Annotated in this window: 50 protein-coding genes (2 of these 50 cut by a window edge); 25 read left to right on the top strand and 25 right to left on the bottom strand. The window is 70.7% G+C overall.

Annotation, left to right across the window (positions count from 1 at the left end; translation table 11 throughout):
• Window positions 1-253, top strand: the 3' end of a protein-coding gene (locus tag BLQ50_RS16145; protein WP_093185885.1) for a cation diffusion facilitator family transporter. The gene continues 656 nt to the left of window position 1, outside the view; only the last 253 of its 909 coding nucleotides appear in the window; its start codon lies off the left edge, out of view; it ends in the stop codon at window positions 251-253.
• Between the two features lie 623 nt (window positions 254-876).
• Window positions 877-2838, top strand: a complete 1962-nt coding sequence (locus tag BLQ50_RS16140; RefSeq protein ID WP_175559166.1) for an HNH endonuclease signature motif containing protein — start codon at window positions 877-879, stop codon at window positions 2836-2838.
• A gap of 279 nt (window positions 2839-3117) precedes the next feature.
• On the opposite strand, the gene BLQ50_RS16135 is transcribed toward BLQ50_RS16140, so the two are convergent.
• Genes BLQ50_RS16135 through BLQ50_RS16125 form a run of 3 tightly spaced genes read right to left on the bottom strand, consistent with a single transcriptional unit; the run spans window position 3118 to window position 6256 of the window.
• Window positions 3118-4041, bottom strand: a complete 924-nt coding sequence (locus tag BLQ50_RS16135) for a glycine betaine ABC transporter substrate-binding protein (protein ID WP_093185880.1) — start codon at window positions 4039-4041, stop codon at window positions 3118-3120.
• 59 nt (window positions 4042-4100) lie between these two features.
• Window positions 4101-4982: an ABC transporter permease gene (locus BLQ50_RS16130; RefSeq protein ID WP_093185878.1), complete on the bottom strand. Its 882-nt coding sequence runs from the start codon at window positions 4980-4982 to the stop codon at window positions 4101-4103.
• Window positions 4979-6256 (bottom strand): quaternary amine ABC transporter ATP-binding protein, encoded by a 1278-nt coding sequence (locus BLQ50_RS16125; RefSeq protein WP_245701323.1) that lies wholly within the window; start codon window positions 6254-6256, stop codon window positions 4979-4981. Before BLQ50_RS16125 ends, BLQ50_RS16130 begins: the two co-directional genes overlap by 4 nt.
• Before the next feature lie 939 nt (window positions 6257-7195).
• On the opposite strand from BLQ50_RS16125, the gene ahcY reads away from it, so the two are divergent.
• From ahcY to BLQ50_RS16105, 4 genes are all read left to right on the top strand, one after another.
• Entirely contained in the window at window positions 7196-8704 is a 1509-nt protein-coding gene (ahcY, locus tag BLQ50_RS16120; RefSeq protein WP_093185875.1) for an adenosylhomocysteinase, read from the top strand.
• 176 nt (window positions 8705-8880) lie between these two features.
• Entirely contained in the window at window positions 8881-10242 is a 1362-nt protein-coding gene (locus tag BLQ50_RS16115; RefSeq protein ID WP_093185873.1) for a sensor histidine kinase, read from the top strand.
• 103 nt (window positions 10243-10345) lie between these two features.
• Complete coding sequence (locus tag BLQ50_RS16110) at window positions 10346-11002, top strand: response regulator (protein ID WP_093185871.1); 657 nt, start codon at window positions 10346-10348, stop codon at window positions 11000-11002.
• A gap of 168 nt (window positions 11003-11170) precedes the next feature.
• Window positions 11171-12442 carry an acyltransferase family protein gene (locus BLQ50_RS16105; protein WP_093185868.1) on the top strand — a complete coding sequence of 424 codons (1272 nt, stop codon included), beginning with the start codon at window positions 11171-11173 and terminating at the stop codon, window positions 12440-12442.
• On the opposite strand, the gene BLQ50_RS16100 is transcribed toward BLQ50_RS16105, so the two are convergent.
• A complete protein-coding gene (locus BLQ50_RS16100; RefSeq protein ID WP_093185866.1) occupies window positions 12415-13233 on the bottom strand; it encodes an RDD family protein in 819 nt (272 codons plus the stop codon). The two genes, BLQ50_RS16105 and BLQ50_RS16100, sit on opposite strands and share 28 nt — an antisense overlap.
• Window positions 13234-13296: 63 nt before the next feature.
• Between BLQ50_RS16100 and BLQ50_RS16095 the strand changes: the two genes are divergently transcribed.
• Entirely contained in the window at window positions 13297-14286 is a 990-nt protein-coding gene (locus BLQ50_RS16095; RefSeq protein WP_093185863.1) for a stage II sporulation protein M, read from the top strand.
• A gap of 279 nt (window positions 14287-14565) precedes the next feature.
• On the opposite strand, the gene BLQ50_RS19230 is transcribed toward BLQ50_RS16095, so the two are convergent.
• The 6 genes from BLQ50_RS19230 to BLQ50_RS16070 are packed head-to-tail and all read right to left on the bottom strand — an operon-like array spanning window position 14566 to window position 20304.
• Complete coding sequence (locus BLQ50_RS19230; protein ID WP_281181333.1) at window positions 14566-14691, bottom strand: hypothetical protein; 126 nt, start codon at window positions 14689-14691, stop codon at window positions 14566-14568.
• Window positions 14692-15984: a DUF58 domain-containing protein gene (locus BLQ50_RS16090; protein ID WP_093185861.1), complete on the bottom strand. Its 1293-nt coding sequence runs from the start codon at window positions 15982-15984 to the stop codon at window positions 14692-14694.
• 15 nt (window positions 15985-15999) lie between these two features.
• Window positions 16000-16986 (bottom strand): AAA family ATPase, encoded by a 987-nt coding sequence (locus BLQ50_RS16085; protein ID WP_093185858.1) that lies wholly within the window; start codon window positions 16984-16986, stop codon window positions 16000-16002.
• On the bottom strand, window positions 16983-18320 hold the full coding sequence (locus tag BLQ50_RS16080; RefSeq protein WP_245701317.1) for a DUF4350 domain-containing protein: 1338 nt from the start codon (window positions 18318-18320) through the stop codon (window positions 16983-16985). Before BLQ50_RS16080 ends, BLQ50_RS16085 begins: the two co-directional genes overlap by 4 nt.
• Entirely contained in the window at window positions 18317-19036 is a 720-nt protein-coding gene (locus tag BLQ50_RS16075; RefSeq protein ID WP_093185856.1) for a DUF4129 domain-containing protein, read from the bottom strand. Before BLQ50_RS16075 ends, BLQ50_RS16080 begins: the two co-directional genes overlap by 4 nt.
• Window positions 19033-20304 (bottom strand): glycerophosphoryl diester phosphodiesterase membrane domain-containing protein, encoded by a 1272-nt coding sequence (locus tag BLQ50_RS16070; protein WP_139185857.1) that lies wholly within the window; start codon window positions 20302-20304, stop codon window positions 19033-19035. Before BLQ50_RS16070 ends, BLQ50_RS16075 begins: the two co-directional genes overlap by 4 nt.
• Window positions 20305-20557: 253 nt before the next feature.
• Here BLQ50_RS16070 and mtrA point away from each other — a divergent pair, with 253 nt between their 5' ends.
• The 7 genes from mtrA to secA all read left to right on the top strand — a co-directional run bounded on the left by mtrA (window position 20558) and on the right by secA (window position 30994).
• The gene (gene mtrA, locus BLQ50_RS16065) at window positions 20558-21241 is read left to right on the top strand and encodes an MtrAB system response regulator MtrA (RefSeq protein ID WP_093185851.1); all 684 of its coding nucleotides are present in this window, start codon (window positions 20558-20560) and stop codon (window positions 21239-21241) included.
• Window positions 21242-21291: 50 nt separating this feature from the next.
• On the top strand, window positions 21292-22989 hold the full coding sequence (gene mtrB, locus BLQ50_RS16060; RefSeq protein ID WP_245701316.1) for an MtrAB system histidine kinase MtrB: 1698 nt from the start codon (window positions 21292-21294) through the stop codon (window positions 22987-22989).
• Window positions 22986-24902, top strand: coding sequence for an LpqB family beta-propeller domain-containing protein (locus BLQ50_RS16055; RefSeq protein WP_139185856.1), 1917 nt, complete (start codon window positions 22986-22988; stop codon window positions 24900-24902). The genes mtrB and BLQ50_RS16055 overlap by 4 nt, the downstream gene beginning before the upstream one ends.
• 100 nt (window positions 24903-25002) lie before the next feature.
• A complete protein-coding gene (locus BLQ50_RS16050; protein WP_093185844.1) occupies window positions 25003-25875 on the top strand; it encodes a ComF family protein in 873 nt (290 codons plus the stop codon).
• A gap of 113 nt (window positions 25876-25988) precedes the next feature.
• Entirely contained in the window at window positions 25989-26651 is a 663-nt protein-coding gene (hpf, locus tag BLQ50_RS16045) for a ribosome hibernation-promoting factor, HPF/YfiA family (RefSeq protein WP_093185842.1), read from the top strand.
• Window positions 26652-26805: 154 nt separating this feature from the next.
• Window positions 26806-28026 carry a winged helix-turn-helix domain-containing protein gene (locus BLQ50_RS16040; RefSeq protein WP_245701315.1) on the top strand — a complete coding sequence of 407 codons (1221 nt, stop codon included), beginning with the start codon at window positions 26806-26808 and terminating at the stop codon, window positions 28024-28026.
• A 169-nt stretch (window positions 28027-28195) separates the two neighbouring features.
• Window positions 28196-30994, top strand: a complete 2799-nt coding sequence (gene secA / locus BLQ50_RS16035) for a preprotein translocase subunit SecA (protein WP_093185837.1) — start codon at window positions 28196-28198, stop codon at window positions 30992-30994.
• A 115-nt stretch (window positions 30995-31109) separates the two neighbouring features.
• Here secA and BLQ50_RS16030 read toward each other — a convergent pair whose 3' ends face one another.
• Together BLQ50_RS16030 and BLQ50_RS16025 are read right to left on the bottom strand one after the other, a co-directional pair.
• On the bottom strand, window positions 31110-31697 hold the full coding sequence (locus BLQ50_RS16030; RefSeq protein ID WP_139185855.1) for an Rv3235 family protein: 588 nt from the start codon (window positions 31695-31697) through the stop codon (window positions 31110-31112).
• A gap of 89 nt (window positions 31698-31786) precedes the next feature.
• Window positions 31787-32956: a LysM peptidoglycan-binding domain-containing protein gene (locus BLQ50_RS16025; RefSeq protein WP_093185832.1), complete on the bottom strand. Its 1170-nt coding sequence runs from the start codon at window positions 32954-32956 to the stop codon at window positions 31787-31789.
• Between the two features lie 201 nt (window positions 32957-33157).
• On the opposite strand from BLQ50_RS16025, the gene BLQ50_RS16020 reads away from it, so the two are divergent.
• The gene (locus tag BLQ50_RS16020) at window positions 33158-33826 is read left to right on the top strand and encodes a hypothetical protein (protein ID WP_093185829.1); all 669 of its coding nucleotides are present in this window, start codon (window positions 33158-33160) and stop codon (window positions 33824-33826) included.
• Window positions 33827-33907: 81 nt separating this feature from the next.
• On the opposite strand, the gene BLQ50_RS16015 is transcribed toward BLQ50_RS16020, so the two are convergent.
• Window positions 33908-34123, bottom strand: a complete 216-nt coding sequence (locus tag BLQ50_RS16015) for a helix-turn-helix domain-containing protein (RefSeq protein WP_093185827.1) — start codon at window positions 34121-34123, stop codon at window positions 33908-33910.
• Window positions 34124-34297: 174 nt separating this feature from the next.
• Between BLQ50_RS16015 and BLQ50_RS16010 the strand changes: the two genes are divergently transcribed.
• The 3 genes from BLQ50_RS16010 to BLQ50_RS16000 are packed head-to-tail and all read left to right on the top strand — an operon-like array spanning window position 34298 to window position 36931.
• Complete coding sequence (locus tag BLQ50_RS16010) at window positions 34298-34948, top strand: hypothetical protein (protein ID WP_093185824.1); 651 nt, start codon at window positions 34298-34300, stop codon at window positions 34946-34948.
• 8 nt (window positions 34949-34956) lie between these two features.
• On the top strand, window positions 34957-36444 hold the full coding sequence (locus tag BLQ50_RS16005; RefSeq protein ID WP_175559165.1) for a CpaE/TadZ family protein: 1488 nt from the start codon (window positions 34957-34959) through the stop codon (window positions 36442-36444).
• Window positions 36445-36448: 4 nt separating this feature from the next.
• Window positions 36449-36931, top strand: a complete 483-nt coding sequence (locus tag BLQ50_RS16000) for a DUF6912 family protein (RefSeq protein ID WP_093185822.1) — start codon at window positions 36449-36451, stop codon at window positions 36929-36931.
• 67 nt (window positions 36932-36998) lie between these two features.
• On the opposite strand, the gene hisN is transcribed toward BLQ50_RS16000, so the two are convergent.
• The 5 genes from hisN to BLQ50_RS15975 all read right to left on the bottom strand — a co-directional run bounded on the left by hisN (window position 36999) and on the right by BLQ50_RS15975 (window position 41599).
• Window positions 36999-37802, bottom strand: a complete 804-nt coding sequence (gene hisN, locus BLQ50_RS15995; RefSeq protein ID WP_093185819.1) for a histidinol-phosphatase — start codon at window positions 37800-37802, stop codon at window positions 36999-37001.
• A 37-nt stretch (window positions 37803-37839) separates the two neighbouring features.
• A complete protein-coding gene (gene rsgA, locus BLQ50_RS15990) occupies window positions 37840-38874 on the bottom strand; it encodes a ribosome small subunit-dependent GTPase A (protein ID WP_093185817.1) in 1035 nt (344 codons plus the stop codon).
• 4 nt (window positions 38875-38878) lie between these two features.
• Window positions 38879-40210 carry a 3-phosphoshikimate 1-carboxyvinyltransferase gene (aroA, locus tag BLQ50_RS15985; protein ID WP_093185814.1) on the bottom strand — a complete coding sequence of 444 codons (1332 nt, stop codon included), beginning with the start codon at window positions 40208-40210 and terminating at the stop codon, window positions 38879-38881.
• Window positions 40211-40351: 141 nt separating this feature from the next.
• On the bottom strand, window positions 40352-40837 hold the full coding sequence (locus tag BLQ50_RS15980) for a DoxX family membrane protein (protein ID WP_093185812.1): 486 nt from the start codon (window positions 40835-40837) through the stop codon (window positions 40352-40354).
• A 216-nt stretch (window positions 40838-41053) separates the two neighbouring features.
• Window positions 41054-41599: a ferritin gene (locus BLQ50_RS15975; RefSeq protein WP_093185957.1), complete on the bottom strand. Its 546-nt coding sequence runs from the start codon at window positions 41597-41599 to the stop codon at window positions 41054-41056.
• A gap of 204 nt (window positions 41600-41803) precedes the next feature.
• Between BLQ50_RS15975 and BLQ50_RS15970 the strand changes: the two genes are divergently transcribed.
• Window positions 41804-42538 (top strand): sigma-70 family RNA polymerase sigma factor, encoded by a 735-nt coding sequence (locus tag BLQ50_RS15970; protein WP_425424109.1) that lies wholly within the window; start codon window positions 41804-41806, stop codon window positions 42536-42538.
• Window positions 42535-42780 carry a mycothiol system anti-sigma-R factor gene (gene rsrA, locus BLQ50_RS15965; RefSeq protein WP_093185809.1) on the top strand — a complete coding sequence of 82 codons (246 nt, stop codon included), beginning with the start codon at window positions 42535-42537 and terminating at the stop codon, window positions 42778-42780. Before BLQ50_RS15970 ends, rsrA begins: the two co-directional genes overlap by 4 nt.
• 106 nt (window positions 42781-42886) lie before the next feature.
• Here the strand turns inward: rsrA and BLQ50_RS19355 are convergent, their stop codons facing one another.
• Window positions 42887-42961, bottom strand: a complete 75-nt coding sequence (locus BLQ50_RS19355; protein WP_099052597.1) for a 50S ribosomal protein bL37 — start codon at window positions 42959-42961, stop codon at window positions 42887-42889.
• Between the two features lie 168 nt (window positions 42962-43129).
• Here BLQ50_RS19355 and BLQ50_RS15960 point away from each other — a divergent pair, with 168 nt between their 5' ends.
• Window positions 43130-44218 (top strand): type IV pilus twitching motility protein PilT, encoded by a 1089-nt coding sequence (locus tag BLQ50_RS15960; RefSeq protein WP_093185951.1) that lies wholly within the window; start codon window positions 43130-43132, stop codon window positions 44216-44218.
• Window positions 44219-44313: 95 nt separating this feature from the next.
• Entirely contained in the window at window positions 44314-45171 is an 858-nt protein-coding gene (locus tag BLQ50_RS15955) for a DUF4097 family beta strand repeat-containing protein (protein ID WP_093185807.1), read from the top strand.
• A 238-nt stretch (window positions 45172-45409) separates the two neighbouring features.
• Here the strand turns inward: BLQ50_RS15955 and BLQ50_RS15950 are convergent, their stop codons facing one another.
• The 6 genes from BLQ50_RS15950 to BLQ50_RS15925 all read right to left on the bottom strand — a co-directional run bounded on the left by BLQ50_RS15950 (window position 45410) and on the right by BLQ50_RS15925 (window position 54058).
• The gene (locus tag BLQ50_RS15950; protein WP_245701314.1) at window positions 45410-46033 is read right to left on the bottom strand and encodes a GDSL-type esterase/lipase family protein; all 624 of its coding nucleotides are present in this window, start codon (window positions 46031-46033) and stop codon (window positions 45410-45412) included.
• Window positions 46034-46181: 148 nt separating this feature from the next.
• Window positions 46182-50039 carry a multifunctional oxoglutarate decarboxylase/oxoglutarate dehydrogenase thiamine pyrophosphate-binding subunit/dihydrolipoyllysine-residue succinyltransferase subunit gene (locus BLQ50_RS15945; protein WP_425424110.1) on the bottom strand — a complete coding sequence of 1286 codons (3858 nt, stop codon included), beginning with the start codon at window positions 50037-50039 and terminating at the stop codon, window positions 46182-46184.
• A gap of 246 nt (window positions 50040-50285) precedes the next feature.
• Window positions 50286-51089, bottom strand: a complete 804-nt coding sequence (locus BLQ50_RS15940) for an ABC transporter permease (RefSeq protein WP_093185799.1) — start codon at window positions 51087-51089, stop codon at window positions 50286-50288.
• On the bottom strand, window positions 51086-52081 hold the full coding sequence (locus BLQ50_RS15935) for an ABC transporter ATP-binding protein (protein WP_093185796.1): 996 nt from the start codon (window positions 52079-52081) through the stop codon (window positions 51086-51088). The genes BLQ50_RS15940 and BLQ50_RS15935 overlap by 4 nt, the downstream gene beginning before the upstream one ends.
• 73 nt (window positions 52082-52154) lie before the next feature.
• Complete coding sequence (locus BLQ50_RS15930; protein ID WP_093185794.1) at window positions 52155-53297, bottom strand: HAMP domain-containing sensor histidine kinase; 1143 nt, start codon at window positions 53295-53297, stop codon at window positions 52155-52157.
• Between the two features lie 20 nt (window positions 53298-53317).
• Window positions 53318-54058 (bottom strand): response regulator transcription factor, encoded by a 741-nt coding sequence (locus BLQ50_RS15925; RefSeq protein WP_093185949.1) that lies wholly within the window; start codon window positions 54056-54058, stop codon window positions 53318-53320.
• Between the two features lie 202 nt (window positions 54059-54260).
• Between BLQ50_RS15925 and BLQ50_RS15920 the strand changes: the two genes are divergently transcribed.
• From BLQ50_RS15920 to BLQ50_RS15910, 3 genes are all read left to right on the top strand, one after another.
• Window positions 54261-55610 (top strand): hemolysin family protein, encoded by a 1350-nt coding sequence (locus BLQ50_RS15920; protein WP_093185791.1) that lies wholly within the window; start codon window positions 54261-54263, stop codon window positions 55608-55610.
• A complete protein-coding gene (locus tag BLQ50_RS15915) occupies window positions 55607-56647 on the top strand; it encodes a hemolysin family protein (protein ID WP_093185788.1) in 1041 nt (346 codons plus the stop codon). Before BLQ50_RS15920 ends, BLQ50_RS15915 begins: the two co-directional genes overlap by 4 nt.
• 409 nt (window positions 56648-57056) lie before the next feature.
• On the top strand, window positions 57057-57671 hold the 5' portion of the coding sequence (locus BLQ50_RS15910) for a M15 family metallopeptidase (RefSeq protein WP_245701313.1). 66 nt of this gene lie beyond the right edge of the window; only the first 615 of its 681 coding nucleotides appear in the window; its start codon is at window positions 57057-57059; the stop codon falls past the right edge of the window.

Below are 57671 nucleotides of genomic sequence, written 5' to 3'. Positions count from 1 at the left end.
GGGGGAGTCGGCCACGAAGGCCGACGTCGAGGCGATCGAGGCCGCGCTGGTGGGTCCCGGGGTTCCGTCGGTCATCCACATCAAGACGCTTCACCTGGGCCCCGAGGAACTCCTCGTGGCCGCGAAGATCGAGGTCGACGTGCGCAGCAACGCTGCTGAGATCGCGGACGCGATCGACGCAGCCGAGGCTCGCGTGCGCGCAGTTGTGCCGATCGCCAAGCGGATCTACCTGGAGCCGGATCTGCGGGACTGACGCTTCGCCTGCGTCGTGGCTGTTGGGCTCCCGCCCGCGCTCCCTCCCTCCGGGCAGGAGGCTGGCTTCACTTCACCCCCGCTGTCTCTCTGGCCGTCGACCTCCTCGCCGGTTTGTCGGTGGCGACGGCTAGGGTTGGGGTAGCGGTCGGGAGGCCCGACATTCCGCGGTTCTGTGCCGGCTTCTGGAGTGTGGACGTGGGAGTCGGACGGTTTGTCAGACGCCCGGTCTAGGGTTGGATCATCTGGTGGGAGCCCCGCATTCTCCGGGGACATGGCAGTTTCTGTAGCAGTCGACGACGGCGTCGGGTGGTGGTCATGGTGGGTGCGGCGAGGACGGTTCAGCCCGGGCTGGCGCTGTTCGGCGCAACTGAAGGCGTGAGCACCGACATGGATCGTCCCGCGACTTCCGCGGTGACGCTGACTTCGATGCCGGCCTCGTCGGCGAGCATGCCATCAGCTCCTATGGCTGCAACGGCTGCGTCGTCACCGTCAGCGCCGTCACCCTCAGCTGCGCCACGGTCAGTTGCGTCACCATCGGCCACAGCTCCGGCCGCATCCCACTCCTCGTCCCCGTCAGTGTCCTCGGGTTCGGCCGCGGGCAGTGCGTTGGGTGTGCAGCCCGTGGCGGTTGCCTCACGGGTGCGGTGTACGCGGATCGTGGAACTGGACCGGTCGATCGCGGCGTTGACCGCCGAACGGGCCTCCCTGCTGGTCGCCGAGCGAGACTGCGGGGAGTGGAGGAAGGCGGGGTTCGCCTCCTTCGAGGCTTGGCGCGGGCAGATGTCGGGGGAGGGCGTGAAGTCTGCACGGACGCAGGTGACGGTGGCGAAGGTGCTGGAGGAGTCGCCGGAGGTGACCGAGGCGGTGGTTCGGGGTGAGGTGACGGTCTCTCACGTGGAGGTCCTGGGCAGAGTCCAAGCCCGAGCCGAACGAGGTGGAGCGGCGGGGTTGACGCCTGCGGAGAACGTAGAGCTGGTGGATCTGGCCCGCCGTGAAGATGCGGATACCTTCGCCAAGACCGCTGACCGGTGGTGGGCACGCCGGGACAGTGTTGCTCACGATGCTTCCCATGAGCAGATTCGTCGGCGCCGGTTCCTCTCGATCAGTCACACCCCGCAGGGCACGCACATCAAGGGGTTCTTGGACCCTGTGGCTGGGCAGCAGTTCCAGGTCGCGATCGACGCGGGGATTGCCCGCCCCGCCGACGGCGATGATCGTGACTACCAGCAGCGTACGGCCGACGCCCTCGGCGTCGTTTGTGAGGCCGCCGTCAACGGCGGGAGTCTCAAGACCGGGGCGCTGGTGCGTCCGCATGTTTCGATCATCATGACCGAGCAGACCTTCACCCAGTCCCGACGTGAGTTCCGCCGCCGCGCGGCAGTCGCCGAAGCCGCCGCTCGTGCTGCTGCAGGTGACGCAGCCGGTGCCGGTGCGACCGCGAGTACTGCTGACGGCGCAGGTGCCGCCGGGGGTGAGGCTGCGTACCTGGCCGCGCCCGGTCCGGTGGAGCCGGCGACCTTCGAGGACGGAACGCCCGTCCCGCTCACCGAGCTGGCCCAGATATTGTGCGACTCAGACTTGACCAGGATCGTCATTAACGCCGACGACGTCCCAGTGAACCTCGGCCGGACGCAGCGGCTGTACTCCCGCGAACAGCGCCGGGCGATCATCGCCCGCGACCGCGGCTGCCAGTTCCGCGGCTGCAGCATCCGCGCCTCCTGGTGCCAGGTCCACCACATCGACTGGTGGGACCGCGACAACGGCGAGACATCCATCAACAACGGGATCCTGCTGTGCTCTTTTCATCACCACGAGGTCCACAGCTTCAACCTCACGATCGACCGCCTGCCCGACGGCAGCCGTAGCGTCCGGGTCATCCGCGCCCGCGGCGGCGGCGGTAGCAGCGGAACTGTGAGCAGCAATTTCGGTGGCAGCAGCGGAAGCGTGAGCAGCGACTTCGGTGGCAGCAGCGTAGTTGGCGGCAACGGACTTGGTGCTGACGCTCGGAGCGGGAACCGGAGCGGGAACCGGAGCGGGAACCGGGGCAGGAGCGCGAGCCTGAATGGGCCCACGTCGGAATGCCGGGTGTCGGGAGGCGCCGGATGGGTGATCGCAGCGCCACGCACGCCTGGCCCAGTCGATCCGCCCCCTGCGGTGAGCAAATCGGATACGGTTCGCCGGCTCCGCACGATCCATCCCGATGCGATCCATGTGGATGAGATTGAGCCCGATGAGGTCGAGCCCGATGAGGTCGAGCCAGATGAGATTGAGCCAGATGAGGTCGAGCCAGATGAGGTCGAGCCCGACGAGGTCGAGCCAGATGCGATCGAACCCCATACGATCCAGCTCCGAGACGACACGGATCGACGCCGACTGGAGATCGGGAGTCGTCAGCTGGATCTCACTGCATCATCTGGCTTTGGAGGGATGAATGACTGTGCTCGGCCGAGGCCGGATAGGTCCAGGAGACCAGACTCGGACTGTGAACAGGTGAGAACTGGCAGGCCAGCACGGGCGCCGCCTGCGAGACTGCAGCATCGAAGTCGCCGAGCCGGCAAGCTGGCGACCGAGGGCCACGTCTGATGTGATGGCCCAGAGTGCCTCCGCGTTCACGCACTGGAGTGGAAAACCGCCATGATCGCCTCGGCGGATGGCAGACACGGATAGCTCGTGATGCTGACTCAGCGGGTCACGGAGCCGCGAGGAACAGTCGAATGCCCCTCGATCGACATGCGCACGAGTGCAGCAGATCGACCGAGGGGCATTTGTTGAATCGTCAGTCGCGACAGCGATCACGACCGTCGGGCAGTGAACTGGGCGATCACGACCGGGACGGTGGCCGAGCTCGAGTTCAGCGAGGGGTCAGGACGCGGACGCGGACGCGGCCTTGAGGTCGTCGACGAAGGTGGGGTTCGCCTCGAGCCACGCGCGAGCGGAGGCGTCGTTGTCCGAGCCGCCGTTCTCGTTGAACATGAGGTTCTCGAGCGAGAAGAGCTGGTCGTCGTCGAGCTTGAACGCGGAGATCCACGACGACAGCGTGGGGTAGTCCTCGGCGAACCCGGTGCGGCCGACCGAGTGGATCTCTTCGGCTTCACCCATGAGCCCCTTGGGGTCTTCGAGGTCGCGGATGGGGAACGCGTCGTAGGCCCAGTGCGGGCTCCACAGCGTCACGGCGATGTTCTCGCCGGCGTCGGTCGCGCCCTTGAGCTCGGCGAGCATGGCCGGGGTGGAGGAGATGAGGAAGTCCATGTTCTCCAGCCCGTAGCCGGGGATGGCCTTGTCCTTGGTCATCGCGGTCAGGCCCGCCCCCGCCTCGATCCCGACGATGCGGTTGCCGAAGAGGTCGGCGTTGGCCGCGAGCTCATCGATGGACGTGATGGGGGAGTCCTCGTTGACCGCGATGGCGTTCCTGGCCTGGTCGTACCAGACGCCGAGCTGCTCCATCTGGTCGCCATAGGTCTCGAGGTAGTCGGCGTGGGTGTTGGGCAGCCACATGTCGAAGTTGACGTCGAAGTCGCCCCCGGTCAGGCCGGTGTAGACGACGCCGGGGTCGGCCTCGGTGGTCGTGACCGTGTACCCCTCGTCCTCAAGCATCGCCTTGAAGAGGTAGGACACGGCGATGCCCTCGTCCCAGCCGGAGTGGATACCGATGGACAGAGTCTGCTCGTCGCCGTTCCCGACGGCGCTGGTCGACGACGCGGCGCCGGTCCCGCTCGCCACCGCGAAGCCGAGCATCACGATGGTGGCGACCCCGAGGGCCCCGCGGGAGATGAGTGCGTGAGACATCAGTTTCCTTCCGTTCGTGCTGCCGCTGATCGCGCTGCTGGCTCCCGTGCTCGTGGCGCTCACGCTGCTGCCTTCGCGAGTGCTTGGGAGACCGGCGCTCGCGCGGCGAGCGCCGAGGTGACCCGGTCGAGGAAGATCGCCAGGATGACGACCGAGACTCCCGCCTCGAAGCCGAGCGACATGTCGACCCGCTGCAGGGCGGCGACGACGTCGCGTCCGAGGCCGGCTGCGCCGACCATGCCGGAGATGACGACCATCGAGAGCGACAGCATGATGACCTGGTTGATCCCGGCCATGATGGTCGGCATGGCCAGGGGCAGCTGGATCTGTCGCATGATGCGCGACTCGGTGGCGCCGAAGGCGTGCCCGGCCTCGACGACCTCCTTGTCGACGCCGCGGATGCCCAGCTCGGTGAACCGCACGCCGGGGGCGAGGGCGAAGATCACCGTCGCGACGATCCCGGGGACCACGCCGACGCGGAAGATCACCACGGTCGGGATGAGGTAGACGAAGGCCGGCATGGTCTGCATGAAGTCGAGGACCGGGCGCAGGGTCCGGGACACGGCGTCGTTGCGGGCCGCCCAGATGCCCAGCGGGATGCCGATGACCAGCGCGATCGTGGAGGAGAGGATGACGAGGGCGAGGGTGTCCATCGCGTTGTCCCACTGGTTCATCGTCGCGATGATGACAAAGCCGACGAGCGAACCGACCGCGAGCTTCCAGCCCTTGACGCAGTACGCCGCCAGGACCAGGACGAGGACGACGGACCAGAACGGCGGTGCGCTGAGCACCAGGTCGATGAGGTCGTAGAACCAGACGATGACGGCCTTGATCTGGTCGAAGGCCCCAGAGAACGTCGTGGTCACCCAGGTGACGAAGGAGGCGGCGGAGTCGCCGAGGTCGAGCCGGGGCAGGCCCGAGGTGGTGGCAGCGGTGATCATGAGTGGGCTCCCTGCTGGGCGAGCGCGAGGGCGTCTGACACCGGGGCGTCGTCGACCTCGCTCGCGGTCGGCTCGTCGTGGTCCTCGGAGACCGAGGGGACCATGGCCTCGAGCAGCGCGACGCGCGGGATGACACCCATGAGCCGACCCGCCGCGTCGGTCACCGGCACGGGGAGGGGGGACTCCGATGCGGGGGCGAAGATCTCCGAGAGCGAGGTGTCCTCGGTCACCGCGGTGACGTCGTCGCGCACGAGGGTCTCGAGCGATGTGATGCCGGCGCGGACCGCGGCGACCACCTCGGAGTCATAGACGACGCCGCGCAGGCGGCGCGAGCGGTCTACGACGTAGGCGGCGGAGACCTGAGCCTCACGCATCGTGCGGGAGGCGCCGCGCGGACCGGCCGACATCGGCACGACGGCCGCGGGACGGTTCATCAGAGACGACGCGGTGAGCACACGGGTGCGGTCGACGTCGGCCACGAACTGGGCGACATAGTCAGTGGCAGGGTCGGAGAGGATCTCTTCGCTCGTGCCGATCTGGACGATCCGGCCGTCGCGCATGACCGCGATGCGGTCCCCGAGGAACATGGCCTCGTTGAGGTCGTGCGTGATGAAGATGATGGTCTTGTTGAGCTTGTGCTGGATCTCGACGAGCTGTTCCTGCATCTCGCGGCGGATCAGCGGGTCGAGGGCGGAGAACGCCTCGTCCATGAGCAGGACGTCGGTGTCGGCGGCGAGTGCGCGGGCCAGGCCCACGCGCTGGCGCATCCCACCGGAGAGCTCGGACGGCAGGCGATCTTCCCAGCCGGTCAGGCCAACGAGCTCGAGCGCGGTCTGAGCCTTGGCGAGCCGCTCGGCCTTCGCCATCCCCTGGATCTCCAGGGGGTAGGCGGCGTTGTCGCGCACCGTGCGGTGCGGCAGCAGGGCGAAGTGCTGGAAGACCATGCTCACGCTGCGCTGACGGATGGCGCGCAGCTCTTTGCCGGAGACCTCGGCCAGGTCGGCGCCGCCGATGCGCACCTGCCCGGAGGTGGGCTTCCACAGGCCGTTGAGCATGCGGATGAGCGTCGACTTGCCCGAGCCGGACAGGCCCATGACGACGAAGATCTCGCCGCGGGCGACCTCGAAGCTGGCGTCGATGACGGCCGCGGTGCCGAGGTGCTTGACCTCGTCGCGGGTCGCGCCGCGGGAGAGCTTGCGGACGGCCTCGTTGGCGCGTCGGCCGAAGACCTTGTAGACGTTCTTGACCTGGACGGCGATCTCGGGCGCGGCCAGCTCGGGCGCTGCGGCCGCGGGCGCTACCGCCGCGGGTCCTGCGATCTCGTCGGGTTGGTTGGTCGCGGCTGTCGTCGAGTCTGCCGGTGTTGCTGTGTCTGTGGGTGTTGCTGAGTCTGCCGGTGTTGCTGTGTCTGTGGGTGTTGCGGGTGCTGCCGAATTTGTAGGTCGTCCTGCTGAATCTGTTTGTCCTGCGGTGTTGCCTGGAACTACGGTCACTGTCTCCCCGTTCGCGTGTCCTTGCCGCCGCTCGTGCGGTGGCAAGGTGCGGCCTGCGAAGCATTGAGACCCGCACCCGTGGTGCAGTGGTCGCCTCCTGAGGCGACGCGCAAGCAGTTGAGCACTGCCGCGCCGCTGAGCTTCGGTCTTCGGGGTGTCCCGGGGTCGCTCTGCGGAGTATCCCCACACAGATGTCACGACTTTCGAAGCTCTCGCAGGCCGATCGTTTCCTTGATCGGTCGTCTCCACCATGCCTCATTGCTGGTCAGATATCTACCGGGGTGGGGTGTCAACGGGAGGTTTTAAGGTGAGATCTTTACCAAGTGCCCCCCCGTTGACCAGCGTCTTTACTGACTTTTTAAACGTTATCGTTTCGTGACCATTGATTCTTGGGCGCTACGGCATATGTCGGGTATCACTGCGACAATGTGTCCCCGCTCACGCCATTCCGGCTCGCGGCGGCCCATGCCAACCGGCGCCAACCGGTGCCAGCTCGTACCGATTCGTGCCAGCTCGTACCGACCCGGCGCTGCGAGGCGCCGCGGGGTGGGCGGCGACCTACGGTGGGCGGCGACCTACGGTGGGCCTTACGCGGACGCGGGGAACGGCGTCGGGCACGGAATCGCCTGCGGCGCTGCGGCGAATCGCCGGCGGCGCTGCGGCGCCGGGCCTGCCCCGAGTAGTCTGTGGTGGAATCTACCCGCGCTACCACGGAGCACCATGTCGACGTCTAGCTTCAGCGAGTCCCCCGGCAACTACAAGGTCCGCGACCTCTCCCTCGCGGAGGCGGGTCGCCACCAGATCCGTCTCGCCGAGCACGAGATGCCCGGGCTCATGGCGCTGCGCGCCGAATATGGCGAGGCTCAGCCGCTGGCCGGCGCCCGCATCGCCGGGTCCATCCACATGACCGTGCAGACCGCGGTGCTCATCGAGACCCTGACCGCCCTCGGCGCGCAGGTGCGCTGGGCGTCGTGCAACATCTTCTCGACCCAGGACGAGGCTGCGGCAGCGATCGTCGTCGGACCGCAGGGCACCCCGGACGCGCCCAGCGGCGTCCCGGTCTTCGCCTGGAAGGGCGAGAGCCTCGAGGAGTACTGGGAGTGCACCGAGCAGATCCTGCTCTGGCCCGCGGGAGCCGACGGCGAGTACGCCGGCCCGAACATGATCCTCGACGACGGCGGTGACGCGACGCTGCTCGTGCACAACGGCCTCGCCTACGAGCGGGTCGGCGCAGTCCCGGCCGACACGGTCGCGGGGGAGCCGGACCACTCCGACGAGGCCAATGTGGTGCACGCGCTGCTGCGCCGCGTCCTCCAGGAGGACCCGCTGCGCTGGACCACGATCGGGGAGAACATCCTCGGCGTGACCGAGGAGACCACGACCGGCGTGCACCGCCTGTACCAGCTCGCCGAGGCCGGCCAGCTGCTCTTCCCGGCGATCAACGTCAACGACTCGGTCACCAAGAGCAAGTTCGACAACAAGTACGGCATCCGCCACTCCCTGCCCGACGGCATCAACCGCGCGACCGACGTCCTGATGGGCGGCAAGGTGGCGTTCGTGGCCGGTTACGGCGACGTCGGCAAGGGTGCGGCCGAGGCCTTCCGCGGCCAGGGCGCGCGCGTCATCGTCTCCGAGATCGACCCGATCTGCGCACTGCAGGCCGCGATGGACGGCTACCAGGTCGCCCGCATCGAGGACGTGCTCGACGAGGCCGACTTCTTCATCACCACGACCGGCAACAAGGACGTCATCACCGCCGCGCACCTGTCGGCGATGAAGAACAAGGCGATCGTCGGCAACATCGGCCACTTCGACAACGAGATCGACATGGCCGGCCTCGCCCTGGTCCCGGGTGTCACGCGCACCGAGATCAAGGCGCAGGTGCACGAGTGGACCTTCACCGAGGGTGAGCGCGCCGGACGGTCGATCATCGTGCTGTCCGAGGGGCGGCTGCTCAACCTCGGCAACGCGACGGGTCACCCGTCCTTCGTGATGAGCAACTCCTTCACCAACCAGGTGATCGGTCAGATCGAGGTCTTCACCAAGGCCGGCACGGACGAGGAGTACCCCGTCGCGGTGCACCGCCTCCCGAAGATCCTCGACGAGAAGGTCGCCCGCCTGCACCTGGACGCCCTCGGCGTGCGGATGACCGAGCTCTCCCCGTCCCAGGCCGACTACCTGGGCATCGACCCGGCCGGCCCGTACAAGGCGGAGCACTACCGCTACTGAACCAACTGGCTCGACTCGTCGCCCGCCCGCCGCCACGTCCAGCTCTCCCGGACGAGGCGGCGGGCGGCGTCGTCCTGGTGAGCCAGCATCACACCAGGTCGGGGGGTATTCCCCCCGCCCGTGACGGCGGGTGGCACCGTGGCGCACGCGACCGCCGGTCCAGGAAGATAGAGGCTATGTTGACGAGCTCTGAGCCCAGCACAGCCATCGCGGACGTCCCACCCCTGGAGCGGGTCGGCTTCCTGCGCGGACCGTTCGCGACCCGAACGTGGCGCGAGCTCGGCTATCTCTTCCTCGCCATGCCGTGGTCGATCATCGGTTTTGTCTACGTCGTGGTGATGATCTCCCTCACGGCCTCCCTGCTCATCACGGTCGTCGGCGGGACCGGGATCCTCGGCGTCATGGTCGTGGGCGCGCGCGGGATGACCGGGATCGATCGCGGCCTGGCCCGCGGCCTGCTGCGCACCCCGATCGCCAGCCCCACCCCGTTCCGCCGCCGCCCGGGCTTCTGGGGCTCGGTATGGTCGATGATCTCCGACGGCGCCGGGTGGCGCGCGATCGCGTACCTGGTGCTCCAGTTCCCGCTGGCGCTCATGACCTTCGTCGTCGCGGTGACGTTCATCGTCGCCCCGCTCGGGGCGATGACCCACTGGATCTGGGGGCGGTACCTGCCCGCCCAGGAGGGCTCCGACGGACTCCTGCACAGCGGCTCCCAGATCATCGAGGGCTACTTCATCGACACGCCCGCGCGGAACCTGGGCTTCGCGGTCTTCGGGCTGTTCCTGCTGTTCATCGGCACCGCGGTGACCCGCGGCGTCGCGCATCTGCACCGGATGCTCGCGAGCTCGCTGCTCGGCCCCACGGCGGCGAGCCTGCGGGTGGCGCGTCTGGAGCAGTCCCGCGGGCGCGCGGTCGAGGATGCGGACTCGACCCTGCGCCGGATCGAGCGCAACCTGCACGACGGCACCCAGGCCCGGCTCGTCGCCATCGCGATGCAGCTCGGTGAGGCGAAGGAGCAGGCGGTCGCGAGCGGCGTCGCCCCCGAGCTCACCCAGCTCATCTCCGACGCGCACACCGCGACCAAGGAGACGCTCGTCGAGCTGCGCGAGCTTGCCCGCGGGATCCACCCGCCGGCTCTCGACAACGGCCTGGCCGTCGCGCTCGAGACCCTCGCAGCCCGCAGCCCGCTGCCCGTCACGGTCGACATCGACATGCCCGGACCGCCCGCCCGGCGCCCCGCCGAGGCGATCGAGACGATCGCGTACTTCTGCGTCATCGAGCTGCTCACCAACACCATCAAGCACGCGAACGCCACAGGCATGTACGTGCTGGTCGAGGCGCGCGGGGACACGCTGCACCTGCGCGTGCGCGACGACGGCACCGGCGGCGCGGTCATCCTCGTGCCCGACGCCGATGGTCACCACAGCGGGCTCGCGGGGCTCGCCGAGCGGGTCGGGTCCGTCGACGGGGACTTCGTCATCTCGAGCCCGGTGGGTGGCCCTACCCTGGTCACCATCACCTTGCCCATGCAGGTCTAGCCGTGCGGGGTTCGCCGAACGACCCGCAGGTCGACCCACACGTCGACCCACACGTCGACCCGCATACTGACACGTCAATGACCCGCTCGACGAGAGAGACCCCATGCGACTGCTCATAGCCGAGGACTCGGTCATCCTGCGCGACGGTCTCGTCGCGCTGCTCACCCGGCGCGGGCACGACGTCGTCGGCGCGGTGGGCGACGGCAAGGCGCTGTGCGCCGAGCTGGCCGCGCTGCCTCCCGAGCGCAAGCCCGACGTCGCCATCATCGACATCCGGATGCCGCCGACCTTCACCGACGAGGGGCTGCACGCGGCGTTGGCGATCCGGGCCGAGAACCCCGGCCAGGGCGTGCTGCTGTTCTCCCAGTACGTGGAGACCCGGTTCGCGGCGCAGCTGCTGACCGGTGATGCGCGCGGCGTCGGCTACCTGCTCAAGGACCGGGTGGCCGACGTGTCGGACTTCCTCGACGCCCTTGAGCGCATCGCCGCCGGGCACACCGTGCTCGACCCCGAGGTTGTCACCCAGCTCATGGGTGCCGCGCACAACGACGACGGGCTCGCCCGACTGAGCCCCCGCGAGCGCCAGGTGCTCGAGCTCATGGCGCAGGGCCGGTCGAACTCCGCGATCGCCGAGTTCCTCGTGCTGTCCTACGGAGCCGTGGAGAAGAACGTCTCGTCGATCTTCACCAAGCTGGACCTGCCCCAGGACGCCGGCGACCACCGCCGCGTCCTCGCAGTCCTGCGCCTGCTCAACGCCTGAGGCACCGAGGCGCTCGGCGCCTCGGAGGAGAGCCGCGACGGCACCGGGGGACAGCCCCCGAACAAGGGGAGGGACAAGGCGGCTCAGGTCGGAGGACCAACCCATAGTCCCAGGTCACAGGAGTGACGAGACTGGTGGAGAACCTGTCACCTCACCTCTGGGATCCCGATGACCCTCCTTGATCGACCCACCCTGGCCACCCCGACCACCGCCGCCCCGCCCCCCTCCGCCATTCCCACCGCCCCAACACCAGCCCCGGTCACCCAGTCGGTCGCCCGCCGCGCGGGGCGAGACCCGTTCCTGGACCTGCTGCGGGCGGTCGGGACGGTCGCCGTGATCCTCGCGCACTGGCTCATGCCTCAGGTCTCCTGGGACGGCGCCACCCTGCACGTCACCAACGTCCTCGGCGAGGGCGCCGGCTGGGTCGTGACGTGGGTGATCCAGGTGATCCCGCTGATGTTTTTCGTCGCGGGAGCGGCCACCTTCAGCCAGCTCGACCGCCGCTGGGTGCCCTGGGGACCGTTCGTGACGTCCCGGGTCCGCAGGCTCCTCCCACCCGTCGCTGTCTTCGCCGGCGTCTGGCTGGCCATCGCCGTCGTCCTGCCCGAGCTCGGCGCACCCCGCGGCGCGGTCCGGGTCGCGGCGACCATCGCCCCGCAGCTGCTGTGGTACCTCGGCGTCTACGTCATCCTCGTCGCCTGCTCCCACCTCCTGCGCGCCTGCTACCTGCGCGCACGGGTCGCCTCGTTGCTCGTGCTCGGTGGCGGCGCTGTCCTCGTCGACGTCTTACGCTTCGCCGGCGGCGTCGAGCAGATCGCCGTGGCCAACCTCTTCCTCGTCTGGGCTTTCGCCTACACCCTCGGCTTCGCCTACGCCGACGGCCTGTTCGACGCCGTGCCGCGCCGGGCCTGCGCGGCGCTGTCCGGCCTGGGCTTCGTCGCCCTCGTGGCTGCGGTGACGCTCGGACCGTATCCGCTGAGCATGGTCGGGATGCCAGGCGACGCCTTTTCCAACATGGGCCCGCCGACCGTCTGCCTGGTCGCACTCACTCTCGCGCAGGTCTTCGGCGCTCTGGCGCTGCGGCCCGTCATCGTGGGCTGCGCCAGGCAGACCCAGGTCGCCGCGGTGCTCGGGTGGATCTCTGCGCGGTCCATGACGCTGTACCTGTGGCACCTGACCGCAATGTTTGCCGTGGTCGGCGTCGTCGTGCTGGGTGCCAACCTCGACCTGCCCGAAGGGTGGAGCGGGACGTGGTGGGAGACCCGCCCGGTGTGGTTCGCGGCGTGCGCGGCGGTCCTGGCCCTGCTCGTCCGGGTCTTCGCCCCCGTCGAGCTCCGCCGTCCGGCCAGGTCTTCCATTCCCGGGGCAGCTCCCGCCAGCCGGGGCGACACCGCACGGGAACGGCCGGCCGGTCAGTTCGCGGGGTCGGGGATCGCGTAGGGGAGACGGCGGACCATCTCCGACTGCTCGGCGGCGACCGACCGGGCACGCTGGGCGGCGAGCCACTCCCGGTTGCGGCGCTCGGCGAGCACCGCCATGAGGAATGCCTCGGTCGGCGTCCCCGGCGGCGGCCCCGGTGCGATGTACTGCTCGAGACGCGCCGCGAGCTCGCGGCCCACCCGGACCCGTGAGCCGGCGTGCATCTTGGGGCCGCGGGCCAGGAACTGCCGGGTGGCCAGGGCCAGGCCGTCGGGCAGGCGGCGCATGTCGGCGGTCGCGGCCCAGGCGGCCAGCGGAGGCGGCATGACGACCTGGATCGATGCGGCGCCGCCGCCCCTGACCCGGATCGCGTACGTCCCGGCGAGCATGTCGCCGACCCGCTTGCCCTTGGTGTTGGTGAGGGAGGCGAAGAGCGCGACGGTGCCCGCCGTGAACCACAGCTCCCCGACGCCCACGAGGGCCCGGATGAAGGAGTGGCGCAGGCGGACCGGGCCGGCGTCGTCGCGCACGATGCGGATGCCGGTCGCGAGCTTGCCGAGCGAGCGGCCACGGGTGAGCGTCTCCACGGTCGTGGGGATGACGACCATGACCATCACCATGACCGCGATGATCAACGCCGGAGCCACGTTCTCCCCGGAGACGTCGAAGGTTCCGGTGGCGACCAGCAGCAGGACGATGAGCGCTAGGACCTGGACCGTGACGTCGATGGCCGACCCGAGCATGCGGGTCGCGAACGATGCCGGGCGCGCATCCAGGACCACGCCTTCGCCGATGACGACGCCGTCGTCCATCCGTTCCCCCGAACCTCGCGGTGTGCACGCCGCGGACCGGCGTTCTATGGCAGGGTATCGTCCGTGGACCTCGATGCCTTCTCAGACGTGCATTCCGGTGAATGGGCGCGCCTGAAGACGTTGAGCACCCGGCGCCGGATCAGCGGCGCGGAGGCGGACGAGCTCGTCCGCCTCTACCAGGCGGTCGCCACCCACCTGTCGATGATCCGGTCCTCGGCCCCCGACCCGGTCCTCATCTCCCAGCTCTCCCAGACCCTCAACCGCGCCCGCACGACGATCGCCGGCGCGCACGAGCCGGCCTGGCGTGACGTCCAGCGCTTCCTGCTGGTGTCGCTGCCGGCGGCGCTGTTCCGGCTGCGCTGGTGGATCCACGCCGTGACGTTCGGCTGCGTGATCCTCGCCGTGATCTCCGGGATCTGGGTTGCCACGACGCCTCAGGGGCTCGCCGCGATCGGCACGCCGAGCTACCGCCAGGAGTACGTCGACAACGCCTTCGCGTCCTACTACGACCCCGGCGCCGGTTTCGCGGCCGTCGTGTGGACCAACAACGCGTGGATCGCCGCGCAGTGCATCGCCTTCGGCATCTCGGGCATCTGGCCGGTGTTCATGCTCGTGCAGAACGCCGTGAGCGTCGGTGCGATCGGCGGGATGATGGCCCACTACGGCGAGCTCGGGATGTTCTTGAAGCTCATCGCCCCGCACGGGCTGCTCGAGCTCACGTCGATCTTCGTCGCCGGTGCGGCCGGCCTGAAGATCTTCTGGACGCTCGTCGACCCCGGGCCGCGGCCGCGCTCGCGCGCCCTCGCCGAAGAGGGACGCGCGCTGTTCACGGTCGCCGGTGGTCTGGTCATCACGCTCGCGGTGTCCGGCCTCATCGAGGGCTTCGTGACCGGCTCGACGCTGCCCTGGTGGCTCAAGATCGCCATCGGCGCCCTCGCCCTCGGTGCCTTCTGGGTCTACGTCCTCGTGCTGGGCCGCCGCGCCGTGGCCGACGGCGCAACCGGTGACCTAGACGCCGACCTCACCGGCAGCACCCAACCGGTAGCCGCGTAACGCGCCCGACGCCGCGCCGGCCACCCCCGACAGCCCCCGGCATCCTGCCGCCCCGCCCGCCCGTCCAGGCGCCCCCCGCCGGTCCCAGCACCCTCGCCGAACTCGTGAACGCGCCGTCGAGCTCGTGAATGCGGGCCGTTTCTGGACCGCCGATGCCCGTGGCTCACGAGTTCGGCGACCGGCTCACGAGTTCGGCGACCGGCTCACGAGTTCGGCCACCGGCTCACGAGTTCGGCGACTGGCTCACGAGTTCGGCGAGGGGGCAGGTGGGGGCGGGGGTCAGGAGCTGAAGAGGAAGAAGAGGACCGGCGCGGCGACCATGAGGACCATGGCGACGATCACCGCGATGGCGATCCGACGGTTTCGACGTTCACGGGTCGGGGTTCGCTTGATCGTGGGGCGCATCTAGAGCCTTCCTGCGGCCTTGAGTGAGAGGTACATGTCTGCCAGCCGCGGCGCGAGGTCGTCGGGCAGTGCTGAGACGACCTCGACCCCACGGCGGTTCAGGACCATTGTCGCCGCAATTCTCTCGAGCTCGGTACGCGCGGCCGCCGCGGCGTCGAAGACGTCCGACGCGCTCTCGCGCCGGGCGGCCATCTGCGCCTCGTCCGGGTCGGACACCGAGGCGAGCACCACCTGGTGCACCGAGCTCAGCTGGTCGACGACGGGCAGCAGCCCGGTCTCGATCGCGGCGGGCTCGACCGAGGAGAGCAGCACCACGAGGGCGCGCTGGGACAGGCGCTCGCGAACCAGGGCCACGAGCCCAGGCCAGTCCGTCTCGAGCAGGGCGGGCTCGAGCGGGGCCATGGCGTTGGCCAGGGCTGGCAGCAGCCGCGGCCCGGCGGCCCCGGCGACCCGCGCGCGCACGGTCCGGTCGAAGGCGATGAGCTCGACCCGGTCTCCGGCCTTGGCGGCCAGCGCACCCAGCAGCAGGCCGGCCTCGATGCTCGCGTCGAGGCGCGGCTGGTCGCCGATCCGCGCGGCCGACGTGCGGGCGGTGTCGATGACGATGAGCACCCGCCGGTCGCGCTCGGGGCGCCAGGTCCGCACGACCATCTCGGTGCGCCGGGCCGAGGCCCGCCAGTCGATCGACCGGACGTCGTCGCCGATGACGTACTCCCGCAGGGAGTCGAACTCGGTGCCCTCGCCGCGGATCTGCACGGCGGCCTGCCCGTCCATCTCCCGCAGCCGGGCGAGCCGGCTGGGCAGGTGCTTGCGGGAGGCGAACTCGGGTAGCACCCGCAGCACGCCCGGGACCGGGATCGACGCCTGGCGCCCGGCGACCCCGAGCGGCCCGAACGCGCGCAGCGTGACACGGTCCGCCGGGCGGTCCCCGCGGCGGGTGGGCACGAGCAGGGTCGTCAGGCGCCGGGCCTCACCGACCGGGACGGTGACCGCGTGACGGTTGGCCTGCGCACCGGCGGACGGCGCCCAGGCGTCGCGGACCACCCCGGTGAAGGTGCGACGAGACTCGTTGGTCACCACGAGCACGGACTGGGCGTGCTCGGTCAGCCGGACGCTGCGCGGGACGGTCCGCTGGATCGACACGAGCCGCGGCGACGCGGCCAGGAGTGCGTCACCGCAGGCCACCACGACGACGACGACCGTCCACACCACAACCATCCCCAGGTCCCCGGAGAGCAGGACGGGGACGATGCCGAGCGCGGTGAGGGCGACCGCGCGCCACGTGAGGACCATGGAGAGCCGGGCCGCTCAGCGGGGAACGGGGACGGAGGCGAGGACGGTGTTCAGCACGCTCTCGGCGCTGACGCCCTCGAGCTCGGCCTCGGGGCGCAGCTGGACACGGTGCCGCAGGGTCGGGTGCGCGAGCGCCTTGACGTCGTCGGGCGTGACGAAGGGCCGCCCGGAGAGCCAGGCCCAGGCGCGCGACGTCGCGAGCAGCGCCGTCGCGCCGCGTGGGGACACGCCCAGCGACAGCGAAGGGGAGTGGCGGGTGGCCCGGCACACATCGACGATGTAGCCGAGCACCTCGCGGGAGACCTGGACCGTGGCGACCTCCGTGCGGGCCTGCTCGAGCTCGGCGACGGTCGCGACGGGGCGCACGCCGGCGGCGGCCAGGTCGCGCGGGTTGAAGCCGGCCGCGTGCCGGGCGATGACCTCGATCTCCTGGTCGCGCTCGGGCAGCGGCAGCAGCACCTTGAGCAGGAAGCGGTCGAGCTGGGCCTCGGGCAGCGGGTACGTGCCCTCGTACTCGACCGGGTTCTGCGTCGCGATGACGAGGAACGGGTCGGGCAGCAGACGAGGCGTCCCGTCCACGCTCACCTGGCGCTCCTCCATGGCCTCCAGGAGCGAGGCCTGGGTCTTGGGGGGCGTGCGGTTGATCTCGTCGGCGAGCAGCAGGTTGGTGAAGACCGGGCCCTCGCGAAAGCTGAACTCCGAGGTCCGCGCGTCGTAGACGAGCGAGCCGGTGATGTCACCGGGCATCAGGTCGGGGGTGAACTGCACACGCTTGGTGTCCAGGGCGAGGCTCGCAGCGAGGGTCCGCACGAGCAGGGTCTTGGCGACCCCGGGGACGCCCTCGAGAAGCACGTGCCCGCGGCACAGCAGGGCGATGAGCAGGCTCGTGACGGCGGCATCCTGCCCGACGACGCCCTTGGCCACCTCGGCGCGCACGGCCGCCAGGGTGGAGCGCAGGGCGGCCCCGGACGGGGATACGGTCGTGAATTCTGATGTGCTCACGCGCGGTGAACCTCGCTCTCCAGCTGGTCGAGATCGGTGGCCAGACGCGTCAGCTCGACGTCACCGGCCGGTGGTGGTCCGTACAGCAGCGCCCCGACCTGCTGGGCAGGTCGGTGGCTGGCCCGGGCGACGGCGTCGACGACGGCGTCCGCCCCGGCTGATCGTGGCACACCCAGGCGCACCGCCATGCGGTCGGCGGCCCGGGCGCGCAGGGCAGCGCCGGCGTGGCCGTGGGCGCGTGAGCGCCGGTACAGCCGGCCGCGCCCCCGGGTGGTCTCGGAGGCCTGCACGACGACGGGGAGGTCCTCGGTCGCGAGCGGACCGAGCCGGCGCCCGCGCCACAGCGCCGTGACGAGCGCGAGCAGGAGGAGCTGAGCGCCGACGGCAGCCGTCCACGGCGGGAGCAGTCCCGCCAGGCCTCCGGCCTCGGCACCGGCGGCGGGCCGCTCGGGCAGCAGCCAGACCAGGCGGGCTTCATGGCCGAGCATGCGCAGCCCGAGGGCAGCGTTGCCGGCGTCGGTGATCGAGGCGTTGGTCAGGGGGGTGTCGTCGTCGAGGGCGCGCACCAGCGGGCCGGTGGCTGCGTCCCCAGACCCGTCACCGGCGTCCGTGGCCAGCTCGAAGACGGCGTAGTGGCCGACCGGGGTCCCAGTGGTGGTGCTCAGGAAGCACAACGTGGCGGGGGAGGAGGCGCCCGAGTCGCCCAGGCGGAACCCGGCGCCCGAGCTGGTGATCTCCCCGGCCGCCTCGGCGTCGGGGTCGGTGCACTGAGCCGTCGTCGTCGCGCCGTCGGGGGCCACCCCGGCGTGGCTGACCTGCGATGTCGCGGCCGCGAGCAGGGCGGGGCCGGGGGCGACGAGCACGACGGCCGAGCCGGTGTCCAGGAGGGAGCGGGCGACGTCGTCGGGCATGCCGTAGTCGTTGGCGACGAGCAGCGTGGAGCCCGGCCCGCTCGCCCCGATCGCCTCGGCGACCGAGGTCGCGTAGACGATGTCGACGCCCTGCTTCTCCAGTACCTGGGCCAGGGCCATCGCGCCGGCGGGCGAGGGGTTGTCCGGTGCGAAGGGGACGGTGGACTGCTTGGTGCCCAGGGAGACCAGGACGGCCCCGGCGAGCAGGATCGCGACCAGCCCGGCCGCGGGCCAGCGCCAAGACCGCAGGCGCGCACGGATCCGGGAGGCGCCCGTGGTCCCGTCGCCTCGGATGGCGGTCGCGGGTGCGAGCCTCGCCGACGCCGTCGTCACGGTGGCGTCGGTGGTCACGGTGGCCTCGGTGGCATCGGTGGCATCGGTGGTCACGGTGGCCTCGGTCGATGGCGCCATCGGCTGGCTCATGGCGCCGCCACCGTGGCAGGCGCGGAGGTCAGCGCGGTGGGTCGGGTCGCCGCGGCGGCCGCCTCGAGGCCCCGCATCTGCTCGTAGCTGGTCGAGTCGGCGGGGACCTTGCCGTAGTAGATCGCGTCGAAGGACGTGGCGCCGTCTGCCAGCGCGGGGGCGAGGCCGGGCAGCCGGGCGCCGATCATCAGTGCGGCCTCGTGCGCGGTGCGTCCCGGTGCGGGGTCGAGGATGGTGCGTTCCTCGCTGCGTCGGGCGAGCGCGCGGAAGGCGTCCAGGGTCGCGGCGCCGAAGTCCCCGAGCGAGGCGGCCCGGGAGGCTGCGGCCAGGAGGTCGTCGGCGCTGCGGATGTCGTCGATGCCCAGGACCGGCGCGTGGCGGGCGCGCCGGGAGCGGCGCACGGGGCCGGAGACGTACAGCGCCACGGCGGCGATCACCGCGATCACGGCGACGAGCACGAGGGCGGCCCACCCGCCGGAGAGCCCGGCGACCGACACCCCGTCGAAGAGGTCACGGAGCCAGGTCAGGAAGCGCTCGAGCAGGCTCGGGCCCTGGTGGTAGATCGGGTTGGTGAGCTCGTCGTGGAGCCACTGCCGCGCCGTCGGGGAGTCCGGGGTCACCGGAACCTGCGAACTGGCGGCGGTGATCGCAAGCGGCGCGGCCCCGAGCGTGGCCCCGAGCGCGACCACGACGGCGTGGGCCGCGGCGCTGCTCACACCGCGTCTGCTGCCGCGATGAGCTCGACGTCCAGGCCTTCGCGACGCATCCGGACGTCGATGTAGAGCAGGGCGATCACGCTGGACAGGAAGGTGGTCGAGATCGTCGAGGCGAGGATCTGCGTGACGACGACGATCGCCAGGCCGCCCACGTGCGAGGAGTAGTCACCCGGGTAGATGATCTCCGCGATGAACGAGCCGGGCAGGGCGACCAGGCTCGAGACGATCGACGTGATGATCGAGGAGAGCAGGTAGATGCCGAGCAGCCGCCAGAAGCTGCCGCGGCTGAGCAGCCAGCCGCGACGGATCGCCGATCCGAGGCCCTGGCCCTCCAGGACGTAGGTGGCCGAGGTGAGCAGGAACCGGACGGTCAGCCACACCGCGACGACGATGACGACTACGACGAGAACCAGGATGAGGAGCCCCGCCAGCACGGGGACGTCGGCCTGGGCTGCGGCGAAGGCGAGCAGGCCGAGCACCCCGGCCAGCACCAGCACCGCGATGCCGGGCAGCAGCGAGATCGCGATCAGCCCGAGGATCTTTCCCCGTACCTGCTGCCACAGGTCGGAGACCGTGAAGGGCTTGTTGATGACCGCGCGGGAGATCGCGACGATGAGCAGCCCCGTGGTGATGATCGAGGCCAGGTACACACCGAACCCGATGAAGACCGACTGTGAGAGCTGACCACCCAGGCCGGTGATGTTGAACTCCCCGGACAGGCCCAGGTCGCCGGAGGGATCGATGCTCGAGAAGGAGCTGTCCAGCCAGCGGTTGGCGGCGGGGGCGACCAGGTAGCTGAGGATCGCCGGGATGATCGTCGCGACGGAGATCACCAGGCCGACCACGCCGAGCATGACCTTGGGGTTGGTGCGGATGGCGGCGAAGGCGCCGTCGTAGAGCTCGCCGAGGCTCAGCGGGCGCAGCGGGATGATCCCCGGCTTGGCCGCGAGCGGACGCCACCCCGGTCCGCCGAAGCCCGCAGGCCCGCCGTACTGGGGCTGTCCGTATTGGGGCTGTCCATACTGCGGTTGCCCGTACTGCGGCTGCCCGGGCTGTCCGTACTGAGGGGGGCCAGGCTGGGGCTGTCCGTACTGCGGTTGCCCGGACTGCGGCTGCCCATACTGCGGCTGCCCATACTGCGGCGGCCCGGCCGGCGCCGGGGGAACGGCGCCCTGCGGCGCGTACTGCCCGTACTTGGGCTGCCCGTAGCCGATGGCCGCGGTGGGCTGTCCCCAGCCACCCGCGGATCCGGGTGGTCCAGCGGGCACCGATGGACCGGCGGGCACAGACGGACCGGCGGGCACCGATGGACCGGCGGGCACAGACGGACCGGCGGGCACAGACGGACCGGCGCCCCCGGGAGGGGCGAACGGCGCAGGACCTGGCTCGGGAGCGTCGTCGGGCGTCGTCATCTGTGCTGACCTCTTACCTAGGGGACATGCTGACCTGCGCCAGAAGATCATCCGGCGTGCCCATCGTGCCACGACACACCTATACATGGGGAGATGGCAGGATGACGTCATGAAGTCACGTGTGCTGGTGGTTGACGACGACACTGCGCTCGCAGAGATGATCGGGCTGGTTCTCAAGACTGAGGGCTTTGACCCGGTGTTCTGTGCGGACGGCGACTCGGCGATCGGGATCTTCCGGAGCACAGCTCCGGACATCGTCCTGCTCGACCTGATGCTCCCGGGCAAGGACGGCACAGAGGTGTGCCGTCAGATCCGCGCCGAGTCCGGCGTGCCAATCATCATGCTCACGGCCAAGTCCGACACGCTCGACGTCGTGCTCGGGCTGGAGTCCGGCGCGGACGACTACATCTCCAAGCCTTTCAAGCCGAAGGAGCTCGTCGCGCGGATCCGCGCCCGGCTGCGCCGCACCGACGAGCCGGCCCCCGAGCGGCTGTCGATCGGCGACCTCGAGATCGACGTCACCGGGCACCGGGTCACCCGTGCGGGCGCGGCGATCTCGTTGACCCCGCTCGAGTTCGACCTCCTTGTCGCCCTGGCCCGCAAGCCGTGGCAGGTGTTCTCCCGCGAGGTGCTCCTGGAGAAGGTCTGGGGCTACCGCCACGCCGCGGACACCCGCCTGGTCAACGTCCACGTCCAGCGGTTGCGGTCCAAGATCGAGCACGACCCGGAGATCCCGGAGATCGTGCTGACCGTGCGCGGCGTCGGGTACAAGGCGGGCGCAGCGCAACCATGAGGCGGCGTTCTCGTCGGGTGGCGCTCGCCGTCCGACGCGGCCTTCGGCGTGTGCAGACCTGGGTCCGCGGCGGTGTGGGGGCCTGGCGCTCGTCCATCCAGCTGCGGGTGACCTCGACCGCGCTGGCCATCGGTGTGCTCGCGGTCGTCGTGCTCAGCGCCTACCTGTCCGGAACCATCCGTGACGGGCTCTTCGACCAGCGCATCGACCAGGTGCTCACGGAGAGCACCCGATCCGCCGCCCAGGCCCAGGCCACGCTCACCTCCACGACCGCCTCGACCGCACCGCAGGTCCAGCAGCTCCTCAACGACATGCTGCCGGCGCTGCAGGCCGGCGGGTCGGGGGGGCGCGAGGTGTTCTTGTGGCGCAGCGAGGGTAACGACACACCGGTCGCGGTCCTCGACATCTCGACCGCGCCCCAGCTGAGCTCTCTCGTCACCCAGAGCCTGCGCGAGGCCACGACCGAGGGCGAGGGACTGCGCTGGCAGTCCGTCGCGATCCCGCAGGGCAAGGCGACCGTCCCCGGGGTCATGGTCGGCACCACGGTCGAGGTCCCGGTCGCGGGGACCTTCGAGATGTACTTCCTCTACTCCTTCGAGCCCGAGCAGCAGACCCTGAGCTTCATGCAGCGGGTCCTGGCGATCGCAGGGGGCGTGCTCATCACCTTCCTCGCGGTGAGCACCTGGACGCTCGCCCGTCAGGTGGTCCGCCCGGTCCAACGGGCCGCGCAGGTCGCCGAGCGGCTGGCCGACGGCCACCTGGACGAGCGGCTCCTGGTCAAGGGCACGGACGAGATGGCCACCCTCGCCCGGTCGTTCAACGAGATGGCGGCCAGCCTGCAGGACCAGATCCAGCGCCTCGACGCGCTCTCGACCGTGCAGCGCCGGTTCGTCTCCGACGTCTCCCACGAGCTGCGCACGCCGCTCACCACGGTGCGGATGGCCAGCGAGATGATCTACGACAGCCGGGAAGGCTTCGACCCGGTCGTCAAGCGCTCAGCCGAGCTGCTGGTCACGCAGCTGGACCGGTTCGAGGACCTGCTCGCCGACCTGCTCGAGATCAGCCGCTTCGACGCGGGCGCTGCCATCCTGGATGCCGAGTCCCTCGACCTGCGCGACGTCGTCAGCTCCGCGATCGACCAGTCGATGTCCCTGGCCAGCCGCAAGGGCGTCTGGCTCTCGGTGACGTTCGACGACGAGCGCGCGACCGCGGACATGGACCGGCGCCGGGTCGAGCGGGTCGTGCGCAACCTCCTGGTCAACGCGATCGAGTACGCCGACAACGGCCCGGTCGAGGTCCGGGTCGCCAAGAGCGAGACCGCGGTCGCGGTGCACGTCCGCGATTACGGCATCGGCATGGCGAAGGACCAGGTGGCGCACGTCTTCGACAGGTTCTGGCGGGCCGACCCGGCGCGCGCACGCACGTCTGGCGGGACCGGACTGGGGCTGGCCATCTCTCAGGAGGACGCGCTGCTGCACGGCGGATGGCTCGACGTGTGGGGCCGCCCTGGTCTCGGTGCGGCCTTCCGGCTGACCCTGCCGCGGCGTGCGGGCATCGTGCTGTCCAGCTCGCCGATCGACTTGGAACCCGAGCGTCCCTCTGATGTCATTGATGTTGACGCCCGCCGCCACGAGGCGGCCGGGCCGTCGAGCCTGCCAGACATCGACGACCTCGACACGCCGGGCCCCCGCCCGGGCGAACGAGGTACAGCCGACGACCACGACGCGTCCCAGGAGGGGAACCGGTGACCTCACTGTCCCGCACGACCTCGGCTCGAGGTCTGCCCGGTCGCCCGACTCGCCCGACTCGCCGGGTTCGGCCCCGGGTGATGTCCCGGGTGCTCGGCGTCGGGCTCCTCGTCGGCGCACTGACCGGGTGCGCGGCCATCCCCAGCAGCGGACCGGTCGAGCGCCGGGACGTGACGATCAGTGAGCTCGGGCCGATCTTCCCGCAGTCCTACGGGCCGACGTCCGGCGCGAGCCCCCAGGAGATCGTGCAGGGTTTCCTCAGCGCCCAGGCGGTCGGGATCAACGATGACTGGGCCACGGCCCGGGAGTTCCTCTCGCCGCGCGGTGGGGCAGCGTGGGACCCGTCCGCACGAACCTTCGTCTACTCCGGAGAGCCGGACTTCACCGAGCCCGCGGTCGAGGCCCCCGATCCCGGGGACGGCGCCGCGGACGACCCGGCCGGGGACGCGCCGTCGGGCGACGACCTGTCCGGCGTCGGGGCCAGCACCTCCGACAACACCTCCGACCCGGCCACGTCCGATCCAGCAACCACCGACCCGGCTGAGCCGACGACAGTGTCGATCCTGGGACACGTCTCGATCGTGGCCACGCTCGAGACCGACGGGCAGTTCACCGAGGCTGCGCAGGGCAACACGCAGAGTCTCACCTTCACGCTCGAGAAGTCCTCCTCGGACCAGTGGCGGATCACCGCGACCGAGGACGGGATCTTCGTCTCGGAGCCGAACTTCGCGCTCGTCTACCGCGCGACGACGCTCTACTTCCCGTCCCAGGACCGCTCCTTCCTCGTGCCCGACGTCCGGTGGTACTCCAAGAGCAACACCGCCAGCCACGCCATCAACGGGCTCCTGGCAGGCCCGGCGACATGGCTGCGCGACTCGGTCGAGGTGGTCGCACCGGCAGGCACCCGGCTCGTGCTCGACTCTGTGACGATCGACGACTCCGGGGTGGCCCGGGTCGACCTCACCAAGGAGGTGCTCGCGGCCTCTGACTCCGACCGCGCCATGCTCCAGGCGCAGATGACGGCCGTCCTGCTCAAGGTCCCGAGGGTGCGGTCGGTCGAGCTCTTCGCCAACTCGCTCCCGCTGTCGATCCCGACGACGGCGGATCCCCAGCGTGATCCGGTCCCGGGCCTGACCTCACCCCTGGTCCTCGCGGGCGACGTGATCAGCGAGGTGGGCAACGGAACCCTGACGCCGCTGGCCGGCTTCTCTGCCCTGACCGGACTGCGCGCATCCGCCCTGGCCACCGACGACGCCGCGCGCCTGGTCGTGCTGCGCTCGGGCACCGTCGCCATCATGACGGCGCCGACGCCGGCCGCGGCGGCCACGACCCTGGTCACAGGGACGGACCTGGTGGCCCCGTCGGTCGACCGCTTCGGCTGGGTCTGGACGGGAGATCGTGCCACGAACGACGGGCTCCGCGCGGTGACGGCCGCCGGTACCCAGGTGCCGATCCCGGTCGACTGGCTGGACGGGCGCACCCTGGAGTCCATCCGGGTCTCCCACGACGGCGCCCGCATCGCGATCGTCTCGAGCCTGGGCGGCGTGAGCCGGATCGACGTGGCGGCGATCGTCCGGGACGACTCCGACGTCCCGGCCAGCCTCTCCGTCCAGGCCCTCGCGATCGGCGCCTCGGTCACGGCCGCCACCCAGGTCGTGTGGATCGACGAGTCGACCGTCGGTGTGCTGGCCCGGGGGCTGTCGTCCGGGATACCGACCGTCTACGAGGTGCCGATCTCGGGTCGGTCGGCGGCCCTCTCCGGCGTCGAGGACACCGTGTGGATCTCGGCTGGGAAGGGGCTGCGGTCGGTCTACGTCGCGAACTCCGACGGGGCGCTGTTCAGCCGCGCTGCGACCGGGAGCACTTGGTCCCAGGTCGTGGGCGGCGTCCAGTTCCCGGCGTTTCCCGGCTGACCGCCGGATCCGCTCACCCACAGCGCGGCCGGGCGCGCCTCGACCCGCCGGGGCGGACCCGCGCGGGGTGGCGGGCTGCGGCGTCGGGCAGGGTCGTGGCATGGAGTTCGCGGGGCGAGGAGCAGTGCGCGCGCTGGGTGCGCTCGGGCGCGCGGGCGGCGAGCTCGCCCGGCTGGTCGTCCCGCTCGAGTGCGGTGGGTGCGGGGCGGCGGATGTGCGCCTGTGCCCGGCCTGCGCCGCGCACCTCGCGAGCGTGCGCCGGGTCGACGCCGGGGCCCCGCGCCTGGACAGGTTGGGCGAGGGACCGCGGTGGCCGGTCTTCGCGGCGGGGGACTACACCGGGCCGGTGCGTGAGGCCGTCGTGGCGTGGAAGGACCGCGGCCGGGCGGACCTGACCGCGGCGTTCGCTCCGGCCATGACGCAGCTCGCCCGGACGCTCTCGGCCGAGGTCCTCGCGCGCGTTCCCGCTGGTCAGCCCGTCTGGATCGTGCCGGTCCCCTCCCTGCCGTCCGCCCGGCGTCGCCGCGGACGCGAGCCGGTGACCGAGCTCGCCAGGATCCTGGTCGCGCACGCTGTGCACCTCCCTCCCGCGCACCTCACCGGTCCCGCGCGCCGCGGACACGCCGGCGGCGAGCCGGTGCGGCTGGCGGCGGCGCTCGTCCATCTCTCGCGGGTGAAGACCAGGGTCCGCGACCAGGTCGGTCTGGGCATCCGGGCCCGCAGCGGGAACCTCGCCGGGACTCTCGACGTGCGCGCCCGGTCGCGGTCCGGCCTGGGTGCGCGTCCCCCGACCGTCTGCGTGCTGGTCGACGACGTGCTCACGACCGGCGCAACGCTCGCCGAGTGCGCCCGCGCGATCGGTCGCCGGGGAGGGCTCGTCGTGGCCGGCGTCGTGCTCGCGGCGACCCCTCCGCCGGGCTCCAGGGCGGGTCCGCCGGGCGCGTCGGTGCAAGCTGGCCCCCAATCGCGATAGCCTGTATCAAGATCTCGTCAGTGTTGGGAGGTGGTTCGAGACGGTGCCCGGAAATGGCACCGAGCTGATCATCGTTCGGGCGTGAAAACGCCCCCACTCCCTTGGAGGCTCTCATGGAGATTGTTGTCGTCGGTAGGCACACTGAAGTAGCCGATCGTTTTCGCCGACACGCTGAGGACAAGCTCGCGAAGATCGAGCAGCTCGCACCGACCGCGCAGCGCGTCGACGTCGAGGTCACTCACGAGAACAACCCCCGCCAGTCCGGCAACCGCGAACGGGTCGAGCTGACCGTCCGGGACAAGGGCCCTGTGGTCCGTGCCGAGGCAGCGGCGGACGATCGCTTCGGAGCCCTCGACCTCGCGCTCGACAAGCTGATCGAGCGTCTGCGCCGCGCGAACGACCGTCGCAAGAACCGCTTCCGCAACCCCACGCCGATGGACACCGTCGACGTCCGGCCCTTCGTCCCGACCCCCACGCCGGAACCGGTCGCACCGACCGCGCCGAGCGAGCCGGGCGAGACGGTCGAGACCCAGCTGGGCGACTCACCAGTTGTCATCCGGCAGAAGCTCCACAGCGCGTCCGCGATGACCATCGACGACGCGCTCTACGAGATGGAGCTGGTCGGCCACGACTTCTTCCTCTTCATCGACGCCGACACCGCTCGCCCGTCTGTCGCCTACCGTCGCCGGGGGTGGACCTACGGCGTGATCGCGCTCGACACCGCGTGCAGCCTGGAGGCCGCCGCTGTGGCGGTCGAGGCCGCCCGATCGGTGTAGCACCTCCCGCATGACCTCGGACGACGGCGTGGAACCCTCGGGTTCTGCGCCGTCGTCGTGCTGTCGGCCGTCGTGTCGGTGGCCCGGTGCACAATGACGCCATGACCGCCGCACACCCCATCCCTGCCGGCCAGACCTGATGGCGGCACGCACCATGACGCTCGCCCAGGCTCGCCGGACGGCGCTGGCTGCCTCGGGCCTGCACCGCCCGCGCCCCCAGGGGCCGGCCACGATGGCCGGCCTGCAGCGCGTCGTCTCGCGCCTGGGACTCCTGCAGATCGACTCCGTCAACGTCCTGGCCCGGGCCCACCTCATGCCGCTGTACGCGAGGCTGGGGCCCTACGACCCGGCCCTGCTGACCAGGGCCGCGCATATGGAGCCGCGCCGGCTCGTGGAGTACTGGGCCCACGAGGCGTCGTTCATCCCGCCCGAGACCTATCGCCTGCTCGAGTGGCGCCAACGCAGATACCGCACCGAGGCGTGGGGGCAGATCAGCGCGGCTGAGATGGACCACAGCGCCGAGATCATCGAGATCCGCGCGATCGTGCGCGACCACGGCCCGGTCACCGCGACCCAGGTCGAGGCGCTGCTCGTGGAGACGCATCCCCGTGACCGGTCCGCGTGGGGCTGGAGCTGGAGCACCGCCAAGCGGGCGCTGGAGTTCCTGTTCTTCACCGGGGAGGTCACCGCGGCGGGACGCACCAACGCCTTCGAGCGGCTCTACGACCTCACTGCACGGGTCCTCCCGCCGACCGTGCTCGCGGCCGCTCCCGTCTCCGACGCCGACGCCGTCCGCGCGCTCGTGGAGATCGGTGCGCGTGCGCACGGGGTGGGCACGGCCCGCTGCTTCGCGGACTATTTCCGGCTCAAGGGGCCGGCGCCGCGGGCGGCGATCGCGGAGCTCGTCGACGGCGGCGCCCTGCTGCCGGTTCGGGTCGAGGGATGGGACCGGGAGACCTTCGTCCACCGAGATGCGGCGACGCCGCGGACCGCGACGGCCCGGACCCTGCTCAGCCCCTTCGACCCGTTGATCTTCGAGCGGCGACGGCTCGCCGAGCTCTTCGGCACCCACTACCGGATCGAGATCTATGTCCCGGCCAAGGACCGGGTGCATGGCTACTACGTGCTGCCCTTCCTCGAAGGGGACCGGATCACCGCTCGGGTCGACCTCAAGGCCGACCGGCGCGAGGGCACGCTGCTCGTGCAGGCGGCGCACCGGGACACGTTCGCGACGGCGAGCACCGCGCGTCTGCTCGCCGACGAGCTCGGGATCTTGGCCGGGTGGCTCGAACTCTCCGAGGTCGTGGTGGCCGACCGCGGGGATCTGGCCGCGGACCTGGCGCGGGAGATCGGCGCGGCCCGGGCGGGCCGATGACGGGCCCGGCCTGACCCGACAACGGGCCTGGTCAGGCCCGTTGTCGAGGCTGGAATGAGACGTGATGTGACGAGGAGCACCGCTCCTCGCATACGATGGGCAGTTGTATGCCGCCTGAGCCGTTCGGAGCAGGCGAGAGAGCGAAGAAAACTCGAACCGGGAGTACTGCGTGGCTGCGATCCTCGAGAAGGTCCTACGCTTCGGCGAGGGTCGAATTCTCAAGAAGTTGTCCGGACTGGCCAAGCAGGTCAACGCGCTCGAGGACAGCTTCGAGCTGCTCTCCGACGAAGAGCTCCGCGAGGAGACCGACCGGTTCAGGGAACGCCTCGCGGAGGGCGCGACCCTGGACGAGCTGCTTCCCGAGGCCTTCGCCGCGGTGCGTGAGGCGTCCCGTCGCACCCTGGGCCAGCGTCACTTCGACGTCCAGCTCATGGGCGGTGCAGCGCTGCACCTGGGCAACATCGCCGAGATGAAGACCGGTGAGGGCAAGACCCTCGTGGCGACGCTGCCGGCCTACCTCAACGCGCTGTCGGGCGACGGCGTGCACGTGGTCACGGTCAACGACTACCTCGCGCAGTACCAGAGCGAGCTCATGGGACGCGTCTTCCGTTTCCTCGGGCTGACCACCGGGTGCATCCTGTCCGGCCAGACCCCGGCCGAGCGCCGCGCGGAGTACGCCAAGGACATCACCTACGGCACGAACAACGAGTTCGGCTTCGACTACCTGCGCGACAACATGGCCTGGTCGACCGACGACCTCGTCCAGCGCGGGCACAACTTCGCCGTCGTCGACGAGGTCGACTCGATCCTCATCGACGAGGCTCGTACCCCGCTCATCATCTCCGGGCCCTCCTCGGGCGACGCCGACAAGTGGTACGGCGAATTCGCACGGGTGGCCCGCCGCCTGGTGGCGGAAGAGGACTACGAGGTCGACGAGAAGAAGCGCACGATCGGCGTGCTGGAGCCCGGCATCGCCAAGGTCGAGGACTACCTCGGCATCGACAACCTCTACGAGTCCCTCAACACCCCGCTGATCGGCTTCCTCAACAACGCCATCAAGGCTAAAGAGCTCTTCAAGCGCGACAAGGACTACGTCGTCATCAAGGGCGAGGTGCTCATCGTCGACGAGCACACCGGCCGCATCCTGGCCGGACGCCGCTACAACGAGGGCATGCACCAGGCGATCGAGGCCAAGGAGGGTGTCGCGATCAAGGCTGAGAACCAGACCCTGGCCACGATCACCCTGCAGAACTACTTCCGCCTCTACGGCAAGCTCGCCGGCATGACCGGAACGGCCGACACCGAGGCCGCGGAGTTCCACGGCACGTACAAGCTCGGCGTCGTCCCGATCCCGACGAACCGTTCGATGCTGCGCATCGACCAGCCGGACCTCGTCTACAAGAACGAGGACGGCAAGTTCAATGCCGTCGTCGAGGACATCGTCGAGCGGCACGCGGCCGGTCAGCCCGTCCTCGTCGGTACGACGAGCGTGGAGAAGTCCGAGCTGCTCGCGTCCAAGCTCAAGAAGCAGGGCGTCCCGCACGAGGTCCTCAACGCCAAGCAGCACGCCCGTGAGGCGACCATCGTCGCCATGGCCGGGCGCAAGGGTGCGGTCACGGTGGCCACGAACATGGCCGGTCGTGGAACCGACATCATGCTCGGCGGCAACGCCGAGTTCCTCGCGATCGCCGACCTCGCCTCGCGTGGCCTGGACGCCTCCGAGACCCCCGACGACTATGAGGCCGCCTGGCCCGCAGCGATCGAGGCCGCGAAGCAGGCGGTCCAGGAGGAGCACGACGAGGTCGCCGACCTTGGTGGCCTCTACGTCCTGGGGACCGAGCGGCACGAGTCCCGCCGCATCGACAACCAGCTTCGCGGTCGCTCCGGTCGTCAGGGGGACCCGGGCGAGTCCCGGTTCTACCTGTCGATGCAGGACGATCTCATGCGGTTGTTCGGCAACGGCCTCGCGGAGTCGATGATGCAGCGTGTCGGCTTCCCCGACGACATGCCGCTCGAGTCCAAGATCGTCACCCGCGGCATCGCGTCCGCTCAGGGTCAGGTCGAGGGCCGCAACTTCGAGATCCGCAAGAACGTCCTCAAGTACGACGACGTGCTCTCCCGCCAGCGCACGGTCATCTACGACGAGCGCCGCCGCGTGCTCGACGGCGAGGACATGGAAGAGCAGGTTCAGCACTTCATCACCGACGTGCTGACCGCCTACATCGAGGGCGCCACGGCCTCGGGTCACCCCGACAGCTGGGACCTCGACGCGCTGTGGACCGCGCTCAAGGCGGTCTACCCCATCTCGATCACGGTCGAGGAGGTCGTGGAGCAGGCCGGAGACGTCGACGCGCTCACCCACGACCTCATCCTCGCCGAGGTGCTCTCCGACGCCCGTCACGCCTACGGGGCCCGCGAGAGCGAGCTGGGCGAGAAGAACATGCGTCAGCTCGAGCGTCGCGTCGTACTCTCGGTCCTGGACCGCAAGTGGCGTGAGCACCTCTACGAGATGGACTACCTCAAGGAGGGCATCGGGCTGCGCGCGATGGCCCAGCGTGACCCGCTCGTGGAGTACCAGCGCGAGGGCTTCCTGCTGTTCCAGGCAATGACCGAGGCGATCAAGGAAGAGTCTGTCGGATTCCTGTTCAACCTCGAGGTCAAGGTCGAGCCTGCCGCTCCGGCCGTGACCGCTGCTGGTGCCGCCGCCGTGGCGGGGACCCCCGTCGCGCAATCGCTGGGTGCAGCGGGTGGCGCGGCCGAGCCGGTGCTCGTGGCAAAGGGTCTTGACGGCCCCGAGCGCAAGGTTCCGCTCAGCTACACGGCCCCGAGCGAGGACGGCGACGCCGAGGTGATCACCGGCGGCCCGGGTGGCGCGAAGAGTGTTCGAACGGTCGACGGCGAGGCGGGCGAAGAGACCGGCAACCGCGAGGCTCGTCGCAAGGCCGCGAAGCAGAAGAAGCAGGGCTGACCTGCCGCCTGACGGGTCCTGATCTACGCCAGAGGGCGCCTCCCGGTTTGGGGGGCGCCCTCTGGCGTGCTCAGCCTCGCGTGCGCAGCCTGGCGTGCTCGGCCTGGCGTGCGGCTCAGCCGATCTCCAGGACGACGACCCACCACCGTCCACGATGCTCCTCCACACGCAGGGCCGCGGCGCGGACCCGGTCGACGTCGTCGACGATCACGGTGGCCTCTGCCACACCGGAGGCGATGCGGATCACTCGCGCGTGGCGCACACGTGCACGTGACTGGGACACCGGTGGGGCGCCGGGTCGGGTGCGGGCTTGCTCGCGGACCTGGCAGCGGGCGTACAGGGCGTCGAAGACCTCGGGCGAGACGGAACGGACGAGCTGGGCGAGCGGACGGATCCCACGCAGGGACTCCATCGCCGCATGGGCCACCGCGCAGCACAGGGCCGTGGGATCCCCGAGCGGTACGCCGGGGTCGGTGGTGGGCGGCGCGGGTGGCTCGGAGGGGCCGTTCGGGTGGTGCGTGAACTCCTGGAGCCCGCCCCTGCGCCGCTGGACCGTGGTGAGCGGGTGCGCCGGCAGGAAGTCGGTGCGGTGCAGCGCTCGCACCGGCTGGGCGATCGGTTCTGCTCGCGGCGGCGTGGAACGCCTGGTGGGCACCAGAATGGCGGGCGTACGCGGTGCGGTGCGAAGCGTGGGTGTGCTCATGACAGGCTCCTTGGGCTGACGGGCTGACGGGCTGACGGGCTGACGGGCTGACGGGCTGACGGGCTGACGGGCTGACGGGCTGACGGGCGTCAGCCCGTAGAAGTGGGGATCTGGAGGACCTGGCCGGGGTGCAGAAGATCTGGATCCGCCCCGATCACGGCGGCGTTGACCTCGTACCAGGTGTGCCATGACGACGCGACCTGCGCGTTCGATGCGTCAGGCGGGAGCGCGACCGCGGCGAGGTGCCACAGGGAGTCTCCTTCGGCGACCACGATCGTGCCGGACGCCGGGTTCGGTGTCCCGTCTCGGCTTGGGGACGTCGCAGACGGTGGCGCCGTCGGGCGGACCGGAGCGGCAGCCGGCGGCGCGGCGCTGGAGGATCCGGTGCCGGTGGAGCTACCCGTCTGTCCAGAGGAGGCTGGTGCCGTGCCGGTCGGTGCGGGCGTTCCGGGTGCGGTGCGCGTTGGCGCCGACTGCGTGGCAGATGCGCTCGGCAGCGGTGCACCCGGACGATCCGAGCCCGGCGCGCTCGACCCACCCGGCCGTGCGTACTCGGCAGGAGCAGGAGCAGGAGCAGGCTCGTGGGTGAGGCCCTCGGCCAGGGTGCGGGGTGTGCCGAGGCTCGTCGGGTCGGTGACCTCGGTCGACGCGAGATCGCCGAGGCTCCTGAGATCACCGCCGCCCGTGTTGACCGCGACTGCGGAGACATCGCGTCCGTCGATCGTGACATCGTCGCGATCGATGCCCGCGAGCTGACCATCGGCTGACAGCGTCGTCGCGGCGATGTCTGGAGCCTGGGCAGGCTGGGTGGTCGTCCACCCGAGGTCGGGCGGTACGTCGGCGGCCTGGGCAGGCAGGGCCGACAGGGTCAGCCCCGCACCGATTCCGGCCACCGCGAGCCTGCGGAGCGTCTGCGGAGCGACGGTCTGAATACACCGCAGGAGGATCGCGCTCCGCAGACCCACCCGTCCGGCGAGCAGGCTGGCCGTGATGAGCAGCAGGCTCAGGGACCACCACGCGGCCACCACCGTGCCCAGCGCCAGGAGCGGTGCGGCGACCAGGGTGTCGATCCCGAGAGCGCTCGGCGTCTGCCACCAGGCGCGGGCGGCCACGACCTCGGGCCAGGTGGCGACGAGACGAGCCCCCAGGAGCCCGGCGAGGACAGCGAGTGCGACCGCCGCGAGCCCGGCGGTGGCGAGGCGCCATCCGGACACGATCGGGCGCCGTCGAGGATGCGAGACGAGAGCTGAGGGTGACATTGGATCTCCGTACATCATCTTTGATGTTGTTTGATGCAACTTGATGTCACTCGATATAAGCCGACGAAGTGGCGGTCTGTCCACCGATAGCCCGCGATGTGGATGACCGTGTGGATGACGCCGTGAACGACACTCCGGTCGTGTGCAGTCCGCCGCGGTCGTCCGCAGGCGCCCGCGGCCAGCCTGCGGCACAGTGTTCGCATGCGGTGGGAGATGCTGTTCGCGGACCTCGAGGCTCAGCTCGAGGCGGCCCGCGCCCTCGACGTGCACGCGGTCGCCGCGGACCTGACCAGGGCCGAGGCCGCGACGATCCCCCTCACAGACCGCCTCCGTGGGCTCCGTGGGACGCCCGTCCGGGCCGCGCTGGTGAACGGTCAGGACATGGAGGGTGAGGTCCGTGAGGTCTTTCCCGAGTGGGTCCTGCTCGCGGCCGCCGGGCGGGAGGTGATCCTTCCCCTGCGGGCCGTGGAGTCGTGGACCGGCCTCGGACCGGACACCGCACCGCCGACGGCTAGCGAGGTGGGCACCTGGCTCCGGCCACCACGTGAAGGCCCACCTCGTGACGGCCCGCCCCGGGGAGCGGCCGACGCCGCAGAGACTGCCGGCGGCTCGGCCGCGGCCGGCCCCCGGCCGGTTCCGAGCATGCTTGGTCTGGGGCAGGCCCTGCGCCGGCTGTCCCGGGACCGGGCGGTTGTCGTCGTGCAGACGGCGTCACGCGAGCACCACGGCCGGATCGACCGGGTGGGGCGCGATCATCTCGACCTTCAGCCGGACCAGGGGCAGGACTGGGGCGCGCGCAGACGCGCGAGCGACCGACGGATCGTCATCGGGACGGCGAGCATCGTGCTGATCGGCTCCTCGGCGCGCTGACCGTCGACCCGGCGCATGCCATCAGCCGTGTGCACCTCACGGGCGCACCGAGGGTTCGCCCGACCGAGCGCGAGCCGCCGGTCAGTCCTCGAAACCGTTGGCGTCGACCTTGGCCCGGGTCTGGGCATACAGCCGCTGGATGTACGCCTCGAGCTCGGTCACCTCGACCCGCCACTGTCCCCGCCCGCCCACCTGGATCGCGGGCAGGTCGCCCGACCGCACGAGGGCGTATGCCTGGGCCGCGGAGATGTTCAGCGCCTCGGTGACGTCAGCGAGTGTGAGGAAGCGGTTCGACATGTGTTCAGTCTGGCACGGGCGTGACCGCGGGACTGCGTTGTCCACACAGGTGCTTGTCCACAGGCACCGCGCAGAGTTGGCGATGAACAGGCAGGATGTGAGGCAAACAGGTGGGTCAGGACGGAGATCGCCGATGTGCGCATCGCACACGAGCATCACACATGAGGAGACACGATGACGGCTGAGCTGCCCGCACCGGTCGCCCCGCGCCTGCGCCGCCCGACCTGGCGGGACCCGCGCCTCGCCTTTGGCATCCTGCTCGTCACCGCTTCGGTCGCGCTGGGGACGTGGGCGGTGGCCGACGCCGGCCGCACGGTCGCGGTCTACGCCGCGGCGACCACGCTCACCCCGGGCGACGCGATCGGCCCGCAGGACCTGGTCGCGGTCGACGTCCGGTTGGGAGACGACCTCGACCTCTACTATCCCGTGACCGACGACCCTCCCCAGGGGCTCGTCGCGCTGCGCACAGTCGGTGAGCGTGAGCTCCTGGCACGCAGTGCGGCCGGCTCCGCGGAGGCGCTCGACTACCGGTCGGTCGCGATCCCGGTCACCGAGACGCTCTCCTCGAAGGTCACCGCGGGATCCACCGTGGACCTCTGGCTGGTGCCGCCGGCGCAGAGCGGCGCCCCCGCCGCGGCGCAGCCCCAGGTCCTGGCCGAGGGCCTCGTGGTCGCCGAGCTGGGTGAGCGAGGCAGCGGCCTGATGGCGGGCGGCGCGCCGACCGTCCATGTTCTGGCTCCGAGCGAGGCCCTGCCGCAGATCCTCGCAGCCCTCGCCGGAGGTGGCACGGTCGCGATCATGGCCGTCCCGGGACCGGACCTGTGAGCTCGGCGGTGGGCGCAACAGTCGGTTCAGCCCAGGGCGACGGGCCGCTGACCGTCCTGTGCGCCGTGATCGGCCCGATCGAGGCGACCGCGGTCGCCATACTGGCCGGCGCACCGGGTCAGGTCGACCTGACCCGCCGCTGCGCCGACGTCGCGGAGATGCTGGCAGCGTCGGCGTCCGGGCTCTGCCGGGTGGCGGTGGTCTCCGCCGACCTGGTCGGGCTCGACCGCCCGGTTGTGGCGGCCCTGCACTCCGACGGTACCTGGGTCGTGGCCCTGTGCCCCGATGACCCTTGGCAGCACGAGAGGATGCGTGCCATCGGCGCAGACGCGGTCGTGATCGACACCGAGGTCACGACTCGCCTGCTCGACCTGGTCAGGTCCGTGGCTGCCCGAGCCGCTGACCTGCCCGCCGCACGGGGTGACCTCGGCTGGGCCGGCGAGAACGGCCTCGACCACGTCATGCTTGGCTCCTCCGCCTTCACCCACAGCCCCGGCCGCAGCCCCGATATCGACCCGGGCCACGGCGTCGGGCAAGACGGCGCGTCCGACGGCGGCCCGGCAGACCGCGACGGCACGGTCGTCGCGGTCTGGGGGCCGACCGGTGCGCCGGGGCGGTCGACGATCGCGCTCAACCTCGCCGCCGAGCTTGTGGCGCCACCCGCCGCCCGGCGGCGTGGCCGCGCGGCCACGCCGACCGGTGACACCGGGCTGCTCGTGGACGCTGACACCTACTCCGGGGCCTTGGCGCAGATGACCGGCCTGCTGGACGAGTCCTCCGGGATCGCCGCCGCGTGCCGGGCCGCCGGGCAGGGGGCGTTGACCCTGCACCAGCTGGCCATGATGACGCCGTCGATCGGCCCGCGGCTGCGCATCCTCACCGGCATCGCCCGGGCCGGTCGGTGGCCCGAGCTGTCCGCCGCGAGCCTCGAGGTCGTCTGGCAGGAGTGCCGCCGGCTCGCCCGGTGGACCGTGATTGACTGCGGCTTCGCGCTCGAGTGCGACGAGATGCTCACCTACGACACCCGGGCTCCGCAGCGCAACGCCGCGACGCTGAGCGCACTGGCCGCCGCCGACGTCGTGGTCGTCGTCGGGGGCGCCGACGTGGTCAGCGTGCAGCGCCTCGTGCGGGCCCTCGACGACCTGCGCAGCACCGATGTGGGGGAGACGGCCGATCCGGTCGTCGTGGTCAACCGGGTGCGCGCATCGGTCGTGGGGCGCAGCCCCGGCCCGGTGCTGCGGGAGACGCTCCTGCGGTACGCGAACGTCGGCGACGTCCACCTCGTGCCCGACGACCAGACGGCGTGCGACACCGCGCTGCTGGCCGGGCGGACGCTCGCGGAGTCCGCGCCGTCGTCGGCCGTGCGACGGGCGATCACCGACCTGGCGGTCGCGGTGCAGGAGCGGGCGCCGGTGGCGGGCTCCCCGCGCGCGGGGTCGACGTCGGCCAGGAGGCCGACCGCTGCGGCGCCGTGGTCTCCGACGGTGGCACACTAAGGCCATGCGCCTCTACGTCCCCTCGACGCTTGCCGAGCTCGATGCCCTGACCACAGCGAAGATCACGCTCTCCCCACGCCGCGCGCACGCCGCGACGCCGGCGCTCGTGGCCGAGCTCGCCGCGGAGGGGATCGACGACCTCGAGGAGGTCGAGTATGTCGCCCAGCTAGCCGCGGCCGACGACTCTCTCGTGGTGATCGCCTCCGGGCCCTCGGTCCCATGGCTGCGGGTGGTCATCTCCGTCGACGTCCCCGACGCGGCCGTGCGGCCGCTTCCTGCGGGTGAGGACGACGACCTCGCACCGAGCGCGGTCGAGATCACCGAGCAGGTCACGGGCGTGAAGATCGTCTGCGTCCATGTCGACGAGCCCGATGCGGCCGCCGACATCGAGGCCGTCATGGGAGGCGACGACGACGCCATCGAGCGACTCGCCGACCGCGACCTGCTCTGGTACGACGCGACCGAGATCGCTGCGATCCCGCGCTGACGGCGGCGTTGCCCGCCGCCTGCCGCGCCGACCGCCTGCCGCGCCGACCGCGACTGGTCGGGTCAGCTCAGCGCTGCGGCCGATCGCCCAACGCCGCCAGGATGTGGTCGTGCAGCAGCCCGTTCGTGACGAGCGCGTTCCCGCCGTAGGGCCCGTCCGTGCCATCGAGCGACGTGAACCGCCCGCCCGCCTCGGTCACGATCGGCACGAGCGCGGCCATGTCGTAGAGCTCCAGCTCGGGCTCCATCGCGGCGTCCACGGCCCCCTCGGCCACGAGCATGTGGGACCAGAAGTCGCCGTAGGCGCGGGTCCGCCAGGCCTGCCGGGTGAGGTCGACGAACTGGTCGAGCTTGCCGCGCTCGTCCCAGCCGCTCAGGCTCGAGTAGGACAGTGACGCGTCGGCGATGTCCTTGACACCGGAGACCCGCAGCCGGCTCGCCGCGGCGAGCGACCGACCCGTCCACGCCCCGGTGCCCTTCGCCGCCCACCAGCGCCGGCCGAGCGCGGGCGCGCTGACCACGCCGACGACGATGTCGTCACCCTCGGCCAGCGCGATAAGCGTGGCCCACACCGGTACGCCGCGGACGAAATTCTTGGTCCCGTCGATCGGGTCGATGATCCAGCGCCGCGAGCCGTGCCCGGTCGCCCCGAACTCCTCGCCCAGGATCGCGTCGCGCCCGCGGGCCCGGCCGAGCTGACCACGGATGATCTCCTCGGCGGAGCGGTCGGCGTCGGAGACGGGCGTGTGGTCCGGCTTGGTCTCCACGCGCAGGTCGAGGGCCTTGAACCGGGACATGGTCAAGGAGTCGACCTGGTCGGCGATGACAAGAGCGAGGCGGAGGTCGTCGTCGTACTGGGGGCGCGCGATCATAGTCCTCACCGTAGCGGTGCGCGGCGGTGACCAGCGACTAGGCGCGCGCTGTGAGGAGCCGGCGGAAGGAGTCCAGGCGCGCCGCACGGGCCGCCTGGACGGACTCGTCGGGCGCCGTGGCGACCCAGTCGTCGAGCATGCAGTCGGGGGAGCCCTCGAGGTGGGTGCACCCGCGTGGGCACTCCTCGGCGACCTCGGCGAGGTCGTCGAAGGCCGTGAGCAGGTTCTCGATCTGCACGTGAGCGAGCCCGAAGGACCGCACACCGGGGGTGTCGATCACCCAGCCGCGCTCGCCGTCGTAGTCGGGCAGGCGCAGGGCGACCGCCGAGGTCGACGTCTGCCGGCCTCGGCCGGTGACGTCGTTGACGACCCCGACGGTGCGCCGGGCACCGGGGACGAGCGCATTGACCAGGGTGGACTTGCCGACCCCGGAGTGCCCCACGAACACCGACATGCGTCCGGCGAGGGCCGCCCGCACCTCGTCGAGAGGGGTGATGGCCCCGTCCTCGTCGCGGAAGGTGGTCACCACGGACACCCCGATCGGCTCGTACAGGGCGCGCAGCGCGTCGGGGGAGGCCAGGTCGCTCTTGGTCAGGCAGAGCAGCACGTCCATGCCGGCGTCGTAGGCGGCGACGACGCAGCGGTCGATCATCCGGGTGCGGGGCTCGGGCTCAGCCAGCGCGGTCACGATGACCAGCTGGTCGGCGTTCGCGACGATGATCCGTTCGTAGGGGTCGGTGTCGTCGGCCGTGCGGCGCAGGACCGTCTTGCGGTCGGTGATCCGCACGATCCGGGCGAGGGTGCCGTCTTCCCCGGTCGTGTCTCCGACGACGTCGACCTTGTCCCCGCACACCACCCGGTTGCGGGTGAGCTCGCGGGCCTTCATCGCGGAGATCGAGTGCTCATCCGGGAGGTTCTCGTCGATCAGCAGGGTGTACCTGCCCCGGTCCACGCCGGTGACCAGGCCGGTCACGGCGTCGTCGTGGTCCGGACGGGTCTTCGTCCGGGGACGGCTCCCGCGCTTGCTGGGGCGGGAATGGAAGTCCGACTCGTCGGTGGGGCGGCGGGACATCAGGTCAGATCGCCGGCCCGTCGGTCGAGGACGGTTCCGCGCCCAGCATCGCGAGCCACATGCCCGTGAAGCCGGGCAGGGTCTTGGCGGTCGTGTCGACGTTCTCGACCTCGACCCCGGGCACGCGCAGCCCGATGATCGCGCCGGCGGTGGCCATCCTGTGGTCGTGGTACGTGTGGAAGACGCCGGCGTGCAGCGGGCGCGGGGTGATCACCAGGCCGTCGCTGGTCTGCTCGACCTGCCCGCCGAGCCGGGTGATCTCGATCGCGAGCGCGGCCAACCGGTCGGTCTCGTGCCCGCGCAGGTGCGCGATCCCACGCAGGCGGCTGGGGGAGTCGGCGAGCGCGGCCAGCGCGGCGATCGTCGGGGCAAGCTCGCCTCCGGCGTGCAGGTCGATGTCGATCCCGTGGATCACGCCGGTTCCGGTGACCGAGAGCACGTCGCCGTCGAGGCTCGTGGTGGCGCCCATGGCGGTGAAGATCTCGGGGACCATCGCGCCGGGTTGGGTGGTCTGGGTCGGCCAGCCGGGAACGCGGACGGTTCCCCCGGCGACCAGCGCGGCTGCGAGGAAGGGGCTCGCGTTGGACAGGTCGGGCTCCACGCGCACCTCGCGGCCGGTGATCGGCCCGGGGCGCACCTGCCAGATGGCCGGACGGGAGTCGTCGACCTCGACCCCGGCCTCGCGCAGCAGGGCCACGGTCATGTCGATGTGCGGCAGGCTCGGCAGGGTGGTGCCGGTGTGGCGCAGCGTGAGGCCCTGGTCGAAGCGGGCGGCGGCGAGCAGCAGCCCGGAGACGAACTGGCTCGAGGCGGACGCATCGACGTCGACTGAGCCGCCGCGCACCGCGCCGGACCCGGTGATCGTGAAGGGCAGCAGGCCGCGATCGCCGTCGTTCACGCGCACGCCCAGGCCGCGGAGCCCGTCGAGGATGGGGCCCATGGGACGGACCCGGGCCCCGGCGTCGCCGTCGAGGGTGATCCGTCCGCTGGCCAGGGCGGCGACCGCGGGGATGAAGCGCATGACGGTTCCGGCGAGGCCGCAGTCGATGGTTACGTCGCCCACGCTGGTGCCCGGGGTGACGAACCATTCGCTCGGCGTCGAGCCCTGGGTGATGGTCGCGCCGAGGGCGCGCAGGGCCTCGACCATGAGGTCCGTGTCACGGCTGCGCAGCGCACCGCGCAGCACGCCCGGGCCGTCGGCGAGGGCCGCCAGCACCAGGTAGCGGTTGGTCAGCGACTTCGACCCTGGCACCTCGACCGTCGCGTTGAGCTGCCCGGGCGCCGGGGTGAGTGTCGGCGCGGTCCACAGGTCAAGGCCAGAAGAGGTCGTCGTCATGCCCCAAGGTTATTGCACCTGGCCGCGGCAAGGGTCCTGGTCTCGCGGGTGGCGTCGGGCGTCGGGCTGGCTGAGCCAGTCACCGACAGCGCCGCGTCGGGCAGCGCGATGGTCAGCGGCACGCTCGTCGGCGGACCGGCGTCACGCCTTCTTGGCGGCCTTCTTCTCGGCGGACTTCGTCGCCACGCGCTCGGCACGGGCGTGCTCGATGCGCCAGGCCATGCCCGGGCGCCCCTCGGAGTCGACGCCGGCGAGCAGCGCCGCGCCGATCGCGCCGAGACGGCGGACGAAGGGCTCGGTCCGCGCGGCCCGGGTACGCGGACCCGGGGTGAAGGGCTGCTCGGCGACCGCGAGCGGGAGGGAGAGCGCGGCGAGGGACAGTGCGGCGAGGCGAGGCACGCGGCCCACGGCGAGGGCAAGCCCGGCCGCGACGGTGAGCCCACCGTGCACCTGGACGAGCGTGCGGAGCTGGCGGTCCGTGAGCGGGGCCCGTCCGAGCGCGCCGGTGGCCTGGTCTGCCGGACGGCGCGCGGTGACGACGTGCACGGCGGGGTGGCGCGCGGCGTCGAGCCCGTCATGGATGAACCATGTGGCGAGCAGCGGACGGGCAATCTTGCGGAGCAACATCGGTGGTCTCCCTACAGGCGTGTGTCCAGGTCACTGTATCGTCGTCGGCCGTGCCCTGCTGTCTCCGCCGCCCTCAGTCACCCAGAGGGCGGCGCCCACGGTCCCTGGATACGACCCCGTCGAGGGGCTCTCGCAGAGCCGCCCAGGACTGGGCTGGCGCGCCGGGGCCAGACGAGACCGACGTCGCCCGGCGCCATCGCGCCAGGATGCGTCAGGTCAGAGCGCGCCGCCGGCGGCCGAGGGGGCGTCGGACGACTGGCCGGAGTCGCCGACCTGCTCGCGGGCCACGTAGTTCTCGATGTCGAAGAGGTTGTCCCCGGCGCGGTGGGCGATCGTCAGCAGCGTGTTGGCCGAGGCGACCTCCTCGACCTGCTCCTTGAGGAACCACAGCAGGAACTGCTCGCCGAGCGCGTCGCCCTCGGCGCGGGCAGCCCGGAAGATCGCCTCGATCTGGTCAGTGACCTGCTTCTCCTGGTCGAGGGCGAGCTGCAGCGGCTCGGTCACCGAGGCGAACTCGTTGCGGACGGCGCCGCCGGAGGGGATGGTCACGCGGATGTCGCGGTCGAGCATGTACTGCACGATCATCATCGCGTGGTTGCGCTCTTCGACGGCCTGGAGGTAGAAGTGCGCGGCGAGCTGGGGCAGGTCCTCGCTGTCGAACCACACCGCGATCGCGATGTACTGCTGGTGGGCGTCGAGCTCGTGGCCGACCTGGGCGCGCAGGAGGGAGAGGAACTGGGAGTCAGTGGCTGTCGTCGTCATGAGGTCCACCGTAGTGCCCGACGCCGCGTCCTGGCCTGGTGAGACCGGTCACCCAGGTAGTGCTCACCCTGGCTGGCTCGGCTCCCCGGACGCGGCGGCTGACCTGGGGAGACCTGCCGCAGGCGCGAGGACCGGCCGGTGAGGCGCAAGGACCGTCCGGCTCCTGTCTGGGAATGACGACGGGTGCGAGTGTGTTGAAGCAGTGTGACTTGTGTTCTAGAGGAGAGCGGCCCCCGGACGGGCACGCGTGCAGGCAGGGAGAGGCCCATGGCACTAGGCTCGGCGGTGATGACTGAGGACACCAACCGCGCGCCCGAGGCCGAGGGCGACACCGAGCGGACCCAGCGGTTCGAGCGTGACGCGCTCGTCCATCTCGACCAGCTGTACTCCGCCGCCCTGCGCATGACGCGCAACCCGAGCGATGCCGAGGACCTGGTCCAGGAGACCTTCGCGAAGGCGTTCGCCGCGTTCCACCAGTACCGACCGGGCACCAACCTCAAGGCGTGGTTGTACCGGATCCTCACCAACACCTTCATCAACACCTACCGCAAGAAGCAGCGTGAGCCGTTGCAGTCCGCGGCAGAGAACGTCGAGGACTGGCAGATCGCCCGGGCCGCCTCGCACACGTCGATCGGATTGCGCTCGGCCGAGGCCGAGGCGCTGGATCGGCTCCCGGACTCCGACGTCAAGCGTGCGCTGCAGGAGATCCCCGAAGACCGGCGGATCGCGGTGTACCTGGCCGATGTCGAGGGGTTCCCCTACAAGGAGATCGCCGAGATCATGGGGACGCCGATCGGGACGGTCATGTCGCGGCTGCACCGGGGGCGGGCGCAGCTGCGAGAGCTGCTCAACGACTATGCGGTCGAACGTGGATTCACCGGCGCGGAGCACAAGGGCTCCTCCGGAGCAGGGCAAGACGGTCAGGAGGATGTGCGGTGAGCACCAACGACAACTGTGACGACGTCATCGGTCATCTCTTCGAGTACCTCGACTCGGAGATGACCGACAACGACGCCGAGCGAATGCGGGCGCACGTCGCGGAGTGCTCTCCGTGCCTGGCCGAGCTGAGCATCGACGAGCTGGTCAAGCGGCTGCTGCGGCGCTCCTGCACGGAGCAGGCCCCCGAGCACCTGCGGGTCAAGATCCACCTGCAGATCACCAAGCTGTCCGCCCAGGGCTGAGCCCGTGACCGTACAGGTCACGACCCCGCCGGACACGCCCCGCCGGACATGACAAAGGGCCCCGTCGCTACTGCGACGGGGCCCTTCTGCATGCTCACAACGCGAATCAGGCGTTGGGACGCTTGCCGTGGTTCGCTGCGTTGCCCTTACGGCTACGACGCTTGCGTCCGCGCTTGCTCATAGTGATCTCCTCGAATCGAAGGACTGGAAGCCGCGCGTGTGGCCGCACGTGCCTGGCTACTATGGTCCCACAAATCCGGGGGTGTCCCGCACGCGGCTCGGTGTGTGGGCCGTCACGCGTGCGTCCGCGGCCCTCAAGTGGCGCGGCCCAGGTGCCGATAACGGGGACGTGAGTGAACCGCGCCAGTCCGTCATCCCGCTCCTGCACGCCCTCGCCAGCACGGGTGGCTCCGACCTGCACTGCAAGGTCGGGTCCGCTCCTCGCGTCCGGGTGGACGGGCGCCTGCGCCGTCTGCAGGCTCCTGAGCTCTCGCCCGAAGACACCATCAGCATGCTCTCCGAGGTGCTCCCGGACTCGTTCCTGGACGACTTCGAACGCACTCACGAGGCGGACTTCGCCTACCAGCTGGACGGCGTCGGGCGCTTCCGTGTCAACGCCTACCAGGCCCGCGGGCACGTCGGGATGGTTTTCCGCCGGGTGACCGAGGGCGTGCTGTCGATCTCCGAGCTCGGCCTGCCCGAGGTGGTCGGCGAGCTCGCCCTCGAGCCGCGCGGCCTTGTGCTGGTGACCGGGCCGACCGGGTCCGGCAAGACGACGACGTTGGCTTCGATGGTCGACCTCATCAACACCCTGCGCGAGGTGAACATCATCTCGATCGAGGACCCGATCGAGGTGCTGCACTCCGACAAGAAGGCGATCATCTCCCAGCGTGAGGTGCGTCACGACACCGCCGACTTCAACTCCGCGCTGCGCGCCGCCATGCGCCAGGACCCTGACGTGATCCTCGTGGGCGAGATGCGCGACGCCGAGACCGTTCGCGCCGCGCTCCAGGCCGCCGAGACCGGCCACCTGGTCATGTCCACCCTGCACACGATCGACGCGCAGGAGACGATCAACCGCATCGTCGACTTCTTCCCACCGCACGAGCAGACCCAGGTGCGCACCGCGCTGTCCCAGGCCCTGCGCGGTATCGTCTCCCAGCGCCTCGTGCGCCGGGCCGACGGCGGCGGCCGCCGCGTGGTCTCGGAGGTCATGGTCAACACCGGGCGCACGGCCGAGGCGATCGTCAACCCCGCCGACAACCCGCCGCTCTTCGACCTCATCAAGGACGGCGAGTACTACAAGATGCAGACCTTCGACCAGCACCTCTTCGACCTGGTCCGGGACGGCGTCATCACCTACGAGGAGGCGTGCGGCGCCTCGACGAACCCGCAGGACCTCACGGTCGAGCTGCGCGGCGCGGGCCTGCTCGCCTGACCGTTCTGCTTACGCAGGCCAACGCTGCGCCACCTCCGTTGTCACGGCCATGCGGCCGGTCTACGGTGGGTGGACACCGCGACGAAGGAGCACGCATGAGGAACGAGACCTGGGTCATCGCCGAAGCACGATCGCTGCGCACGACGATCGCGGCCAACGCGAGCGACGGCGGCACCGATGCCTTCACCAAGGGCGCGGGACCGGTCACCTCGGTCGTCGTGTCGATCAACGCCGGGTCAGTGCGGGTCGAGGCTCATGACCGCCTCGACATCGAGCTCGACGTCGTCTCCATCTCCGACCGGCCGCTCGCCGCAACCTTGACCGACGACACCTTCAAGGTGTCCTACGACTTCACCGGCATCGAGGGGATCGTGGACCGGGTCAAGGGACTGCGGGACAAGGACTCCGCGGACATCATCGTCCGGGCACCCCGCACGGCCGCGATCAGGGTGACGACCGTACGAGGCGACGTGAGCGTCCAGGACGTGACCGCGCCGGTCACGGTGACCACGGTCGACGGCAGCGTCGAGGCGGTCGGGGTGACCGGCCCGGTCTCGGTCTCGACAGCCGCCGGGCGCGTCTCGAGCACGGGGCAGGTCGGACCGGTGAGCGTCAAGACGGGGACTGGGCCCATCCACCTCGCGGGCCAGCTGAGCCGCGCGGATGTCACCACCGTCTCGGGCGCGGTGAGCATCGAGACGGCGTCCGGAGCCAGCGTGATCACCACGAAGACGGTGTCCTCCCGCGTCGCTCTGCGGGTCCCGGCCGATGCCGGGGTCGATCTGCGGGTGCGCAGCGTGACCGGCACGATCGCCCTCGACGGCGCGGACCTGCGCCAGGCCACGGGCCTGGGCGGGCGTACGGCCCTCGTCGAGCACACCGAGCCGGGCGCGACGGTGTTCCTCACCGCGAACTCGGTCTCCGGCGGTGTCGTCGTCTCTCACGAGGACTAGCCGCCCCGCACCCCTCAGCCCCGCCGCACCCCTCAGCCCCGCCGCACACCCAGCCCCGCCCGGTCCTGCCCAGCCGACGGTCGATCCGCCCGCAGCCATCCCGTAGGTGTACGAATTCCGCCCCTTTCTCGGCTAGAAGAGGGCGGAATTCGGACACCTATCGGCAGGAGGGGCGGGGGCTGAGTCGGGGAGCCGGCCGGGGGTGGCCGGGACCGGGCCTGGACTTGGCCGGGGGTTGCTACGTGCCTGAGGCCTCGTCGTCGGGCAGGCCGAGCCAGCGGTACCAGCCGGTGTGCAGGACGAGCCAGGCCATCAGGCCGTAGCCTGCCTGGCCCGGGTAGACGGACCCGTTGGCGGCGAGGTCGCCGAGCCACTGTTCGTGGTTGACCAGCGGGGTGAAGGTGTCCACGTAGGGCACCCGGCGCCGATTGGCGACGTCGGCGAAGGCTGCGGACAGCTCGCCGAGCCGGTCCCGGTCGGCGGTGAGCCCCGGCGGCGGGCCGACGACGAAGGCGGGGATCCGGCGGTCGTCGGCGACGTCGAGGATGTTGGCCAGGTTGAGGCGGCTGCGGGCCAGGGTGAGGCCGGCTGCGAGGTCCGAGCGGCCCAGGGCGACGACGATGCGCTGGTCGACCGAGGCGTCGCTCGAGGCTCGACGGTTGAACTCACCCTCCCAGCGGGCGCTCAGTGCCGTCGTCGTCTCGCCGGGCACGGCGAGCGGGAAGACCATGGTGAGCGACGGCGCGTGCGTGCGTGCGGTGACCCTGCCCAGCCAACCCAGGCCCTTGGGGTCGCCTACCCCGGCCGCAAGCTCGTCGCCGACGACGCAGATGCGCAGCTGGTCCGGGGATGGCGTGGTCACGGAGGACTCCCAATCAGGTCGGGCGGATGTGCCGGTTGACGTGCACCGTGCCTGTTCAAGGCACTGTGCCATTGTCGGGGAGAAACACGACGGCGGGGTGCGCTAACACGCCGAAGCGTGCGGCGCGCCCCGCCGGGTGGCCGTGTGATCAGCGGGCGAAGGCCGCCTCGACGAGCTCGGTCTGCTCCGTGAGGTGCTTCTTCGCGGAACCGGTCGCCGGTGAGGCCGAGGCGCTGCGGGAGACGACCCGCATCGGGCGGCCGATCTCCGCCGGAGCGTTGAGCGCGATGAACGGCCATGCGCCCTGGTTCTCGGGCTCGTCCTGGACCCACACGAGCTCGGCCTGGCCGAATGGGGCGATGGCCTCGCGCAGCTGGGCGCCCTCGAGCGGGTAGAGCTGCTCGAGCCGGACGATCGCCGTCGCGGTGTCACCGGTCTTGTCGCGGTGGGCGATCAGGTCGTAGTAGACCTTGCCCGAGCACAGCAGCACCCGGTCGAAGGACTCACCCGACGCGGCGCGTGCGGCGGCCGCGTCGTCCCCGATGATCTCGCGGAACGTTCCCGTGGTGAAGTCCTCGGGGGCCGACGCCGCTGCCTTGAGGCGGAGCATCGACTTCGGGGTCATGACCACGAGCGGGCGGCGCGGACGGGCGTAGGCCTGGCGGCGCAGCAGGTGGAAGTGGGAGGCCGGGGTGCTCGGGAAGGCCACCGTGAGGTTGTCCTCGGCGCACAGCTGCAGGAAGCGTTCCAGGCGGGCGGAGGAGTGGTCTGGCCCCTGCCCCTCGAAGCCGTGCGGCAGGAGCAGCACGACCGAGGAGTTCTGGCCCCACTTCTGCTCGGCGGAGGAGATGAACTCGTCGATGATCGACTGCGCACCGTTGACGAAGTCACCGAACTGGGCTTCCCAGAGGACGAGGGCGTCCGGACGCTCGACGGAGTAGCCGTACTCGAAGCCGAGGACCGCGTACTCGCTGAGCGAGGAGTCGTAGACCCAGAACTTCCCCTGGTGCCCGGACAGGTACAGCAGCGGGGTCCACTCGGCGCCGGTCTCGCGGTCGTGCATGACGGCGTGGCGCTGCACGAAGGTGCCGCGGCGCGAGTCCTGACCGGAGAGGCGCACGGGCGTGCCCTCCATGAGCAGGGAGCCGAAGGCGAGGATCTCGCCGTAGCCCCAGTCGATCTTGCCTTCGCTCGACATCTTGGCGCGCTTGTCGAGCAGCTGGCTGAGCTTGGGGTGGACCGTGAAGCCCTCCGGCGGGGTGATGTGGGCGTGGGCGATGCGGTCCAGCACGGACTGGCTGGTCGCGGTCTTCCACCCGACCATCGTCCCGGCGTCGGTGCGCTGGGACTCCGGGCGTTCCAGGCCGGCGATCGGCTCGGACTCGGCCGGCGGGGTGTAGCCACCCTCGCGCGTCTCGGTGAAGACCCGCTCGAGCTGGGCCTGGTAGTCGGCGAGGACCTGCTCGGCCTCGGCGACGCTGATGTCACCGCGGGCTACGAGGTTCTCGGTGTAGAGGTTGCGGACCGAGCGCTTGGCCTCGATGAGGTTGTACATGAGCGGCTGGGTCATCGAGGGGTCGTCGCCCTCGTTGTGACCGCGGCGGCGGTAGCACACCATGTCGATAATGACGTCGGAGTCGAACTGCTCACGGAACTCGAAGGCGAGCTGGGCGACCCGGACCACGGCCTCGGGGTCGTCCCCGTTGACGTGGAAGATCGGCACCTGAAGGCCCTTGGCCACGTCTGTGCAGTACAGCGTGGAACGCGAGGAGGCTGGGCCGGTCGTGAAGCCGACCTGGTTGTTGATGATGACGTGGACGGTCCCGCCGGTGCGGTAGCCGCGCAGCTGGGAGAGGTTGAGGACCTCGGTCACCACGCCCTGGCCGGCGAAGGCCGCGTCGCCGTGGATGAGGATCGGCAGCACGGAGAACCCGTCGCCGCCCAGGTCGATCCGGTCCTGCTTGGCACGGACGATGCCTTCCAGGACGGGGTCGACGGCCTCGAGGTGGGAGGGGTTCGCCGCGAGGTAGACCTTGGTCTTCGCGCCCGACTCGGAGGTGAACGTGCCCTCGGTGCCGAGGTGGTACTTGACGTCTCCGGAGCCCTGCACGGTCCGCGGGTCCTGGTTGCCCTCGAACTCGGAGAAGATCTGCGCGTAGCTCTTGCCGGCGATGTTGGCGAGGATGTTCAGACGGCCGCGGTGGGCCATGCCGATGCAGACCTCGTCGAGGCCGGCCTCAGCCGCCCCGGACAGGACCGCGTCGAGCAGGGCGATGACGGACTCCCCGCCCTCGAGGGAGAAGCGCTTCTGGCCGACGAACTTCGTCTGCAGGAACGTCTCGAAGGCCTCCGCGGCATTGAGCTTGCGCAGGATCCGTAGCTGCTCCTCGCGCGGGGTGCGCTCGTAGCCGGCCTCCAGGCGCGCCTGGAGCCACTTGCGCTGCGTGCGGTCGGCCAGGTGCATGTACTCCGCGCCGATCGTGCGGCAGTAGGAGTCACGCAGCAGACCGAGGATGTCGCGCAGGGTCGCCTTCTTGGTGCCGCCGAACCCGTTCGTGGGGAAGACCCGGTCGAGGTCCCACAGGGTGAGGTCGTGCGTCTGCACGTCCAGGTCGGGGTGCTTGCGCTGGCGGTAGGCCAACGGGTCGGTGTCGGCCATGAGGTGACCGCGGGAGCGGTAGGAGTGGATGAGCTCGGCGATCCGCGCGGGCTTGGCCGCCTCGGCGTCGGCGTCGATCGTGTTGTCACGGACCCAGCGCACGGGCTCGTAGGGGACGCGCAGCGACGAGAAGATGCGGTCGTAGAAGCCGTCCTGGCCGAGCAGCTTGACGCCGAGGATGCGCAGGAAGTCACCGGACTGTGCACCCTGGATGATGCGGTGGTCGTAGGTCGACGTGATCGTCAGGACCTTCGAGATCGCCATCCGGGAGAGCTGCTCGAGGGAGGCGCCGGCGAACTCCGCCGGGTAGTCCATCGCGCCGACGCCGATGATCGTGCCCTGCCCGGCCATGAGGCGCGGGACGGAGTGCACGGTGCCGATCGTGCCGGGGTTGGTGAGCGAGATCGTCGTGCCCTGGAAGTCTTCGACCGTGAGCTTGTTGCCGCGCGCGCGGCGTACGACGTCCTCGTAGGCGGCCCAGAACTGGGCGAAGTCCATCGACTCCGTGCCCTTGATGCTCGGCACGAGGAGCTGGCGGGTGCCGTCCGGCTTGGCCAGGTCGATCGCCAGGCCGAGGTTGACGTGTGCCGGGTGCATGACGGCGGGCTTGCCGTCGAGCAGCGTGTAGCCGGCGTTCATGGCGGGCATCTCGGCGAGGGCCTCGACGAGGGCGAAGCCGATGATGTGGGTGAAGGAGATCTTCCCGCCGCGACCACGGATGAGGTGGTTGTTGATGACGATGCGGTTGTCGACCATGAGCTTGGCCGGGATGGCGCGGACCGACGTCGCGGTGGGCACCCCCAGGCTCGACTCCATGTTGACCACGACGCGCGCGGAGGGGCCGCGCAGCTTCTGCACGTCGTCGGCCTGGGTGGAGGCTTCCGGCTTGTGCTTGGTCTTGGCGACCTCCGCGTAGGGGGCGGTCGACGGCTGCGCGGTCGCCACGGGGGGCGACGTCGGGGAGTCCGCGACGATCGGCGCGGCCTGCGCCTCGGCTGCGATCTGCACCTTCTGCGCCTGGCGGGCTGCCTGCTCGCCGTGCGAGCCGCTCGCGGCGGGCGTGGTGGCCGACGGCGTGGTGGCGGGCGCGGCTGGCGCGCTGGCCGGAGCCGCCGCCGGAGCTGCGGCCGGAGCGGGAGCTGCGGCCGGAGCGGGAGCTGCGGCCGGAGCGGAAGCAGCTGGCGCGGGGGTCACCGGAGCCGCGGCCCCGTCCGATCCGCCGGGCTGGTAGCTCGCGAAGAAGTCCCACCATGCGGGATCGACCGCGTTCTTGTCCTGGAGGTACTGCTCGTACAACTCGTCGACAAGCCACTCGTTGGCGCCGAAGATGGCGCTCACCGCGCTGATCGACTCTGACTCAGCATTCGAGGACACGCTCGGATCGCCCACTTTCACCACAGATCGCTACCGCATGGCGCGGTAATAGACGTCCCCAGCCTAGGGCCTAAAGACCTACCCGTCGGACTGAAGTGGGGCTTATCACCTGGTCACTTTCCCTAAGTTCACCTTGCGCATCAGGAGCAGGCAAACGTCGGGCAACGAGAGTCTGGGGATCGTCCAAAGAGGGTGTCGGAATCGTCTGGGACGGGTATATCAGGCGACGTCCCGGCGCAACGTGGTCAACGCGGCGATCATGGAGCACACGACCGCGTAGCCGGCCAGCACGGCGACCCCCGCTCCCCATGGCAGCAGCTCTCCGATCCCGATCGAGGTGTAGATGCTCCCGCCGGCGATGGCCTCGCTGGCCGCGCCGGGCAGGTAGGTCGAGATCGTAGCTCCCGCGTCGCCGATGCTCGTCAGGCCCAGGCGCAGGATCGCCTCGAGGAACTGGGTGTAGACGAGCACGACGATGATCGCGACCACCTGGTTGATGATGAGGGCGCCCAGCGCCACACCGACCGGGGCCCAGAGCGTGAGGGCCAGGACCGAACGTCCCAGCGCGGCCCAGGTCTCGCCGTCGCCGAGCAGGGTGGGGTGCCCCGTGACGGCGAGGACGGCCGCCCCTGCGGCCGCGGTGCTCAGCGTGCCGGCGAGGCCGTAGAACGCGCCGATCGGCACGGACGCCCCCAGCTTGGCCCAGAGCACGCGTAGCCGGTTCGGTTCGGCGAGGAAGGTGGGGGTGATCGTCTTGTGCCGGAACTCCCCGGTCACCGACAGCGCGCCGATGATCACCGGGAAGACGTAGCCGAAGGTCGCGGCCGTGGAGTACACCGAGCTCAGGATGAGCTCGGGGGTGACCGGGGGCAGGGGCGAGGACGGATCGACGGGGGCCGAGGTGATGGACCAGGCCATGACCGCGCCGAGAAAGGCCATGTACCCGGCCATGGCGATCAGCAGGATCCACCACATGCGGGTCGTGATGAGCTTGCGGTACTCACTGATCAGTGAGGCCTTCATCGCTTCGCTCCGTCGGAGCTCGAGCCGGAGTCGGTCGCGATCATTCGCAGGAAGATGTCTTCGAGCCCTTCTGACTTGTCCATGAGGGCATGGATCTCCAGGTCGGCGGAGAAGGCCGCGGCGCCGAACTCGGCCGTGGTGACGTCGTCGAGCTCGACCGTGGCGGCACCCCGCTCGACTGCGGCACCCTGCTCGACGGCGGTGCCTTCCGCAGGAGCGTCGGTGACGGGCGGGCGCGGGGTCCAGCCCCGGGCCGCGAGCAGCTTCCCCAGGCCGGCGGCGTCTGGGGAGGTCACCTGGATGGAGGTGGAGGCGAGAGCGCTGAGCTCGTCCATGGACGAGGCGTGGATCAGCCGGCCGGCGGCGATGATGACGACGTCGTCCACGGACTGCTGGACCTCGGAGAGCATGTGGCTGGAGACGAGGACCGTCTTGCCCTGCCCGGCGAGGTGACGCAGGAACCCGCGCAGCCACCGGATGCCCTCGGGGTCGAGGCCGTTGGACGGTTCGTCGAGCAGCAGCACCTGCGGGTCTCCGAGCAGAGTCGTGGCGAGGGCCAGGCGCTGGCGCATGCCGAGGGAGTAGCCGCCGACCCGTCGTCGGGCGGCCTGGCCCAGGCCGACCTGCTCGAGCAGCGCGAGGCAGCGAGCGTCGTCGGCCCCGGCGTAGGGAGCGTAGGTGCGCAGGTGGTCCAGGCCGGTGCGGCCGGGGTGGAAGCTGGTCGCCTCGAGGGCGGCGCCCACCTCGCGCAGCGGCTGGGCGATCTGGGCGTAGGGCCGCCCGGAGATCGTCGCGGTCCCGCTCGTGGGGGTGGCCAGGCCGAGCAGCATCCGCAGGGTGGTCGTCTTGCCCGAGCCGTTGGGCCCGAGGAAGCCGGTGACCCGCCCCGGCCGGATGTCGAAGCTCAGGTCCTGGACGGCGCGGACGGCGCCGAAGTGCTTGGTGAGGTTGCGGACACTGACGGTGCCCTGATCCTGGCCGGGAGGTTCCATGCGCCGATGGTACTTGTTCTATCCACACTATAACAACTCGTCCGGCGAGCAGGACGAGCGAGCACGGTGCCGATCAGGCCGGAGGGCCGCCCGCAGCGTCGCCGGCGCCGGAGTCTGTCCAGTCCGCCTCGTCCGGCTCCAGGGCGTCACTGGAGTCCGCGGCCGTCTGGGGGAGGGTGACCCGCATCGTCGCGCCGTCGCGGGTGTCGGCCACCTCGACCGTGCCGCCGTGCAGGTCGACCGCCCACCGCACGATCGCGAGGCCGATCCCCGTCCCGCCCGACGACGTCAGCGCCACCTGGGCGCTGCCCGCGCCGCGGGCGAAACGCTCGAAGATCCGCTGCCGGTCCGCGACCGCGATCCCCGGACCCTGGTCGATCACGTCGAAGACGACCGAGTCGCCGGTGCCCCGGGCGTGGATCGACACCTCCCCGGCGAAGGGGGAGTGGCGGATCGCGTTCTGGAGCAGGTTGATCAGGATCTGGCGCAGCCGCTCCGGGTCCGCGACGAAGGTCAGCCCCTCCGGGGCGACGTCGACCTGGAAGGTCAGCTGCTTGCCGGCTTCCAGGGTCGAGACCGAGTCGAGGGTGTCCTCGAGGAAGTCCGCCGCGTCCAGCCTTGTGAGGTTGAGGTCGGCCGCCCCGGCCTCGATCCGGGACAGGTCGAGCAGGTACGTGATGAGCCGGGTCAGCCGCTCGGTCTGGGTGAGTGCCGTCTGCATGGTGGCGGGGGTCGGCTCGACGACACCGTCAACGAGGTTCTCCAGCTGGGCGTGCAGCGCCGCGACCGGGGTGCGCAGCTCGTGGGAGACGTTGGCGATGAGCTCGCGGCGCACCTGGTCGGAGGACTCCAGGTCCTCGGCCATGATGTTGAACGCCGTCGCGAGCTGACCCACCTCGTCCCGGCTGGTCGCCTGGACCCGACGGCTGTAGTCGCCCTCGGACATCGCTCGCGCGGCCGCGGTCATCTCCCGCAGCGGGGACGTCATGCCCTTGGCGAGCAGCATCGTGAACCCCATGGAGATGATGATCGCGAGCGGGAAGGTGCGCGTGGGACCCAGGGAGTTGCGCAGACCCCACCACGTGATGAACGCCGCCAGGGTGACCGAGGCCACCACGACGATCCCCATCTTGATCTTCAGGGTGCTGAAGCGGTCGAGCGGGCGGACGTCGGGCAGGTGAGGGCGCAGGGGGCGGGGGCGCCGTGGGGTCGACATGGTGGGAGCCGCCTCGCGGATCAGGGGGCGACCGGCGGTTCGAAGGCGTAGCCGACGCCGTGCACGGTTCGGATGAGGTCCGCCCCGAGCTTGCGGCGCAGGGCCTTGATGTGGGAGTCCACCGTGCGGGTGCCGCTCGCGTCGGCCCAGTCCCAGACCTCGGCGAGCAGGCGCTCGCGGGTCTGGACCGTCTTGGGGGAGCTGGCCAGCATGACGAGCAGCTCGAACTCGGTCGGGGTGAGGTGGATCTCCTTGCCTGCCCGGTGCACCCGGCGCTGGGCCTGGTCGATCACGACGTCGCCGATGGTCATCGGCGGCTCTGCCTCGTTGGACGGCGCGGCTGATGCCTGCGCGGCGCGGTCCACCCGGCGCAGCAGGGCCTTGAGCCGGGCGACGAGCTCGCGCATGGAGAAGGGCTTGGTCATGTAGTCGTCGGCGCCGACGCCGAGCCCGATGAGCATGTCCGTCTCGTCGTCGCGGGCGGTGAGCATGAGGATCGGCACGGGGCGCTCGGCCTGGATCCGCCGGCACACCTCGAGGCCGTCGATCCCTGGCAGCATGACGTCGAGCACGACGGCGGAGGGCCGCAGCCTGGAGGCTGCCTCGACGCCGCTGAGTCCGTCCCGGGCGACCTCGGTGCGCCACCCTTCGGCAGTCAGACGCTGCGCGATCGCCGTGGCGATGGCGGGTTCGTCCTCGACGATGAGGATCGTCGCGCCGACTGAGGGGGCCCCGTCGGGGCGAGATGCGATGGCTGACATGTTCACACAATCCCACATCCAGGTCCCTCTCGCCGTCAGAAACGGCGGGTGACGATGCGTCTGTTGTGCGGGGATGCTGTGAGAGTCAGGATGCGCGGGCGCTGCGTCGACTATGTATTCTCAACCTGATGACTGCCGACGACCCGTCTCGACATAGGTCCCCGCCACTCGACCCGCCACTCGACCTGGGGTGTGACGCGCGGTGACCGAGTGGCTCCTGGTCGGCCTCGGGGTGCTCCTGACCCTTGGCACGGCGGTGTTCGTCGCGAGCGAGTTCGCCCTCGTGACGCTGGACCCCGCGGTCGTCGGCGCCGACGACGAGGGGCCCGACGCGCCCGCCTCCGAGGCGGGAGCGGACCGCCGCACCCGCAGCGTGCGGTACGCGCTCAAGCACCTGTCCACCGAGCTGTCCTCGGCCCAGGTGGGCATCACGATCACCACGATCCTGCTGGGCTACACCGCTCAGCCGGCGATCAAGACCCTCATCGAGGGAGCGCTCGGTGGCGGCTCGGTGATCACCGCGACGACAGCCGGCGTGCTCGCGGTCGCCGTCAGCGTCGTCGTGGTGAACTTCTTCTCCATGCTCTTCGGCGAGCTCATCCCGAAGAACTTCGCGCTCAGCCGCCCGCTGGGCACCGCGCGCCTGGTGGTCCCGGTGCAACGGGTCTTCACCCGGGCGCTGCGTCCGCTCATCGCAGCGCTCAACGGATCGGCCAACGTGATCCTGCGGGGGGTGGGCGTCGAGCCCAAGGAGGAGCTCTCGGGCGCCCGGTCGGCCTCCGAGCTCGCGGCTCTGGTCCGGCGCTCCGCGCAGGTCGGGACCCTCGACTCCTCGATGGCGCGACTGCTGACCAACGCCGTCGAGCTCGACGAGCTGACCGCCGGGGATGTGATGACCGACCGGATGCGCGTCGCCGTCGTCTCCCAGGAGGACACCGCCAGCGCGGTGATCGAGCTCGCCCGGCGCACGGGCCACTCCCGGTTCCCGGTCATCGGCGACTCCCGCGACGACATCGTCGGGCTGGTGCACCTGCGCAAGGCGGTCGCCGTCCCGCGGGGACGGCGCGACCAGGTGCCCGCGGTCGCCCTCATGGACGAGGCACCCCGGGTGCCCGAGACCGTGCGGCTCGGTCCGCTGCTCGTGGAGCTACGGTCCTTCGGCCTGCAGATGGCCGTGGTCGTCGACGAGTACGGTGGCACCTCCGGGGTGGTGACCTTCGAGGACGTCGTCGAAGAGCTGGTCGGTGACGTCGCCGACGAGCATGATCCCCGACGCGTGGGAGCGCTGCGGGCGACCGACGGGTCCTGGGTCGTCCCGGGGCTGCTGCGCCCGGACGAGCTCGAGGAACGGACCGGTATGAGGCTTCCCGAGGAACCTGACTACGAGACGCTCGGCGGACTCGTGATGGCCCGCCTGGGCCGGATCCCGGTGGTCGGGGACACGGTTCGGGTCGACTCAGACCTTGACGCGAGTCCGGTGACCGCGACGGTCGAGGCCATGGACGGGCGGCGCGTGGAGCGCCTGCGCCTACGGACGAAGGGGGAGTCATGAGCCCGGGTCTTGCCCTCGTGATCGGCGTCGCGCTGCTGGCCGGGAACGCCTTCTTCGTCGGGGCGGAGTTTGCCATCATCTCCGCGCGCCGCAGCGCGATCGAACCGCTCGCGCTCGGGGGCAACAAGCGCGCCACGACCGTGCTGTGGGCGATGGAGCACCTTTCGCTCATGCTTGCCTGCGCCCAGCTCGGGGTGACGCTCTGCTCGGTGACGCTCGGGGTGATCGCCGAGCCTGCGCTCGCGCACCTCATCGCGCCCCCGCTCGCCTCGCTCGGGGTGCCCGGCGCGCTGATCCACCCGATCGCCTTCGTGGTGGCCCTGGCGATCGTCGTCTATCTGCACGTCGTCTTCGGTGAGATGGTGCCCAAGAACCTCTCGGTCTCAGGCCCGGACAAGGCCGTCATGTGGTTCGGCCCGCCCCTGGTCTACATCGGCCGCGCGGTGCGGCCGATCATCGTCGCGCTCAACTGGCTGGCCAACCATGCGGTCCGGCTGGCCGGCGTCGAGCCCAAGGACGAGGTCGCGTCGGCGTTCACGGCCGAGGAGGTCCAGTCGATCCTCGAGCACTCGCGGGCACAGGGCTCCCTCGACGACTCCCAGGGGCTGCTGGCCGGTGCGATCCAGTTCTCGGAGCGGATGGCGGTCGACGTCATGGTCCCGGTCGCCGATCTGGTCACGCTCGCCGTAGGCTGCACGGCCGACGACGTCGAGGGCCTGGTCGCCAAGACCGGCTTCAGCCGGTTCCCGGTCGCCGACGCCGACGCCGACCTGCTCGGGTACCTGCACCTCAAGGACGTCCTCTTCGCGAGCGAGGAGCAACGGGACACCCCGCTTCAGGTGTGGCGTATCCGTGCCCTCGCCGAGGCATCACCGGGCGACGAGGTCGAGGCCGTCCTGCAGGCCATGCAGCGGTCCGGGGCGCACCTCGCCCGGGTGTGGGACGGGACGAGCGTGCTGGGCGTGGTGTTTCTTGAGGATATCCTCGAAGAGCTCGTCGGCGAGGTCCGTGATGCCATGCAGCGTGAGGCCCGATAGCAGTTCTGACGGGCTGATCTGGGGGTTCGCAGGGGGTCCACGAGGGGCGCACAGGATCTTGGCCTCGGAAGGGGGCCAGGGGCTTGGAATGTCAGCGATCCTTCGTTACTATTTCGTGATAGTACTTGCGGTCTTGTTTCCCGAGCCTGCTGTCGATAGACAGGGCACGAGATGAAACGAGACCGCTTCGTCTGCCCGGGCGTACGGCCCGGGCTCGCCAGAGCATCATGGAGGTGAAGTGGAGCAGCATTCCGACCTGACATCAGGTGACGCTCCCCTCTCCCGTAGGGCTCTTCGCGAAGCAGCCGAGCGGGAATCCCGACGTCCGAACCGGACGCGACGGACCAACGCAGCATCATCCCGAGCAGCGGTCGCCCCCGGGCACCGCTGGATCCCTCGGGCAGCGATCTTGACCAGCCTCGCAGTGGCGACCATCGCCATCCCGCTGACCGCCGGAACGGGGACCTCCGGGTCCTCCGACATCGCGGCCGAGGCTGTCGAACCGGCCACTGCGCCGGTCGGCCCCAGCACCCTCTCGATCGTCGGCGCTGCCGGCGCCGAGGAAGCCCCACCGGCCAGCCTGGCCCAAGCAGTCTCGGCCGAGGAGCGAACCGTGCTGGCCGCCAGCCGGAGCGAGGAGCGTTCACCGCTCCCGGGCTGTGACAGCTCGGCCGTGTCCCAGGGGACGAACGGCAATCTGTCCAAAGACAGCCTGTGCGAGCTGTGGGGCAGTGGCACCTACGTCCGCGCCGACGCAGCAGTGGCCCTCGCGGCCCTCAACGAGTCCTACGTCCAGACCTTCGGCGTGAACATGGGCATCACTGACGGCTACCGCACGCTGTCCTCGCAGTACTCGCTCAAGAGCACCAAGGGCGCCATCGCGGCGACCCCGGGCAAGTCCGAGCACGGCTGGGGACTGGCCGTGGACCTGCGGCCCGAGACCTACCAGTCGGCCGTGAAGACCAAGTGGCTGCGGACCAACGCCCCGCTCTTCGGCTGGGACAACCCCGCCTGGGCGCGTCCC

The sequence above is a fragment of the Sanguibacter gelidistatuariae genome (assembly GCF_900096585.1).
Classification (GTDB): Bacteria; Actinomycetota; Actinomycetes; order Actinomycetales; family Cellulomonadaceae; genus Sanguibacter; species Sanguibacter gelidistatuariae.
The sequence above is the reverse complement of the archived record's forward strand: the minus strand, read 5'-3'. Positions and strand labels throughout refer to the sequence as shown.

Bases quoted from the DNA above. Each gene is read 5' to 3' on its own strand.
- BLQ50_RS16030 (WP_139185855.1), bottom strand. From the start codon at position 31,697: ATGAGCACACCCACGCTTCGCACCGCACCGCGTACGCCCGCCATTCTG.
- BLQ50_RS16010 (WP_093185824.1), top strand. From the start codon at position 34,298: ATGACGGCTGAGCTGCCCGCACCGGTCGCCCCGCGCCTGCGCCGCCCG.
- aroA (WP_093185814.1), bottom strand. From the start codon at position 40,210: ATGACGACGACCTCTTCTGGCCTTGACCTGTGGACCGCGCCGACACTC.
- BLQ50_RS16100 (WP_093185866.1), bottom strand. From the start codon at position 13,233: ATGGACGACGGCGTCGTCATCGGCGAAGGCGTGGTCCTGGATGCGCGC.
- rsgA (WP_093185817.1), bottom strand. From the start codon at position 38,874: ATGTCCCGCCGCCCCACCGACGAGTCGGACTTCCATTCCCGCCCCAGC.
- BLQ50_RS15915 (WP_093185788.1), top strand. From the start codon at position 55,607: ATGAGCCCGGGTCTTGCCCTCGTGATCGGCGTCGCGCTGCTGGCCGGG.
- BLQ50_RS16135 (WP_093185880.1), bottom strand. From the start codon at position 4,041: ATGTCTCACGCACTCATCTCCCGCGGGGCCCTCGGGGTCGCCACCATC.
- BLQ50_RS16090 (WP_093185861.1), bottom strand. From the start codon at position 15,984: ATGGTCCTCACGTGGCGCGCGGTCGCCCTCACCGCGCTCGGCATCGTC.
- BLQ50_RS15930 (WP_093185794.1), bottom strand. From the start codon at position 53,297: ATGTCGACCCCACGGCGCCCCCGCCCCCTGCGCCCTCACCTGCCCGAC.
- BLQ50_RS16130 (WP_093185878.1), bottom strand. From the start codon at position 4,982: ATGATCACCGCTGCCACCACCTCGGGCCTGCCCCGGCTCGACCTCGGC.
- BLQ50_RS16080 (WP_245701317.1), bottom strand. From the start codon at position 18,320: ATGAGCCAGCCGATGGCGCCATCGACCGAGGCCACCGTGACCACCGAT.
- BLQ50_RS15925 (WP_093185949.1), bottom strand. From the start codon at position 54,058: ATGTCAGCCATCGCATCTCGCCCCGACGGGGCCCCCTCAGTCGGCGCG.
- BLQ50_RS19230 (WP_281181333.1), bottom strand. From the start codon at position 14,691: ATGCGCCCCACGATCAAGCGAACCCCGACCCGTGAACGTCGAAACCGT.
- BLQ50_RS15940 (WP_093185799.1), bottom strand. From the start codon at position 51,089: ATGAAGGCCTCACTGATCAGTGAGTACCGCAAGCTCATCACGACCCGC.
- mtrA (WP_093185851.1), top strand. From the start codon at position 20,558: ATGAAGTCACGTGTGCTGGTGGTTGACGACGACACTGCGCTCGCAGAG.
- BLQ50_RS16015 (WP_093185827.1), bottom strand. From the start codon at position 34,123: ATGTCGAACCGCTTCCTCACACTCGCTGACGTCACCGAGGCGCTGAAC.
- BLQ50_RS15980 (WP_093185812.1), bottom strand. From the start codon at position 40,837: ATGTTGCTCCGCAAGATTGCCCGTCCGCTGCTCGCCACATGGTTCATC.
- BLQ50_RS16105 (WP_093185868.1), top strand. From the start codon at position 11,171: ATGACCCTCCTTGATCGACCCACCCTGGCCACCCCGACCACCGCCGCC.
- BLQ50_RS16025 (WP_093185832.1), bottom strand. From the start codon at position 32,956: ATGTCACCCTCAGCTCTCGTCTCGCATCCTCGACGGCGCCCGATCGTG.
- BLQ50_RS16040 (WP_245701315.1), top strand. From the start codon at position 26,806: ATGACGCTCGCCCAGGCTCGCCGGACGGCGCTGGCTGCCTCGGGCCTG.
- BLQ50_RS15975 (WP_093185957.1), bottom strand. From the start codon at position 41,599: ATGACGACGACAGCCACTGACTCCCAGTTCCTCTCCCTCCTGCGCGCC.
- BLQ50_RS16050 (WP_093185844.1), top strand. From the start codon at position 25,003: ATGGAGTTCGCGGGGCGAGGAGCAGTGCGCGCGCTGGGTGCGCTCGGG.
- BLQ50_RS16020 (WP_093185829.1), top strand. From the start codon at position 33,158: ATGCGGTGGGAGATGCTGTTCGCGGACCTCGAGGCTCAGCTCGAGGCG.
- BLQ50_RS15955 (WP_093185807.1), top strand. From the start codon at position 44,314: ATGAGGAACGAGACCTGGGTCATCGCCGAAGCACGATCGCTGCGCACG.
- hisN (WP_093185819.1), bottom strand. From the start codon at position 37,802: ATGATCGCGCGCCCCCAGTACGACGACGACCTCCGCCTCGCTCTTGTC.
- ahcY (WP_093185875.1), top strand. From the start codon at position 7,196: ATGTCGACGTCTAGCTTCAGCGAGTCCCCCGGCAACTACAAGGTCCGC.
- BLQ50_RS15935 (WP_093185796.1), bottom strand. From the start codon at position 52,081: ATGGAACCTCCCGGCCAGGATCAGGGCACCGTCAGTGTCCGCAACCTC.
- BLQ50_RS16110 (WP_093185871.1), top strand. From the start codon at position 10,346: ATGCGACTGCTCATAGCCGAGGACTCGGTCATCCTGCGCGACGGTCTC.
- hpf (WP_093185842.1), top strand. From the start codon at position 25,989: ATGGAGATTGTTGTCGTCGGTAGGCACACTGAAGTAGCCGATCGTTTT.
- BLQ50_RS16115 (WP_093185873.1), top strand. From the start codon at position 8,881: ATGTTGACGAGCTCTGAGCCCAGCACAGCCATCGCGGACGTCCCACCC.
- BLQ50_RS16000 (WP_093185822.1), top strand. From the start codon at position 36,449: ATGCGCCTCTACGTCCCCTCGACGCTTGCCGAGCTCGATGCCCTGACC.